Source organism: Arthrobacter oryzae (genome assembly GCF_030812315.1).
GTDB lineage: Bacteria > Actinomycetota > Actinomycetes > Actinomycetales > Micrococcaceae > Arthrobacter > Arthrobacter oryzae_B.
In genome coordinates this window covers 450,258-507,273 of sequence record NZ_JAUSSM010000003.1, presented here as the reverse complement: position 1 = coordinate 507,273, position 57,016 = coordinate 450,258, and the positions used below count along the sequence as shown (strand labels likewise).

The 57,016-nt window shown below is 66.4% G+C and carries 55 protein-coding genes (2 of these 55 only partly in view); 33 read left to right on the top strand and 22 right to left on the bottom strand.

Going from position 1 to position 57,016, the window contains the following annotated elements; genetic code table 11:
- Both J2S97_RS09165 and J2S97_RS09160 read right to left on the bottom strand, forming a co-directional pair.
- Positions 1-504 carry the 5' portion of a DUF6766 family protein gene (locus J2S97_RS09165; protein ID WP_307048528.1) on the bottom strand. The gene continues 159 nt to the left of window position 1, outside the view, so 504 of the gene's 663 nt are visible here — the first part of the coding sequence; it begins with the start codon at positions 502-504; its stop codon lies beyond the left edge, outside the window.
- A gap of 57 nt (positions 505-561) precedes the next feature.
- The gene (locus J2S97_RS09160) at positions 562-1,053 is read right to left on the bottom strand and encodes a DUF6328 family protein (RefSeq protein ID WP_307048526.1); all 492 of its coding nucleotides are present in this window, start codon (positions 1,051-1,053) and stop codon (positions 562-564) included.
- A 200-nt stretch (positions 1,054-1,253) separates the two neighbouring features.
- Here J2S97_RS09160 and J2S97_RS09155 point away from each other — a divergent pair, with 200 nt between their 5' ends.
- Both J2S97_RS09155 and J2S97_RS09150 read left to right on the top strand, forming a co-directional pair.
- Complete coding sequence (locus tag J2S97_RS09155; RefSeq protein WP_307048524.1) at positions 1,254-2,153, top strand: SDR family oxidoreductase; 900 nt, start codon at positions 1,254-1,256, stop codon at positions 2,151-2,153.
- Between the two features lie 81 nt (positions 2,154-2,234).
- The gene (locus tag J2S97_RS09150; RefSeq protein ID WP_307048522.1) at positions 2,235-2,750 is read left to right on the top strand and encodes a hypothetical protein; all 516 of its coding nucleotides are present in this window, start codon (positions 2,235-2,237) and stop codon (positions 2,748-2,750) included.
- Positions 2,751-2,934: 184 nt separating this feature from the next.
- Here the strand turns inward: J2S97_RS09150 and J2S97_RS09145 are convergent, their stop codons facing one another.
- Positions 2,935-4,290: a uracil-xanthine permease family protein gene (locus J2S97_RS09145; RefSeq protein WP_307048520.1), complete on the bottom strand. Its 1,356-nt coding sequence runs from the start codon at positions 4,288-4,290 to the stop codon at positions 2,935-2,937.
- A gap of 205 nt (positions 4,291-4,495) precedes the next feature.
- Between J2S97_RS09145 and J2S97_RS09140 the strand changes: the two genes are divergently transcribed.
- On the top strand, positions 4,496-5,101 hold the full coding sequence (locus tag J2S97_RS09140) for a malonic semialdehyde reductase (protein ID WP_307048518.1): 606 nt from the start codon (positions 4,496-4,498) through the stop codon (positions 5,099-5,101).
- A 185-nt stretch (positions 5,102-5,286) separates the two neighbouring features.
- Complete coding sequence (locus J2S97_RS09135) at positions 5,287-5,814, top strand: 2'-5' RNA ligase family protein (RefSeq protein ID WP_307048516.1); 528 nt, start codon at positions 5,287-5,289, stop codon at positions 5,812-5,814.
- On the opposite strand, the gene pgm is transcribed toward J2S97_RS09135, so the two are convergent.
- The gene (gene pgm / locus J2S97_RS09130; RefSeq protein WP_307048514.1) at positions 5,804-7,465 is read right to left on the bottom strand and encodes a phosphoglucomutase (alpha-D-glucose-1,6-bisphosphate-dependent); all 1,662 of its coding nucleotides are present in this window, start codon (positions 7,463-7,465) and stop codon (positions 5,804-5,806) included. The two genes, J2S97_RS09135 and pgm, sit on opposite strands and share 11 nt — an antisense overlap.
- Positions 7,466-7,726: 261 nt before the next feature.
- On the opposite strand from pgm, the gene J2S97_RS09125 reads away from it, so the two are divergent.
- Both J2S97_RS09125 and J2S97_RS09120 read left to right on the top strand, forming a co-directional pair.
- Positions 7,727-8,620 carry a nuclease-related domain-containing protein gene (locus tag J2S97_RS09125; RefSeq protein WP_307048512.1) on the top strand — a complete coding sequence of 298 codons (894 nt, stop codon included), beginning with the start codon at positions 7,727-7,729 and terminating at the stop codon, positions 8,618-8,620.
- Positions 8,621-8,744: 124 nt separating this feature from the next.
- Positions 8,745-9,188 carry a DUF4190 domain-containing protein gene (locus J2S97_RS09120; RefSeq protein ID WP_307048511.1) on the top strand — a complete coding sequence of 148 codons (444 nt, stop codon included), beginning with the start codon at positions 8,745-8,747 and terminating at the stop codon, positions 9,186-9,188.
- A 44-nt stretch (positions 9,189-9,232) separates the two neighbouring features.
- Here the strand turns inward: J2S97_RS09120 and J2S97_RS09115 are convergent, their stop codons facing one another.
- The 4 genes from J2S97_RS09115 to J2S97_RS09100 form a co-directional block, all read right to left on the bottom strand.
- A complete protein-coding gene (locus J2S97_RS09115) occupies positions 9,233-10,105 on the bottom strand; it encodes a phosphotransferase (RefSeq protein WP_307048509.1) in 873 nt (290 codons plus the stop codon).
- A 4-nt stretch (positions 10,106-10,109) separates the two neighbouring features.
- Positions 10,110-11,579 (bottom strand): peptide MFS transporter, encoded by a 1,470-nt coding sequence (locus J2S97_RS09110; protein WP_307048507.1) that lies wholly within the window; start codon positions 11,577-11,579, stop codon positions 10,110-10,112.
- 130 nt (positions 11,580-11,709) lie between these two features.
- On the bottom strand, positions 11,710-13,227 hold the full coding sequence (locus J2S97_RS09105; RefSeq protein WP_307048505.1) for an amidase: 1,518 nt from the start codon (positions 13,225-13,227) through the stop codon (positions 11,710-11,712).
- Entirely contained in the window at positions 13,220-13,960 is a 741-nt protein-coding gene (locus J2S97_RS09100; RefSeq protein WP_307048503.1) for a Type 1 glutamine amidotransferase-like domain-containing protein, read from the bottom strand. Before J2S97_RS09100 ends, J2S97_RS09105 begins: the two co-directional genes overlap by 8 nt.
- Positions 13,961-14,074: 114 nt before the next feature.
- On the opposite strand from J2S97_RS09100, the gene J2S97_RS09095 reads away from it, so the two are divergent.
- The 3 genes from J2S97_RS09095 (at position 14,075) to J2S97_RS09085 (ending at position 15,776) form a co-directional block, all read left to right on the top strand.
- Complete coding sequence (locus J2S97_RS09095) at positions 14,075-14,401, top strand: rhodanese-like domain-containing protein (RefSeq protein WP_307048501.1); 327 nt, start codon at positions 14,075-14,077, stop codon at positions 14,399-14,401.
- An 89-nt stretch (positions 14,402-14,490) separates the two neighbouring features.
- Positions 14,491-15,474, top strand: coding sequence for a prephenate dehydratase (gene pheA / locus J2S97_RS09090; RefSeq protein ID WP_307048499.1), 984 nt, complete (start codon positions 14,491-14,493; stop codon positions 15,472-15,474).
- 92 nt (positions 15,475-15,566) lie between these two features.
- Positions 15,567-15,776, top strand: coding sequence for a hypothetical protein (locus J2S97_RS09085; protein ID WP_214951831.1), 210 nt, complete (start codon positions 15,567-15,569; stop codon positions 15,774-15,776).
- Positions 15,777-15,812: 36 nt separating this feature from the next.
- Here the strand turns inward: J2S97_RS09085 and J2S97_RS09080 are convergent, their stop codons facing one another.
- Positions 15,813-16,904: a diacylglycerol/lipid kinase family protein gene (locus tag J2S97_RS09080; RefSeq protein ID WP_307048497.1), complete on the bottom strand. Its 1,092-nt coding sequence runs from the start codon at positions 16,902-16,904 to the stop codon at positions 15,813-15,815.
- Positions 16,905-16,981: 77 nt separating this feature from the next.
- Between J2S97_RS09080 and serS the strand changes: the two genes are divergently transcribed.
- Complete coding sequence (gene serS, locus J2S97_RS09075) at positions 16,982-18,265, top strand: serine--tRNA ligase (RefSeq protein ID WP_307048495.1); 1,284 nt, start codon at positions 16,982-16,984, stop codon at positions 18,263-18,265.
- Positions 18,266-18,283: 18 nt separating this feature from the next.
- Here serS and J2S97_RS09070 read toward each other — a convergent pair whose 3' ends face one another.
- Entirely contained in the window at positions 18,284-19,327 is a 1,044-nt protein-coding gene (locus J2S97_RS09070) for a hypothetical protein (protein ID WP_307048494.1), read from the bottom strand.
- A gap of 295 nt (positions 19,328-19,622) precedes the next feature.
- Between J2S97_RS09070 and J2S97_RS09065 the strand changes: the two genes are divergently transcribed.
- The gene (locus tag J2S97_RS09065; protein ID WP_307048492.1) at positions 19,623-20,483 is read left to right on the top strand and encodes an HAD family hydrolase; all 861 of its coding nucleotides are present in this window, start codon (positions 19,623-19,625) and stop codon (positions 20,481-20,483) included.
- A gap of 51 nt (positions 20,484-20,534) precedes the next feature.
- On the opposite strand, the gene J2S97_RS09060 is transcribed toward J2S97_RS09065, so the two are convergent.
- The 5 genes from J2S97_RS09060 to J2S97_RS09040 are packed head-to-tail and all read right to left on the bottom strand — an operon-like array spanning position 20,535 to position 23,950.
- Positions 20,535-21,134 (bottom strand): hypothetical protein, encoded by a 600-nt coding sequence (locus tag J2S97_RS09060; RefSeq protein ID WP_307048490.1) that lies wholly within the window; start codon positions 21,132-21,134, stop codon positions 20,535-20,537.
- 13 nt (positions 21,135-21,147) lie between these two features.
- A complete protein-coding gene (locus J2S97_RS09055; RefSeq protein WP_307048488.1) occupies positions 21,148-21,714 on the bottom strand; it encodes a hypothetical protein in 567 nt (188 codons plus the stop codon).
- Between the two features lie 4 nt (positions 21,715-21,718).
- Positions 21,719-22,210 (bottom strand): RDD family protein, encoded by a 492-nt coding sequence (locus tag J2S97_RS09050; RefSeq protein ID WP_307048486.1) that lies wholly within the window; start codon positions 22,208-22,210, stop codon positions 21,719-21,721.
- 1 nt (position 22,211) lies between these two features.
- The gene (locus J2S97_RS09045; protein WP_307048484.1) at positions 22,212-22,994 is read right to left on the bottom strand and encodes a hypothetical protein; all 783 of its coding nucleotides are present in this window, start codon (positions 22,992-22,994) and stop codon (positions 22,212-22,214) included.
- Positions 22,991-23,950 carry a hypothetical protein gene (locus J2S97_RS09040; protein ID WP_307048482.1) on the bottom strand — a complete coding sequence of 320 codons (960 nt, stop codon included), beginning with the start codon at positions 23,948-23,950 and terminating at the stop codon, positions 22,991-22,993. Before J2S97_RS09040 ends, J2S97_RS09045 begins: the two co-directional genes overlap by 4 nt.
- A gap of 294 nt (positions 23,951-24,244) precedes the next feature.
- On the opposite strand from J2S97_RS09040, the gene J2S97_RS09035 reads away from it, so the two are divergent.
- Complete coding sequence (locus tag J2S97_RS09035; protein WP_373460534.1) at positions 24,245-26,692, top strand: phosphoketolase family protein; 2,448 nt, start codon at positions 24,245-24,247, stop codon at positions 26,690-26,692.
- 15 nt (positions 26,693-26,707) lie between these two features.
- Here J2S97_RS09035 and J2S97_RS09030 read toward each other — a convergent pair whose 3' ends face one another.
- The 3 genes from J2S97_RS09030 to J2S97_RS09020 all read right to left on the bottom strand — a co-directional run bounded on the left by J2S97_RS09030 (position 26,708) and on the right by J2S97_RS09020 (position 29,546).
- Entirely contained in the window at positions 26,708-27,469 is a 762-nt protein-coding gene (locus tag J2S97_RS09030; RefSeq protein ID WP_307048478.1) for a DUF429 domain-containing protein, read from the bottom strand.
- Positions 27,470-27,546: 77 nt separating this feature from the next.
- Positions 27,547-28,872 carry a carboxylesterase family protein gene (locus tag J2S97_RS09025; protein WP_307048475.1) on the bottom strand — a complete coding sequence of 442 codons (1,326 nt, stop codon included), beginning with the start codon at positions 28,870-28,872 and terminating at the stop codon, positions 27,547-27,549.
- A gap of 185 nt (positions 28,873-29,057) precedes the next feature.
- A complete protein-coding gene (locus tag J2S97_RS09020) occupies positions 29,058-29,546 on the bottom strand; it encodes an inorganic diphosphatase (RefSeq protein ID WP_214842693.1) in 489 nt (162 codons plus the stop codon).
- Positions 29,547-29,696: 150 nt separating this feature from the next.
- Here J2S97_RS09020 and dacB point away from each other — a divergent pair, with 150 nt between their 5' ends.
- The 15 genes from dacB (at position 29,697) to J2S97_RS08945 (ending at position 45,468) form a co-directional block, all read left to right on the top strand.
- A complete protein-coding gene (gene dacB / locus J2S97_RS09015; protein ID WP_373460526.1) occupies positions 29,697-31,325 on the top strand; it encodes a D-alanyl-D-alanine carboxypeptidase/D-alanyl-D-alanine endopeptidase in 1,629 nt (542 codons plus the stop codon).
- Between the two features lie 196 nt (positions 31,326-31,521).
- A complete protein-coding gene (locus J2S97_RS09010; protein ID WP_307048472.1) occupies positions 31,522-32,637 on the top strand; it encodes a zinc-dependent metalloprotease in 1,116 nt (371 codons plus the stop codon).
- A 70-nt stretch (positions 32,638-32,707) separates the two neighbouring features.
- Positions 32,708-33,769 (top strand): tRNA lysidine(34) synthetase TilS, encoded by a 1,062-nt coding sequence (tilS, locus tag J2S97_RS09005; RefSeq protein WP_307048470.1) that lies wholly within the window; start codon positions 32,708-32,710, stop codon positions 33,767-33,769.
- Positions 33,770-33,798: 29 nt separating this feature from the next.
- Entirely contained in the window at positions 33,799-34,350 is a 552-nt protein-coding gene (gene hpt, locus J2S97_RS09000) for a hypoxanthine phosphoribosyltransferase (protein WP_011690021.1), read from the top strand.
- A 206-nt stretch (positions 34,351-34,556) separates the two neighbouring features.
- Entirely contained in the window at positions 34,557-36,626 is a 2,070-nt protein-coding gene (gene ftsH, locus J2S97_RS08995; RefSeq protein ID WP_307048466.1) for an ATP-dependent zinc metalloprotease FtsH, read from the top strand.
- A gap of 9 nt (positions 36,627-36,635) precedes the next feature.
- The gene (folE, locus tag J2S97_RS08990; RefSeq protein WP_307048464.1) at positions 36,636-37,289 is read left to right on the top strand and encodes a GTP cyclohydrolase I FolE; all 654 of its coding nucleotides are present in this window, start codon (positions 36,636-36,638) and stop codon (positions 37,287-37,289) included.
- Between the two features lie 11 nt (positions 37,290-37,300).
- A complete protein-coding gene (gene folP / locus J2S97_RS08985; RefSeq protein ID WP_307048462.1) occupies positions 37,301-38,236 on the top strand; it encodes a dihydropteroate synthase in 936 nt (311 codons plus the stop codon).
- A gap of 13 nt (positions 38,237-38,249) precedes the next feature.
- Positions 38,250-38,609, top strand: a complete 360-nt coding sequence (gene folB / locus J2S97_RS08980) for a dihydroneopterin aldolase (protein ID WP_307048460.1) — start codon at positions 38,250-38,252, stop codon at positions 38,607-38,609.
- Entirely contained in the window at positions 38,606-39,160 is a 555-nt protein-coding gene (gene folK / locus J2S97_RS08975) for a 2-amino-4-hydroxy-6-hydroxymethyldihydropteridine diphosphokinase (protein ID WP_307048457.1), read from the top strand. The genes folB and folK overlap by 4 nt, the downstream gene beginning before the upstream one ends.
- Positions 39,161-39,163: 3 nt before the next feature.
- The gene (locus tag J2S97_RS08970) at positions 39,164-39,691 is read left to right on the top strand and encodes a DUF3180 domain-containing protein (RefSeq protein ID WP_307048455.1); all 528 of its coding nucleotides are present in this window, start codon (positions 39,164-39,166) and stop codon (positions 39,689-39,691) included.
- Positions 39,672-40,184, top strand: a complete 513-nt coding sequence (locus J2S97_RS08965) for a PH domain-containing protein (protein ID WP_307048453.1) — start codon at positions 39,672-39,674, stop codon at positions 40,182-40,184. The genes J2S97_RS08970 and J2S97_RS08965 overlap by 20 nt, the downstream gene beginning before the upstream one ends.
- A 14-nt stretch (positions 40,185-40,198) precedes the next feature.
- Entirely contained in the window at positions 40,199-41,998 is a 1,800-nt protein-coding gene (locus J2S97_RS08960; RefSeq protein WP_373460533.1) for a PH domain-containing protein, read from the top strand.
- Complete coding sequence (locus J2S97_RS08955; RefSeq protein WP_307048451.1) at positions 41,991-42,911, top strand: Rossmann-like and DUF2520 domain-containing protein; 921 nt, start codon at positions 41,991-41,993, stop codon at positions 42,909-42,911. Before J2S97_RS08960 ends, J2S97_RS08955 begins: the two co-directional genes overlap by 8 nt.
- A 1-nt stretch (position 42,912) precedes the next feature.
- The gene (locus tag J2S97_RS08950) at positions 42,913-43,842 is read left to right on the top strand and encodes a 4-phosphopantoate--beta-alanine ligase (protein WP_307048449.1); all 930 of its coding nucleotides are present in this window, start codon (positions 42,913-42,915) and stop codon (positions 43,840-43,842) included.
- Between the two features lie 141 nt (positions 43,843-43,983).
- Complete coding sequence (locus J2S97_RS08945; protein ID WP_307048447.1) at positions 43,984-45,468, top strand: MDR family MFS transporter; 1,485 nt, start codon at positions 43,984-43,986, stop codon at positions 45,466-45,468.
- Between the two features lie 89 nt (positions 45,469-45,557).
- Here J2S97_RS08945 and J2S97_RS08940 read toward each other — a convergent pair whose 3' ends face one another.
- From J2S97_RS08940 to J2S97_RS08925, 4 genes are all read right to left on the bottom strand, one after another.
- Positions 45,558-46,313 carry a sulfurtransferase gene (locus J2S97_RS08940; RefSeq protein WP_307048445.1) on the bottom strand — a complete coding sequence of 252 codons (756 nt, stop codon included), beginning with the start codon at positions 46,311-46,313 and terminating at the stop codon, positions 45,558-45,560.
- 189 nt (positions 46,314-46,502) lie between these two features.
- Positions 46,503-47,339 carry an alpha/beta fold hydrolase gene (locus tag J2S97_RS08935; protein WP_307048443.1) on the bottom strand — a complete coding sequence of 279 codons (837 nt, stop codon included), beginning with the start codon at positions 47,337-47,339 and terminating at the stop codon, positions 46,503-46,505.
- A gap of 60 nt (positions 47,340-47,399) precedes the next feature.
- Positions 47,400-48,254: an alpha/beta fold hydrolase gene (locus J2S97_RS08930; RefSeq protein ID WP_307048607.1), complete on the bottom strand. Its 855-nt coding sequence runs from the start codon at positions 48,252-48,254 to the stop codon at positions 47,400-47,402.
- 26 nt (positions 48,255-48,280) lie between these two features.
- On the bottom strand, positions 48,281-49,285 hold the full coding sequence (locus J2S97_RS08925; RefSeq protein ID WP_307048441.1) for an alpha/beta fold hydrolase: 1,005 nt from the start codon (positions 49,283-49,285) through the stop codon (positions 48,281-48,283).
- A 182-nt stretch (positions 49,286-49,467) separates the two neighbouring features.
- Here J2S97_RS08925 and lysS point away from each other — a divergent pair, with 182 nt between their 5' ends.
- From lysS to J2S97_RS08895, 6 genes are all read left to right on the top strand, one after another.
- On the top strand, positions 49,468-50,997 hold the full coding sequence (gene lysS / locus J2S97_RS08920) for a lysine--tRNA ligase (protein WP_307048439.1): 1,530 nt from the start codon (positions 49,468-49,470) through the stop codon (positions 50,995-50,997).
- 2 nt (positions 50,998-50,999) lie between these two features.
- A complete protein-coding gene (locus tag J2S97_RS08915) occupies positions 51,000-51,218 on the top strand; it encodes a hypothetical protein (protein WP_307048437.1) in 219 nt (72 codons plus the stop codon).
- A gap of 135 nt (positions 51,219-51,353) precedes the next feature.
- A complete protein-coding gene (locus J2S97_RS08910) occupies positions 51,354-51,680 on the top strand; it encodes a histone-like nucleoid-structuring protein Lsr2 (RefSeq protein ID WP_307048435.1) in 327 nt (108 codons plus the stop codon).
- A 428-nt stretch (positions 51,681-52,108) separates the two neighbouring features.
- Complete coding sequence (locus J2S97_RS08905) at positions 52,109-54,601, top strand: ATP-dependent Clp protease ATP-binding subunit (RefSeq protein WP_307048434.1); 2,493 nt, start codon at positions 52,109-52,111, stop codon at positions 54,599-54,601.
- Positions 54,602-54,783: 182 nt separating this feature from the next.
- Positions 54,784-56,913, top strand: coding sequence for a S9 family peptidase (locus J2S97_RS08900; RefSeq protein ID WP_307048432.1), 2,130 nt, complete (start codon positions 54,784-54,786; stop codon positions 56,911-56,913).
- 48 nt (positions 56,914-56,961) lie between these two features.
- A protein-coding gene (locus J2S97_RS08895; RefSeq protein WP_307048430.1) for an amino-acid N-acetyltransferase crosses the window boundary here: on the top strand, positions 56,962-57,016 show its start. The gene runs 455 nt beyond the window's last position; 55 of the gene's 510 nt are visible here — the first part of the coding sequence; its start codon is at positions 56,962-56,964; the stop codon falls past the right edge of the window.

Below are 57,016 nucleotides of genomic sequence, written 5' to 3'. Positions count from 1 at the left end.
TCCGAGCAGCGTGACGCCGGGCTGGCCGTGGCTTTGCTGTTCCTCGCTGTACTCCTCACTGCCGCCAATGGCGTGGAGGGCGAAGGATGCCAGGAACAGCAGCAGGAACAGGATTGATAGCGAGTGTTCGTAGAGCTTGAGCACCAGGCCCCCGCGGCGCACCGGCCAGGGAGTGGCGGCTTTCACCGTGGCGTCCCGCGGATCCTGGTCCTGCGGCGCCGTGCGGCCCATCGGTTTGGATTCGGAGGAGCCCTTTTGGAAGAGGAAAACGGTCAAAATGACGTACATGCCCATCTGCAGGAATTCCGATTCCCAGTTCTCGAATGTGGCCTCAAGAAAGGCCCCGGTGGCCAGGTATCCAGCGATACCCACCGCCGGCTGGCCGTGGGCAACCTGGTCTTCGCTGTAGTCGCTGGCACCGCTGATAATCATGCCTCCGAAAAAGACGGCGAAAAGCCCGATATTGACCAGCAGCAGCCCGTGTTCCTTTGCCCACTTCTTCATGGCGCCTCCCGGTGGAATGGATCGAACTTGGCCGGAATTCAATCTTTGGCATACCGGCTACTTCTTTGTTGCCCGCTTATGGAGCCAGATCGGAACGAAAACGAGCAACAGGATCATCACCGCGAGAAGTCCTCCGCCTGCGAGGAGCCCCGCATCCCGTCCGGCGGTTACGTCGAAAACGAGTGACGCCGTCCCCGCGCTGAGGAGCGCGACACCGGCCAGCGCAACCTTCGCAATCCGGTCCGCGCTCGCCACGAGCGTTGATTTCAGCTGCTTCCGGAAGAGCCTGCGGTGCACGCTGACCGGGAGGAGAATGACGGCGGTGACGAGCGCGGCGAGCAGCACGTTGGTCAGGTACAGCCCCACCTGGTAGTCGTCCAGTGTCTCGAACCGCTCTTGGAACGGAATGGTCAGGAGGAAACCCGCAAGGATCTGCACACCCGTCTGCAGTACGCGCAGTTCCTGGAGCAGTTCCCCCCAGTTGCGGTCCATCTGCTGGTTGACGGACTCGTTCCTGCCGTCCCCAGCTACTGCGTCACCGTCCGACATGGGCTCACCTCCCGGCCTCGCACGCCACGGCGCGCAAACTAACTCTCAACCTAGGCTTGAAGCCTCACAATTACAAGCAATGCTAAGTTTGCTGACTAATTTGTCCAAAACGGTGGACTTGCCCATTTCGCTGGGATAGTTTCGAAGGGCCGGTTGCGCACCGGAACCGATGGAAAACCGACACGCAGGCGAGGTGGACTATGACTGATCCCGGTAAGAAGCAAGACCAGCCCACGGACCCGCGGGGCGGATACCACTCCGGCCCGTTCCCCGAGCAAGTGCAGGAGCAGCCGGGGCTTACGGCGCCCATGGAACCCCAGCCGGACCATGGCGAAGAAAGCTATGAGGGGAGCAATGCCCTCGAGGGCAAAGCGGCGCTGATAACCGGAGGAGACTCCGGCATCGGAAAGGCCGTGGCCATCGCGTTCGCGCGTGAAGGCGCCGACGTCGCAATCTCCTACCTCCCCGAAGAGGAAGACGACGCCCAGGACACCGCGGCATGGATCCGCAAAGCCGGGCAGAAGGCGTTGCTGCTCCCGGGGGACGGCCGCTCCGAAGAGTTCAGCACCAAAATCGTGGAGGACACGCTCGCGGAGTTCGGCCGGCTCGACGTCGTTGTGCTGAACGCGGCGTACCAAAAGAACCGGGACAGCTTTGAGTCCCTTCCCACCGAGGAGTTCGACCGGGTTTTCAAAACCAATCTGTACTCCCTGCTGTGGACGGCCAGGGCTGCAGTGCCGCATCTGAAGGCCGGCGCGTCGATCATCACCACCGCCTCCATCCAGGCATTCAACCCGTCGCCGGGACTGATCGACTACGCCATGACCAAGGGTGCGCAGGTTGCCTTCACCAAGGCCTTGGCCCAGGAGTTGGGACCCAAGGGCATCCGGGTCAACGCCGTTGCCCCCGGCCCTATCTGGACGCCGCTGATTCCCGCCACGGAGTGGCCGGAGAAGCTGCCGAAGTTCGGCCAGGACACTCCCTTGGGCCGGGCGGGACAGCCGGCCGAGCTCGCGGCTGCCTACGTTCTTCTCGCCTCGGACCACGGCTCCTACATTTCCGGGGCAGTCCTTCCGGTGACGGGTGGCAAAGGACTCTGACCCGTTGCGGCGCGTCGGGGCATCCCGGCACCAGGCGCTGCTGACTTTTCCATTCAGACCCGACCAGCCAGGAGGAATGACATGACGAACGACAGCCAGGGAACCCCGATTGAGGAGGAAGGCGGTTACGGTACGCCGACAGTCGAGCAGGAAACGGGCGGAGCGGACACCAGGAAGTTCGCCCAGCCCCGCGAGGAAGAGGCGTTCGACGCCGCCGGCCTGAGCCAGGACAGCCCGGACGGCGAAACCTATCCGGCCGGAGCGCCGGACCTCAGCCAGTTCGGCGCGGAGGACCAGGACAGTGCAGGCGAACCCGGAGCAGGACGCTTCGGAGGAACGGAGGATCAGTTGAAGGCAGAGAACGAAAGCACCGACCCCGGCTTCGAGGACAGTGCGGCAGCAGATGCGGGAGACGCGGCAGTGCCGTCCGCGGAGGCGGAAATGGACGAGTCCAACACTGAGGATCCGGACGCGGGGCGTCCGTTTTCCTCGGAACCCAACCAGGACGCGGCGGGAATCCCCGACGGCAGCGGCACTGATTTGCCGGACAGCAAGGCCCCCAGGGACCGCGACGACGACACGTTCGACGCCGGCTAAACGGCCGCCGTCGTCCGCCCGTCCAATAGGACTGTGCCCCGCGGCGCTGCAGCAGCCGACGCTGCAGCGCCGCCGTCGTGCGGCACTATGACCTAGCTTTTCGCGGAAGCGGGCTCAACCAGCGGCGTGTCCGTGTGGAATGCCCCGGGTTGGCCGCGGGCCGGCGCTGTTCCGGTGATTGCTCCTACGGACGCTTTTTCGGTGCCCGCTTGGCCGCGGCGTTCATGGCGGCCTTGACCGCAGGCGGCAGTCCGGCCTGCTCGGTCTCCGGTTCAGCAACGCTGCCGCGGGCCTTCGCGATCGCCTTCATGCCGTGGTAGATCACCAGTGCGGCGGCGGATCCCAGGGCGATGCCGGTGAACGTCAGTTCGCCGATGGTCCAGGTGTAGTCGGCGATGCCGATGATCAGGGCCACCGCGGCCGTGGTCAGGTTGACGGGGTTGGAGAAATTGACTTTGTTCTGGACCCAGATCTTCACGCCCAGGATGCCGATCATGCCGTAGAGCATGGTGGCGGCACCGCCCAGCACCCCCGCTGGAACCGTAGCGATCAGTTCGCCGAACTTCGGGGAGAAGCTGAGGATGACCGCGAAAATGCCGGCCACCCAGTATGCCGCCGTCGAGTACACCTTCGTGGCTGCCATGACACCGATGTTTTCGGCATAGGTGGTGGTTCCCGAACCGCCGCCGAAGCCGGCCAGCACGGTTGCGGCGCCGTCGGCCATCAGGGCGCGGCCGGAGACGCCGTCGAGGTTCTGGCCGGTCATCGCGGACACGGACTTCACGTGGCCGATGTTCTCCGCAACCAGCACCAGCACCACGGGAACGAAGAGGCCCACCACACCGAGGTGGAACTCCGGGGTCTGGAATTGCGGGAGGCCTACCCACGCTGCCGCGTCCATCTTGGCGTAGTTCACTTCACCGCGGACCATGGCCACGAGGTAGCCCGCCACCACGCCTACCAGGATGCTCAAACGGCCCAGGATGCCCTTGAACAGCACGCTGACCAGGATGATGGTGGCCAGGGTGATGACGGCCGTCACGGGGGCTGCGTCGAAGTTGTTTTTTGCGGCGGGGGCGAGGTTCAGTCCGATCAGCGCCACGATGGCGCCGGTGACGATGGGCGGCATGAGCCGGTTGATCCAGCCGGCCCCAAACTTCTGGACCACGGCGCCGATGACGGCCAGTCCGGCGCCGGCGAGCACGACGCCGCCCAGGGCGCCGGGGACCCCGAACTGCTGCTGGGACGCCATGATCGGGGCAATGAAAGCAAAACTTGAGCCGAGGTAGCTGGGCACCCTGCCCTGCGTAATCACCAGGAACAGCAGGGTTCCGATGCCGGAGAAAAACAGCGTGGTGGCCGGCGGCATGCCGGTGATGATGGGCACCAGGAAAGTGGCGCCGAACATGGCGACCACGTGCTGCATTCCCACTCCGATGGTCAGCGGCCAGGTAAGCCGTTCGCCGGGGGCTACCACCTCGCCTGGGCGAACCGACTTTCCGTTGCCGTGGAGCTTCCATTTGGTGCCGAGCATGCTCATGGCCGGGAGCCTTTCAAGAGAAGGTATCGCGGGAGGGGGAAGGAATCTTCCGGAGCAACATTACCGCGCAGGACGCCCCGGCGAACCGCTGTGCCGAAGGTCACGCGCAGTCACGGGAAGAGGAAGGATTCGCTTGAAGTTGCAACTATGGATAGCAGAACCGCCGGCCACCCCGGGCGAGCGGGTCCCAGCGAAAGGTATGCAGATGACAATCGCACATGAAGAAGCAGTGATCGACGCAGCAGCGGTGGACGCGATTTTCGCCGAAGCCCGCACGGCCAACGCCTTTACCGGCGAAGTCACTGATGAGCAGGCCCGCGCCATTTACGAACTCACCAAGTTCGGTCCCACGGCCTTCAACTCCCAGCCGCTGCGCGTGACGTACATTCGCTCCGACGAGGCCCGCGCCCAGCTCGTGGAGACCCTCTCGGCAGGCAACCGGGCGAAGACTGCCTCGGCGCCGCTCGTTGCCGTGCTCAGCTACGACACAGCCTGGCAGGAACAGTGGGACAACTTCCTGCCCGGCTATAACGCACCGAAGGCCATGTACGACTCCGCGCCCGAGCTCACGGCAACCACGGGCAACAACAACGCCCACCTGCAGGCCGGATACTTCATCCTGGCTGTCCGCTCGCTGGGGTTCGCGGCCGGTCCCATGACCGGCGCGGACTTCTCCGCCATCGATGCAGCGTTCTTCCCTGCGGGGGACCAGAAGAGCTTCCTGGTGGTTAATATCGGCCAGCCCGGTCCTGACGCCTGGGGCGATGCGAAGCCGAAGTTCGCATACGAGGATGTGGTCCGCACCGTCTAGCGGTTGCGGTTACGCAGAGAGGCCCCCGGCACGATGGGGGACACGCCGGAGGCACTCTGGGCAACATTTCTGCAGGTAAGTGCACGGCATGTGTCCGGGGCCACTTCCCATTTTAGTCGAAATTGCCAGTCTGGCTACTGTGCCCCGGCCGCCCGCGCGGAGCGGCGCAGTGGCACACTGGCCCTATGCGGAACCTGATTCTGGTGGCCTTCATCGAGTCCGTCGCCGAGGGGCTCGTGTTTCCCCGCGACGACTGGCCCCTGCACATCACCCTGGTGCGGTTCGACGTCGATGTGAAGCACGACGACGGCATTAAGCCCGACGACGGCGGCGGCCAGGACGCCGGCCTCGCCGACCGTATTGCCGGGCTGATTGACCGGTCCATCCGGGCGGCCCTCGGCACCCGGCTCACCATCGGCGACGACGCCGGCTTCGGCCGGCTGGAATCCGTCCCAGTCAATCTCGTGGAGCCGAGCCCGGCCCTGCAGGAGCTTCACGAGTCACTGATGGAAACCGTTGCGGGGCTGCCGGGGCGCGTGCCCTCGCCGCATTACACCATGGACAGCTACCGGCCCCATGTGTCACACCACGGTGACAAGCACACCCGCCCGGGGGACGTCGTCGTGCTGGACCGCGTGGCGCTCGTGGATATGGCGCCGGACGGAAACCATTCGGTCCGGCGCATCCTCCACCTGTGGGAACTTACGAAATAACTCCGTCAACCAGGGCCTTGGCTTCAGCCTGGACCTGCTTGAGGTGGTCTGCGCCCTTGAACGACTCGGCGTAGATCTTGTAGACGTCCTCGGTCCCGGAGGGCCGGGCAGCGAACCAGGCGTTCTCGGTGACGACCTTCAGGCCGCCGATTGATGCGCCGTTACCCGGAGCCTCGGTGAGCTTCGCCGTGATCGTTTCGCCGGCCAGGTCCGTGGCGGTGACGTCGGACGGCGAAAGCTTGCCGAGGGCAGCCTTCTGCTCGCGCGTGGCGGCGGCGTCGATCCGTGCGTAGACCGGGTCACCGAACTGGTCCGTGAGCCCCTTGTACAGCTGGGAGGGCGACTTTCCGGTGACCGCGGTGATTTCCGAGGCCAGCAGGGCCAGCAGGATGCCGTCCTTGTCGGTGGTCCAGACGCTGCCGTCCATCTTGTTGAACGAGGCGCCGGCGGATTCCTCGCCGCCGAACGCGCCCTCGCCGGAGAGCAGCCCGGGCACGAACCACTTGAAGCCGACCGGCACCTCGACGAGCTTGCGGCCCAGGCTCTCGGCCACCCGGTCGATGATGGAGGAGGAGACGAGGGTCTTGCCGATCACCGACTCCGGGTTCCACCCGGTGCGGTGGCGGTAGAGGTAGTCGATGGCGACTGCGAGGTAGTGGTTCGGGTTCATCAGTCCGCCGTCCGGCGTGACGATGCCGTGGCGGTCGGCGTCGGCGTCGTTGCCTGTGGCGACGTCGTACGCTGCTTTGCCGGAACCGGAGTCGGCCATCCGGTTGATCAGCGAGGCCATGGCGGACGGCGAGGAGCAGTCCATCCGGATCTTCTCGTCCCAGTCCAGCGTCATGAAGGCCCACTGCGGGTCAACGGTGGGGTTGACAACGGTGAGGTTCAGGTGGTGCCGTTCGCCGATCTCGCCCCAGTAGTCAACGGACGCGCCGCCCATGGGGTCGGCACCGATGCGGACGCCGGCTTCGCGGATGGCATTCAGGTCCAGCACAGAGGGGAGGTCATCCACGTAGCTGCTGAGGAAGTCGAACTTGCCGGTGGTGTCCGCGGCCAGGGCGTCGGCGACGGGAATGCGCTTGACGCCGCGGAGCCCGTTCTCGAGGAGCTCGTTGGCGCGGTTGGCGATCCAGCCGGTGGCGTCGGTGTCCGCGGGGCCGCCGTGCGGCGGGTTGTACTTGAAACCGCCGTCGCCCGGCGGGTTGTGGCTGGGCGTGACCACAATGCCGTCGGCCTGCGGGGCGCCGGCGGGGGAGTTGTTGTTGTGCGTGAGGATCGCGTGGCTCAGGGCCGGGGTGGGCGTATAACCGTGGCGGGCGTCGATGAGGACGTTCACCCCGTTGGCAGCCAGCACCTCCAGAGCGGAGTTCTGCGCCGGCTCACTGAGGGCGTGTGTGTCCTTCGCCATGTATAGCGGGCCGGTAATGCCCTGGCCGGCACGGTATTCCACGATGGCCTGGGTGATGGCCACGATGTGGGGCTCATTGAATGACGCCTTCAGGCTGGACCCGCGGTGCCCGGACGTGCCGAACGCAACGCGCTGGCCCGGATCGCTCAGGTCGGGAGAAACATCGTAGTACGCATCAAGGAGCGCAGTGAGGTCAACAAGGTCTTGGGGTTGGGCAACTGTGCCCGCGCGGCTAGCCATGGCACCAGCATGCCAGACGACGGCGGGACGCAACACGCTTTTGTCCGGAATCCGGCCCCTATGACGCCGAATTTCACCGGGCATTTACCAATTCATTCCTATTCGCATTTAATTCGCGGCAGTAATTGGCCGGGAAAAAGCGAGTGGTGGCGCGAAAAGTACCTATATACCGGCCGTCGCCGGGCTGCTAATTTCTAAACAAATTACGACGGCGGACCCTCCTCCGCCGTCAGCGTTGCGGCGAATCCAAGGGGACATCCAATGGCGGCAGGGGACGGAGCGGCAGAACAGTCACGGCTGGCGGCCGAGCGGATTGCCCGGCTGAAGCGCCAGCTGGACCACGCCGAACGCGCGGCCGACAGCTGGGGCGCCGGTGCGGACGGGGAGCGCCGGACCGCCAACCGGCTCAGCCAGCTGACCCCGCACGGCTGGTTCCTGCTGCACGACGTCCATTGGCCCGGCCGTCCGCTGGCCAACCTGGATCACGTCCTGGTGGGACCGGGCGGTGTGGTGGTGGTGGATGCCAAGAACTGGTCGGGCAACGTCGAGGTCAGGGACGGGGTGCTTCGGCAGAACGGCTACACGCGGAATCCCGCCGTGGACGGCGCCCTGGGGCAGGCGGCCGCAGTGGCTGCACTGCTCAGCCCGCCCCACCGGCACCTGGTCCGGTGCATCATCTGCCTGACCGGCCAGCCCGACCTCGGGGAAGTGACGGAATCCGGAGTCGAGGTGCTGGGCATCAACCGTGTTGTTGCCCGGATAGCTGCGCTCCCGGCAGCGCTGGATCAGCAGGCGGTAGTGGGCGTCTACTCCCAGCTGGGACAACAGCTGACCCAGCCCCAGTCGTCCGCGGCCCATACCTACCGCGGGACCCCCGGCGAGGGCCCGGCGCGGTGGCCGGGGCCGAACGCGGTGCGGCCCCCGCACCAGGAGACGAGGTATCCGTCGCCCCTTCCCAGCCGCTATCACGGTCCCGCGGCCGGCAGCACAGCGGGCTGGCTGTCCCAGACACACCCGCGGCGGCCTTCGCAGTACTCCGGGAGCCAGTACGGTAAGGGCCGGAACCGCAAGAGCACAATCGCCGGCGGCTTGTGGAGCCTGCTGATCCTGGGGATCGTGGCGTTCTCGCTCTCGGCACCGCTCTGGGCCCGGTAGCCATTATTTGTTGCATGCTGTGGCATCGCGGCTGCATTGCAGATGCATTACGGGTGCCGCCGGGGACGCGCTTCCGGCCGGCGCGTTGGTAGGCTGGTTAAAGCCACTCAAAAGGGGATTTTCCATGACGAACCAGCCTGCCCCCGGCGATGAGGGGACACCACAGGGCTACCAGCCGCCGTCGTACATTCCGCCGCAGGGGCCGCAGCCCATGCCGCCCAATAATCCGTATGGGCAGCCCGCCGGACCATACGGACAGCAGTCCGCACCGTACGGGATGGCCTATGGCCAACCGTCCTACTACGGGGTGCCGCCGGAGCCCAAGAGCCTGAGCATTGCCAGCCTGTGCTGCGGGATCGCGGTATTCCTGGGGCTGGGGATTTTCATCCTGCCGCAGATTGCGGCCGTCGTCCTGGGCCACATGGGATACCTCCGGGAACCCGCAGGCAGGGGACTGGCCATTGCCGGGTTGGTCCTTGGCTACCTCGGGCTTGCCCTGACGGCCATCGTGCTGACGTTCATCGTGGTGGCCATCTTCGCCGCAGCCAACGCCGGCTACGGCTTCTGACCGGCGGGCCGGTCAACAAGCCGCCTCAATTCGGCAGCACCCGGTCAGTCCGTCAGGGCCCGCACCAGGCGGGTGGCATTTGCCTCGAGCCAGGCAGCCCGTCGCTCAATGAGTCCGCCCACGCCCTCGTCCCACATCCGCGCCCAGCCCCCGCCCAATGTCCGGGCGTTGTGTTCCATCCGCTCGTACGACAAGCGGACGGCGTTCACGCCGAAGCCCGGCAGCCGCCGTCGTTCGTCCCGGGTCCAGCCGTAGGCGTCTGCGAAAATCCGGAGCCGCCGGAACGGATCCAGCTCCTCCCAGCCGGGCCAGGCATCTGCCGGGTCCCTGAGCGCCACCCAGTGCATTGCAGTGTTGAAGGAGTCCTTGAGGGCCGTGCTTGGCCCCGCGAGGTCGAAGTCCACCAGGCCGGCGGCCAGCCCGTCCCGGACCACCACATTCTGCGGCGTCACATCCAGGTGGCAGACCAGCTCGGCGGGGTCGCCATGCACGGTGTCCTGCCGGACCGGCCGGGGAGGAAACGGATGTGCCACCGGCACGAACCCTGCGGAAGCGTCGTGCAGCCGGCGGACCAGGCGGCCCACGGACGCGAGGAGGTCCTCCGACTGCACCCACGGTTCGGGCACCGCGCCGGCGCAGTCCCCGGGCACGAACGTGAGGACATCGCGGCCTTCCGGGTCACGCCCGAGGAACCGCGGCGAGCCCTCGAAACCGGCGTCCTCCAGCCAGTCGAGGTAGTCGGCCACCGCGAAACTCTGCGGTTGGTGCGGGCGGCGGATGGTTCCACCCACCCGCACCACACCTTGGGTGACGTCGCCCGCGGGCATGCGTTCGACGTCGGACGCCTCGCCGGCGGCCGGCCGGTAGAGGCGGGACTCGACCGGACCCTGCGTAGCCTGCGGGCGGTGGTTGCTCACCGGCTCAGCGTACGCCGCCCATGAGCTTCCGGATCGCGGGAGAAGCCACAGCAAGGCCGACGGCAAGGACCAAGGCCGCGCCGCCGATGCCCGCAAAGTACGGCAGCTCGTCGGCGGGGTTGTACAGGCCGGCGAGGATGCCGGCCAGTGTGGTGCCGAGCGAAACGGACAGGAAAAACAGAGCCACCATCTGCGTGTGGAAGGCCTGCGGTGCCAGTTTGGTGGTGACGGACAGCCCGATGGGGGAGAGGAAGAGCTCCGCGAGCGTGAACAGGAGCAGGATGCCCGCGAGAGCCAGGAGTGGAGTCTTGCCGCCGCCGGACAACGGGATGAAGGCCAGGAAGGCCAGGCCCATCACGAACAGGCCGATGGAGAACTTCAGGGCCGATCCGGGCTGCTTGTGGCCGAGACGTGTCCACAGGGCCGCCATGACACCGGCCAAGATGATGATGAACACCGGGTTGATGGACTGCACCCAGGCGGCCGGCATTTCCCACCCGAACAGGTTCCGGTCCAGCTTCTCCTCCGAGTAAACGGCGATGAACGTGAATTGCTGCTGGAAGAGCGCCCAGAACGCTGCCGAAGCGATGTACAGCGGGATGAACGCCACCACGCGCTTGCGCTCCGTGCCCGTCACCTTCGTGCTGCGGAAGATCAGGCCGAAGTACAGCACGGACGCTCCGATGGCCGCGTACGCCATGGACATGGCCAGGTTTTCGGCGTTCACGGTCCCGGTGGCCAGGAGCACGGCCACCGCGGCGGCAATGCCCAGGAAGATCAGCCCGTAGCGGGTCCGCTCCGCGGCCGGCAACGGACTGGGCACGTGGTGTGCCGCTTCGGGGAGATTCTTGCGTCCCATTGCGTAGATGCCCAGGCCCAGGGCCATGCCGACGGCGGCGGCGCCGAAGCCCCAGTGGAACCCCTGGCTTTCCTGCAGCCAGCCCGTGACCAGCGGGCCGATCAGTCCGCCGGCGTTGATGCCCATATAGAAGATGGAGAAGCCGGCGTCGCGGCGTTCATCCTTTTCCCCGTAGAGGGTGCCCACCAGCGCGGTGGCGTTGGCCTTGAGCCCGCCTGAGCCGACGCCCACCAGCACCAGGCCGGCGATGAGGCCTGGAATGCCCGGCACGAGTGCCAAGGCAATGTGGCCGGCCATGATCAGGATGGCCGAGCCGAACAGGACCCGTTCCGATCCGAAGAGGCGGTCAGCCAGCCAGGCGCCAAGAATGGTGGAGAGATAGACCCCGCCGCCGTAGGCGCCCACCAGGCCTGCGGCCAGGCCCTGCTCGATTTCGAGGCCCCCCTGCGCGGCGGTGAAGTACATGTAGTAGAGGAGGATGCCCTGCATGCCGTAGAAGGAGAAGCGCTCCCACATTTCGACGGAGAAGAGGCTGGCCAGCATCTTTGGGTGGCCAAAAAAGGAAGTATCGCCCGGCGTTGTAGCGGGGCGTTCGGATAAATGAGTGATGCTCATTTACTCAAGGGTGGCACCCGAGTGCGCGATTGTCACATTCCAGCAGGCAGGAAGCAAGGCAGGCACGCGGTGCAGCAGGCCCGCCACGGCGGGCGCTGCCGCGTGCTGTTGCTGGCCTGCGCCGCCAGCCCTAGAAGCCGATCTGGGCCGCCACCTGAAGCAGGAGGGCTTCGGATCCCATGGGTCCCACCAACTGGATCCCCATCGGCAGGCCGGTGCCGGGTGAGCCTCCGGTCCAGTGGACGGGAATGCTGATGGCGGGCAGGCCGCACACGTTGACCATGGAGGACCAGGGGGCATATTCGCACTGCTTCCGGTAGTCTCCGTCGGCGTCGCCCGCCCATTCCGCCGCCGGCCAGTAGCCGTCGCCGTGGGAGGAACCCGTAAACCAGCCGACGGGCCGCGGAGTCTGGGCGAGTGCCGGCATCAGGAGCAGGTCCCACTGGGCGTACTGCGCAATGGTGTCCCGCTCGAACTGCCGCAGGAATCCCAGGGCCTCGTTCAGCTTGGACACACTCCGTTGCTGTGCCCGCCGTCGGAAGGTGCGGGTGAGTGGGGTCAGGAGCGCCTCGCGCTGCGGCGCTATCCGGGCATTTCCCACGCCGGCGGTCCACGCTGTGGTGAAGGCGTCCGGGTACCGGTTGTCATACCGGACGGCGGCTTCGGCAGTGGTGTGGCCCGCCGCCTCGAGCAGCCGGATGCCGGCGGCGAGGGCATCCATGGCTTCAGTGTCCGGAGTGAACGGGAAGATGGCCTGCCAGGGGCTGTCCAGGCTTACCCCGATCCGCAGTCGGCGGGGCGGCCGGGACGCGGCCGCGTACACGGACGCGAGGTAGTGGCCCGCGCCGCTGTTGTCCCTGTGCCCGGTCGTGGCCGCGTCGCTTTCCCTTGGCGCTGCTTCCAGCGCCGCGGCCGGTGCCGTTTCGGGCGCGGACACCAGGGCGTCGAGCATCAGGGCCGCATCCTCTGCGGTCCACGCCAGCGGGCCGGCTACCACCAGCCGGGCCGGGTCCCCGGTGCTTTCACCAGCCGGGACGAGTCCGCGCCCCGGTTTCAGGCCCACCAGCCCGCAAGCCGCCGCCGGAATGCGGACAGAGCCGCCGCCGTCGGACCCCGGCGCGAACGGCACAAGTCGGGCAGCAACGGCCGCGGCGCTGCCGCCCGAGGAACCTCCCGAGCTGCGGCTCAGTGCATGGGGATTGCGCGACGGCGGAGCGATCAGGTTCTCGCTGTAGGCGGTCAGACCGAACTCGGGGACCTGGGTCTTGCCCAGCGAGACGACCCCCGCCCCCTTCAGCACCGCTGCCAGCGCACCGTCAATAGGTGCAGGTTTGTGGTCCAGGGCCGCACTGCCGTGGGTCGTCACCACGCCCGCAACGTCGGTCAGGTCCTTGAACGCCACCGGCATGCCGTGCAGCAGGGGAAGCTCCCCCGGCGAACGGGAGTGCGGAGACTGGGCGTAAAGTGCATCCGCACGGGCGGCGTCGGCCAGTGCCCGCTCCGCGGTCACCGTGATGAAGGCCCCCAGGCCGGGATTCCGCGCGTCGATCCGGGCTAGGAAATGCCCGGCCACCTCCCTGGCGGAGAGCTCTCCCGAGCGCAGGGCGTCACGGAGCCCCACCGCGGACAATTCGTGGATATCAGCCAAGGAAACGTGGCTCCAGCCGCTCTTCGGCTGCAACGGCAGCGCCGCCAACAGTCTGCCGGGTGACGCGGTACGCCCCTTTGCCTGGCACCTCGCTGACCGCCTCCACAAGGTCCGTGCCGAAGTAAACCAGCCCCACGCCGTCGTCCGTGCAGTGGGTTTCACCGAGCGTGCCGTCTGCTACCAGCCGGTGCACCAGCGGACGGCGCTGGTCCTCGGAGTCGTAGTGCACGCCATTGGCGAACGGCAGGAAGCCCAGGGCATTGGTCACCGGACGCAGCTGCGGGCCGAACGAATCCGTGGTGCCGCCCTGGTACCAGCAGATGGACCCTGCCGAGACCCCGGCGAGGACCACGCCGCCTTCCCACACCCGCCGCAGGATTTCGTCGAGGCCGTGCGCCCGCCAGATGGCCAGCAGGTTCACCACCGAACCGCCGTTGACCCACACCACGTCCTGCTCCATGAGGTGGGCTTCCGGATCCTCGATACTGGGCATGGTGAACAGGTTCAGGTGGCTGAAATCGAAGCCGGCGATCCTCGCAGCCTGGTCCATTTCGGCGTTGAACCAGCGCTGGTCGCCCGCGGCGGTGCCGACATGGGTGACGCGCGGGGCGCGCCCGGTCACGCCGGAAAGCTCGACGGCGTGATGCAGCAGTGCGTCAAACTCCAGCCGTGAACGCCGGCCGGCCTTAATTCCGCCGGACGTGGCCAGGATGGTGGGCTGTTGGGCTGACATCGAAGATTCTCCTTTGCGGTCCCCTCGAGCGTAACGTGCCTCCTGATTCGGAGCTGCCCCCTCCGGCGAGGGATACGCTGGAGACAGACCTTCATTCCCCCGGAGAGGACTTCCATGAGCGACTTCGAAACCGTGACCGTGACCGACGTTCCCGCCGACGCCAAGATCCTTGACGTGCGCGAGGACTACGAATGGGCGGCCGGGCATGCGGAAAGTGCCCTGCACATTCCTTTGGACCAGCTGCCGGCCCGGCTCAGCGAACTGGATCCGGACGAGGACCTGTACGTCATCTGCCGCACCGGCGGCCGTTCCTTCCGTGCGGCCAAGTGGCTTGTAGGACAGGGGTATTCCGCTTTCAACGTGGCCGGCGGAATGGACCAGTGGCTCGAGTCCGGGCTGCCGCTCGTCTCGGATAACGGCCTCAAACCGGTCATCCTCTAGCATTTTGCGGCCGCCCTTCACTGGTGCCGGCAGCCGTATAAGCCTGCCGTCCGCCGGGCGGCACTGACATGATCAATCAAGGACAATCCATGCCCGCGTCGCCCGTCACCTACACCTTCCTCGGCCCGGAGGGCACCTTCACCGAGGCTGCGCTGATGCAGGTGCCGGGAGCCGTCGAGGCTGTCCGCATCCCCTCCTCCAACGTCAACACCGCACTGGACAAGGTTCGTGACGGGTTCGCCGATGCGGCCATGGTGCCCATCGAGAACTCCGTCGAGGGCGGAGTGACGGCAACGTTGGACGCCATAGCGTCCGGGCAGGAGTTGAGGATCATCCGCGAGGCGCTGGTTCCCATCAGCTTCGTCCTGGTTGCCCGCCCCGGGGTCGAGATTGCGGATATCCGCAAAATCTCCACACATGGGCACGCCTGGGCACAGTGCCGGCTCTGGGTGGAATCGAATATGCCCGACGTGGAATACATTCCGGCCTCCTCCACCGCGGCGGGGGCCATGGGCCTGCTGAACGAGGAGGGCGTGCACTACGATGCCGCCATTTGCGCGCCGATCGTGGCCACTGAGCAGCCCGGACTGCGCGTACTCGCTGAGAACATTGGGGACAACCCCGGCGCGGTGACTCGTTTTGTCCTGGTCAGCCGGCCCGGAGCGCTGCCGCACCGCACCGGTGCGGACAAGACCACGGTGGTGGTTCCGCTGCCGGAGGACCGCCCGGGTGCGCTGATGGAGATCCTGGACCAGTTCGCCACCCGCGGCGTGAACCTCAGCCGCATCGAATCACGGCCCACCGGGCAGTATCTGGGCCACTACTTCTTCAGCATCGACGCCGACGGCCACGTGGAGGACGCCCGGGTGGCGGATGCCCTGGCCGGCTTGCACCGGATCAGTTCCACCACGCGCTTTCTGGGTTCCTACCCCCGGGCGGACGCGCAGAGCCCCGAAGTCGAACCGCACACCTCCGACGACGCATTCCGGGCCGCACATGAATGGGTGGCAGGGATACTAAAAGGGGCATCCTTCGAGCCCGCCCAGCCGCCGCAAGGTTCGCCAACAGCTTAGACAAATGCCCTTCCGGGTACTTCCCCGCCTGCACCGCAGTGCGTATGCTTGCCTGATCCATTGGGGAAGACCTCTACCGGAAGGAGCGGGTCATGTCAGGATCCAGTACCGACAACGACGGCCAGGGAATGATTGTCAATCCCAAACCGACTGCCGACAACCAGGACTGGGACGGCGACGATGCGGACCGGGCAGATCGCCTGCGCTTCGAAGAGGAACAGGCCATGATCCGGGAACAGTCCGAAGCCCGCGCGGCGGCAAAGGCCGCAGCGGAAGCGGAACAGAAGAAGGCCAGCGCCTGAGTCCGGAGCCTCCGGGCAGTCTGCCTTCCTGGAGGCCTAGTGCGGGGTGGATTCCCCTGCGGCCATTTCGCCGCCCTTGCTTTCCGTAACCCGAACCAACAGCGATCCCGGCTCCACCCGGACGGTCACGTCGGTGGCCTCTCCGGAGGGGTCGCCGTCGATTTGCGTGGCTACCGGCTCTGCACATTTGATCACGATCTTGCCGGAGCGGTAGTAGCTCATGACCGGCAGGTTCCTCTTGTGCTTGAACATGATCTTTGCGTACATCGCGATCCACCCGATGGCACTGCGCGGGCTCATCACCACGACGTCCAGCATGCCGTCGTCGATCATTGCCTGCGGGATGAAGTCGATGCCGCCCGGAATCAGGCCGCAATTGGCGAACAGCACGCTGCGGATCTTCCGTGACTGTTCCGGCTGGTCGTCCAGGGCTATGGACACCTTCTTGCGGCGTCCGGGCAGGTGCCTGACTCCGGCCTCGGTGTAGGCAAGCCAGCCCACTGCCTTCTTCAGACCGTCGTTGGTGTCACCGACTACCTCGGCGTCCATGCCCATGCCGGCAATTACCAGGAACGCATGTTCCGACGAGGTGCCCGTCCGGGAGTTCCTGATGCCCATGCGGGCCATGTCGATGTGCCGCTGGTGTCCGAACAATGCTGTCTGGACGTTGCCGTGGAGGTCGTAGACGTCGAGGTCGATGTTCCTGGCCAGCAGGTTTCCCGTGCCCAGCGGGATTAGGCCCATGGGTACATTCGTGCGGGCCAGCTTCTCAGCCACCACGCGTACCGTTCCGTCCCCGCCGCCCACGAGGACGACGTCGGCCCCGCTTGCAAGCGCCGCCTCGGCCTGGGAATATCCGGGATCCTCGGCGGTTGTTTCGAAAAAGACCGGGGCGTCCCAGCCCGCGGACAGGCAGGCACGCCGGATCAGTGCGGTGGCTTCCGAGGACTTTGCCTTGACCGGGTTCATCACCACGGCAACTCTCTGACGGGACAGGCCCGGGTGGTACGTGTCCTCCTGGACAGCGCTGCGCGTATGGAGCGCCTTGAGGCTCCGCACGCCCCACCAGCTGGAGACCGCGAAAGCCAGGGCCGCCGTGATGATGAGGTAAAGCAGCCAATCGTTCATGGTGCTCCAACACTATCCCGCGCAGGAGCCCGCACGGCCCACCGCGTCATGGCGGGCGGATTCGATACTCTTGTCTGGTGATCGACGTAAAAGACCTCAGCGAAAATCCGGACAAGTTCCGTGCCAGCCAGCGCGCCCGCGGCGCCGACGAGTCCGTAGTGGATGCGATCATCTCGGCAGATGCGGCGAGGCGGGCGGCCCTGATCCGCTTCGAAAACCTGCGCGCCGAACAGAATGTCTTCGGCAAGAAGGTGGCGCAGGCCAAGGGCGGGGAAAAGCAGGCGCTGCTGGCCGAGGTCAAGGTCCTGGCCGCGTCGGTCAAGGCGGCCTCGGCTGAGGCTGACGTTGCGCAGGCGCAGCAGGAAGAGCTGCTGCGGGCCATCCCCAACCTGATCGTCGACGGGGTTCCGGAAGGCGGCGAGGACGACTACATCGTGGTCAAGACCGTCGGCGAACCCCGGGAGTTCCCTGATTTTGAGCCGAAGGACCACCTGGAAATCGGCGAGCTGATCGGGGCCATCGACATGGAGCGCGGCGCCAAGGTGTCCGGCTCACGCTTCTACTTCCTCCGCGGCGTGGGTGCCCGGCTGGAAATGGCGCTCCTGCAGATGGCCATGGAGCAGGCCATCGATGCCGGCTTCGTTCCCATGATCACCCCCACCCTGGTCCGTCCGGAAACGATGCAGGGCACCGGTTTCGACGTCAAGCACGACGCCGAGATCTACCGCCTTGCCGAAGACGACCTTTACCTGGTGGGTACCTCGGAAGTGGCCCTCGCCGGGTACCACGCGGACGAGATCCTGGACCTCTCCGCCGGCCCCATCCGCTACGCAGGCCAGAGCTCCTGCTACCGCCGCGAGGCCGGTTCGCACGGCAAGGACACCCGCGGGATCATCCGCGTCCACCAGTTCAACAAGGTGGAAATGTTCATCTACACCACGGTGGAGGAGGCGGCCGCCGAGCACGAGCGGCTGCTGGCCTGGGAAGAGGAGATGCTGGCCAAGTGCGAGCTCCCGTACCGGGTGATCGATACCGCCGCCGGCGACCTCGGCAACTCGGCCGCCCGCAAGTTCGACTGCGAAGCCTGGGTTCCCACGCAGGGCGCGTACCGCGAACTGACATCCACCTCGAACTGCACCACGTTCCAGGCGCGCCGCCTGAACATCCGTGAGCGCGTGCTTAACGAGGACGGGGCGCCCAAAGGAACCCGCGCCGTCGCCACGCTGAACGGCACGCTGGCTACCACCCGCTGGATCGTGGCCATCCTTGAGCACCACCAGAACGAGGACGGCTCGGTGAACGTCCCGCGGGCACTCCAGAAGTACCTCGGCGGCCTGGAAGTTTTCCCGGTCCTCTCCTGATGTGCTGAGAAATCCCCGTCACGTGGTCGGTTCCCCTGGTAACGCCGGGGGGATTAGGCCGCGCGGCGGGGATTTTTGCGCCGTGATCCCAGCGGCCGCGAGCTTGCGCCTCAGCAGCTCGGGGTTGGTTGCGGCTTTCCAGTCCCAGCGGACGACCGTGTAGCCGAGCGCCCGGAGCCTGTCCTCACGTTTCTTCTCGGCCAGAATGGCTTCGCGCGTGCTCCTTCCGCCGAGAAGCGAGTCGTCGAGATACTTCGCGTCGCCGTCGAACTCCCCGATGACGCCATGCTCGGGCCAGAAGAAATCCGTCCGCGCTATGAAGCCCTCATTGTCGTAGAACGTGTGCTGCAGGACGGGTGCGGGGAGCCCCAAAACATGGATGAGTGCCCTGCTCATGGATTCCCCGACGGATTCTGATTTCCCGTCCGCCAGCGCGAGCACCTCCAGGACCCGGCGGTGCTTGGCAGCCGAGCGCAGACGGGAGGACGCCTCCTGCAGCTCTGTCCGGGTGAGGTCCTCACCCTCAGCGCGGCGGCTACCCAGCACGGCATCCACAATGGCCACAGCCTCCGGCAGCTCCAACCGGACGACGCAGTCAATGACCGTCTGCAGGAGCGACGTGACATTTAGGCCATGTCGCTCCACGATGTCAGCCGCCCAGTGATGCCGGGAGACTCCGTAGCCCCGCGCGTGTTCCAGCCCGGTGAGGCCGGTTTTCGGATCCGCTGCCGCCCGGGTGGTCGACGGGAGCCTGCCGGCCTTGTGCGGCGACCGCGTGATGACATGAATGTGCTCCGGTACCCGGGGGAGGGGCAACCGCCAGATCCGAAGAGCAGTCAGGTAGCAGAAGGCCACGGACGGATCACTGCACGCCACCGCAGCTACCGTGGCGGCATACCGTTCCCAGGCTTTGAGCCCGAGCCATGCCGCCTTGCTGCAATAGACGCCAGATCTCACCCGGACCAAGTCGCCCTTGTTGTACGCGCGGCTCAGGCCACGGCTACTTCCGGCCAGGGCGCGCCTGCGGCTGGCTAGCATCAGGGTGGGGAGTGCGGTGGCCATGGTTTCCATGCTGCGCGGGCCTTCCCGGCGCAGCCAGACGCGTCCTACCGGATGTGGATAAGTCCCGTTAACTCCCCTCCAAGCGGACCCTTCCCCCGGGAACGCGGCGGGGAGTTGACCACTTGGCGGGGAATTTTGGGCGCCGGGGCGGCGTCGAATGGGAGCGCCGGGCGGAAACATGACACTGCGGTAAACACTCACAGCGTGGACAACGCTGTGGGTGTTTACCGGAAGTTAACAACGGCGTGTGGCGTGTGTCCTAGCGGCTGTCCGGGGTGTCTGCTCTACTAGGTGAATGACAACTTTGACTGAAACCTCAGTCGCTGGCAACGACGACCAGCGAAACAACGGCAAGAACACTTCAATCCAGAAGCTCATGGTTGCCCTGGATGTTGACGGCACGCTCGTCAACCACGACGGCCACATGTCGGCCCCCGTCCGCGAGGCCGCACAGGCGGTGGTAGCTGCTGGCCACGAGGTCATGATCGCCACCGGCCGTTCTCTGAATGCCACGCTGCCCATCATTGAGCAGATCGGGATCGAAACCGGCTACGCAGTCTGCTGCAACGGCGGCGTGACTCTCCGCCTGGACCCGGCACACCCTGATGGCTACGAGGTCATCCGTAAGGCAACGTTCGATCCCGGGCCCGCGCTCCGTGCCCTTCGGAAGCGGCTTCCCCTGGCCAAGTACGCGCTGGAGGACGAGGACGGCAATTTCCTGTCCACCGAGCGGTTCCAGGACGCCAGCTTCGGCGTCGAGGCCATCGGTGTGGACTTCCAGACCATGCTTGATGCCACGGCCGTGCGCGTGGTGGTGTTCAGCTCCGAAAACACGTCGGAAGACTTCAATGAGGCCATCAAGCACATCGGCCTTGCCGGCGTCACCTATTCAGTGGGCTGGACCGCCTGGCTGGACATCGCCGCCGAAGGAGTGACCAAGGCCAGCGCCCTGGAACACCTCCGCGGCCACCTGAGCATCGAGTCGCACCTGACGGTGGCCATCGGCGATGGCCGCAACGACATCGAGATGCTCACCTGGGCTGGCCGGGGCGTTGCCATGGGCCAGGCGCCTGAGGAAGTGGTCGCCGCCGCGGATGAGGTCACCATGTCCGTGCACGACGACGGCGCAGCGCACGTCCTCCGCAGCCTGCTCTAAGGCGGGGCTGCTTAGGGTTCGGCCGCAGCCACGGCAGACCGAACCGGCTGCCTAGCGGACCTCGAGGATCAGCTGGAGCAGCCGGGCCGCGGCCGGGCGGGCCGCGTGCTCCTCGTTCCATTGCGCCCGGGCCACTGCTTTGCTGACCGCCTGGGTGGTGATGCCGAGTTCCTGGGCGACCGCTTTTTGCTGGCCACGCACGCCGGGTGTCAGCAGATCCAGGACGCGCCACTCGGCTGCGCTGCGGCCGTGGACGATGTGGCCGAGCAGCTTCAGGACGGCCTCCGATTCCGCGGCGAGGTCAGCCAACGGTCCGTCAACCGCGACGGGGATGCGCTCCTTGCCGTTGCGCAGCCGGTCTACAGCCCGGCGCGCGTAGATCAGCCCGTGGCCCGTGGCGTCTTTGATCTGGTTGGGCAGCGGCTCATTTACCGGCCCGACCCCGATCCCAACGAACCAGCTGCCTGAGCGGAGAGCCACGAGGGCGGCGTCCACGGCCTGGTGCGCACAATCGACGATGCCCTGGACTTCGTCCTCCACGGACCGGTCGAAATCGAGGCGCGCGGGTATGTGCCGCAGGTCCTTGAGCAACTGCGGCACCCGGTCGCCGTCGCGCCGGCTGTCCGTTTGGTTGATGGTCAGCGTGAACATTCTGGATGACAGACTACCCCGTGGCAGGGCTCACGGGTTCAGCTCCTTGGGCGACGCCGGACCGGAGGTCTATGGCGGTGAACTTTTCGTCGAACGTGTCCCCGCTGCCTCCGCCAAGAGCGGAGGCGAAGGCGACCAGGAGGTAGACGGGCGCGAAGGACCAGCAGACGGCGCGCCAGCCACCGAGCCAGGCTCCCGACGTCGTACCGTCCACGATTCTGACGGAACGCATCCCGGCGGCGGCGTCGCCCAGGCTGCCTGCGGTGCCCATGACCATGCCGTAGGCAAAGAGGACCAGGAACCAGATTGCGGTCAGGGCGGCGACGAACAACCCGTCATTGGAAAACAGGGCCAGGGAGAGCGGGCCCAACGCCAGGTTCCGGACCAGGGCGTTCAGGACGGCCATAAGCGTGCAGGCAACCAGGATTACCACGAGGGCATCGAGGCACCGGCCCCAGAAGTGCGGCCAGCCGGCCATTCGTACGTACCAGGCACCCGAGGCTGTGTGACGGCGGACGGGGCGCCCGTTGGCAGGGTCGATCAGTCCGGTGCCGCCGGACCAATTCTCAGGTGTAGCCACGGACTCAGCGGATGGGGGCAGGTACCGCGGGGTACCGCTGGTCAACGGTGAGATGCCGGGCCTTGGGACCGTTCATCGTGGGGCTGGATCCCCCTGCCGCGGCGAGAAGCAGGAACAGGGCGACTATCGGAAACAGCACAGTGCGCGAGAATGTGACCCAACCGGACCGCCAGAACCCCGGCTTTCCGCCTGAGGAGGAGCGCACAATGCGCGTGCCCGCCGCCAGCCCGCCCAGGGAGCGGCCGCGGGGGAAACAGAAACCGTACAGCCAGGGTGTGACCAGCCAGGCGGCGATGGCAGCAACTATGGCTTTGCCTGTGGTGCCCGTGTCGGACCCGGCAACCGAGACATACGCTATGGCTGCAACTACGGCGACAATGCCAAAATCCACGCACCAGGCCCCGAGCTGCTGCCAGGCGCTGGCTTTGACCACGGGCTGGCCGTTGCCGAGATTCGTGGTTCTTTTGCGGACGCTTTCAATCAGCTTGGCATCCACGTTATACGCCCAAATCCACGAGGGCGCGGACCTTGTCCTCGGCGGTCCGGTTGGAGATCTTGGTCAGTTCCAACTGCGCCTCGCCGTCTTCTTCGTGCGCCGTCAGCCCGTGGAGTTCCGTTGCGGACGTGTAGATGGTCAGGGCACTGAACGTGCTCACGGCCAGACTGATTGCCCTGATCACGGTCACTCCGAGTGTGCTGCCCAGAACCTGTGGCGCGAGCTTTTCAAACTCCGGGCCCGTGATCTTCCGAGTGGCCTCATCGGCGGACTGAACCTTGGCCGCATTCGCCAGTTCCATGATCCTCGCGGGGAACTCGGAACGGTCCACCACAGTGAAGGTGTGCGATCCGCTGGAGTCCACGAGTTCTTCCAGCACTTTGTCGTCATGCACGTAGCCGTACAGCCACACCTTGTCTGACTCCTTGGTCAGTTCCGCAGTGACAACACGTTCGCCGAGCCGGCGGAGCGCCATGATTCCGGTGATCTCTTCGGTTGCGCCCAGCTTGGAAGGCACAGTGTCCCCTTCGGCGACGAGGGGGATTGCGAGCCCTTTCGACAGGAGGCTGCGCAGCGCCACGTTGCACAGAAGCTCCTTCTGGTCCGGATGCTGGGACAGCCAGGGCAGCTCCACGGCCTGGTGCTGGTCAATGCCGTCGAGGGCCACAATTTCCTCGTCGGTCAGCACCGGGAGGGTGAAGTCTTCCTCCTGACCGCGGCTGAGTACGGTCTTGGCGCACTCCACATCATGCTGAGTCAGTCTTGAGATGATGCTTTCGGTCATGAGAAAAGCCCTCCTAGGCTCTTAACGGGATTGCTAAAGACTTCCTTGGCGCCGTTCCAGGTGTCGCTGACCGCATCCTTGGCGCCGTTCCAGGCGTCGCTGGCTAGGTCCTTTGTGCCGTTCCAGGCGTCGCTGGCCGTGTTCCCGATCCACTTCCCGGCTGCCTGGCCCCACTCACTGTCGGCAATCATGTTGCCCAATGCCCAGCCCCCGGCCACTAGACCTGCGCCCACCACGATACCAATGCCCACCGGGTTGGTCAGGAGTCCGGCTGCCATGAGGAGGGACCCTCCGCCCGCTATCACACTGAGGCCGCCGCCGATGCGGTCGCCAGTTCCGCGCCAGCCGTCGTGTTCCGGGTTGAACATGTCATAAATGCCGCCGCCGATTGCGAACGGGGCGAGGGCGGGACCCGCGAAACGTCCCCATTTGGAAAGCATTTTGGTGGCGCCCAGGAAGTCGTCGGACAGCTTGAAGGCGGGCTTCAGGAGCGTCCCCGTGGAGTCAAGAATCTTCTTGTTGGACAAGAGTCCCCGCCAGTCATTGAGCATTCCGGCTGCGTCCTTGATTTTGAAGAACATGCCTACTCCGGCGGCGCCCCAGTCGAACGCGTCCTGGAGCCAGTTTCCGTCGTCGCCGTTGCCGGCCCCGCCAGGGCCGCCGCCGCTACCCGTGCCGCCCGCACCGCTGGTGCTGGCGCGTTCCTGGTCGTCTGCGTTGGCGCGCAGTTCCTTGGAACCCTTCTCCAGGAGCTGGGATGCGGCCAGCAGCGTTTTGCGGTGGGAGGAGTTCCATTCCTCCTTGAAAGAGTTGGCATCGTTTCCCGTCCATGCCGTGGACGAGCCGATGAGGTTGCTCAGGGTCTTGCCCTGAAGCTGCAGTACCTGAGAGGCCCGCTGGAAGTCTTTGGCCAGCGAACGCAGTTGTGCGATGTCCGCGCCGTAGAGTCCTGCCACAGTGTTCCCCTTTTTCCAGCGCCGAATCAAAAACAGCATGAACTTACCCCGCGGCGGTTGGCCCCGCGATGGGCAGAACAGCCCATACCGCCCCATCGGTGCGCTGCGGGAGACCGAAACCGCAGCGGCGCGGGGCGCCTTGAATCAAACCGCACCCGCCGCCGTCGTGCAAGTCAAAGACATCCGGCGAGGTCATCCACGCGACCGGTTGGGTGGTTGTGAACCTGCCGCGAAGATGTTGCGATGGGGGAGGACGCTGCCGACGGCGGCACTGACGGAAGCGGAGGACGGGCCATGGCGAACGCCCCCAGTACGAAAAGGGTCAGCGCGGCGGGAAACGGCGGCGCCGGTGACGGAACGGCTGACAAAGTCGAACTTGAACTCGTGGACCGCTGGTGGCGGGCTGCCAACTACCTCTCCGTGGGCCAGATCTACCTCCGCTCCAACCCGCTGCTGCGTGAACCGCTCAGCTCTGAAGACACCAAATCCCGCCTCCTGGGCCACTGGGGCACCACACCCGGGCTGAATTTCGTCTACGCCCACCTCAACCGGGCCATCCGCAGGGACCGGCAGCAGATGCTGTTCATTGCAGGTCCCGGCCACGGCGGCCCGGCGGTGGTGGCCAACGCCTGGCTCGAGGGCACTTATTCGGAGATCTACAGCAACGTGGGCGACGACGAGCCCGGGCTGGCGGAGCTCTTCCGCCAGTTCTCCTATCCGGGCGGCATCCCCAGCCACGCGGCGCCCGAGACTCCCGGCTCCATAAGCGAGGGCGGCGAACTCGGGTACTCGCTGGCGCACGCCTACGGATCCGTTTTCGACAATCCGAAGCTCATTACCGCCGTCGTTATCGGTGACGGTGAGGCGGAAACCGGGCCGCTGGCCGCGAGCTGGCATTCACACAACTTCCTGGACCCGGTGGCTGACGGCGCGGTGCTGCCCATCCTGCACCTGAACGGCTACAAGATCGCCAACCCCACCGTCCTGGCCCGCATGCCGGAGGCCCAGCTGGAACAGTTGCTCCGCGGATACGGCCACAATCCCCATTTCGTCACCGTCGCCGATCCTCACGACACGGCGGCTGCCCACCGGGACTTCGCCGCGGTTCTTGACACCTGCCTCGCCGAGATCCGCGCCATCCAATCGGAGCGCCGCGACGCCGGCACGGCATCGGCAGACGGGGCCGGTGCCGCCGCCGGTGCCGCCCAGTGGCCGATGATTGTGCTGCGTTCGCCCAAGGGCTGGACCGGCCCGGGGCGCGTGGACGGCAAGCAAGTCGAGGGCACCTGGCGGAGCCATCAGGTGCCTCTATCCGAGGTCCGCACCAATCCCGAGCACCTTGCCCAGCTGGAGCAATGGCTGGAATCCTACCGGCCCGGCGAACTCTTCGACGACCACGGCCGCCTCCGGCCCGACGTCGCGGAAAACGCTCCCGCGGGGGAGCTCAGGATGAGCGCTACGCCCCATGCCAACGGCGGCACGCTGCTGCGCGACCTGAAACTGCCGGACTACCGCGAGCACGCCGTCGAGGTGCCCAAACCCGGTGTGGACCGGGTCAGCGCCATGATCACCCTCGGGGCCTGGATGAGGGACGTTATTTCCGGGAACCCGGAGACTTTCCGCCTTTTCGGCCCCGACGAGACCGCCTCAAACCGCCTGCAGGACGTCTACGAGGTCACCGACAAAGTGTGGCAATACCGGATCGACGACGTCGACGAGCACCTCGCGCGGGCCGGCCGGGTAATGGAGGTGCTTAGCGAGCACTTGTGCCAGGGCTGGCTGGAAGGCTACCTCCTGACCGGGCGGCACGGCGTGTTCAGCTGCTATGAGGCGTTCATCCACATTGTCGACTCCATGTTCAACCAGCACGCCAAGTGGCTGAAGGTCCACCGGGGGCTCGCCTGGCGGCGGCCCGTGGCGTCGCTCAACTACGTGCTGTCCTCGCACGTCTGGCAGCAGGACCACAACGGCTTCTCGCACCAGGATCCGGGCTTCATCGACCATGCTGTGAACAAGAAGGCGGAGGTCATCCGCGTGTACTTGCCGCCGGATGCGAACACGCTGCTGTCCGTGATGGAGCACTGCCTGGATTCCCGCGATTACGTCAACATCGTGGTCAGCGGCAAGCAGCCCTCACCCACCTGGCTGGGGCCGGCCGATGCCGCCCACCACTGCCAGCGGGGGCTGGGAATCTGGGAATTCGCAGGGTCCGAGGTGCAGGGTGAGGAACCGGACGTAGTGCTGGCCTGCGCCGGGGACGTTCCCACTGTGGAGACGGTCGCAGCGGCCGAACTGCTCAAGGAAGGCGCGCCGGGGCTGAAGATCCGCGTGGTCAACGTGGTGGACCTGATGCGGCTCCAGGACGCCAGCGAACACCCCCATGGACTGACGTCACGGGACTTCGACGGTATTTTCACGAAGGACAGGCCGATCATTTTCGCCTACCACGGGTACCCGTCGCTGATCCACCGGCTGGCCTACAGGCGCACCAACCAGGAAGGCCTGCACGTCCGCGGCTACAAGGAAGAGGGGACCACCACCACGCCGTTCGACATGGCCATGCTCAACGGGATCGACCGGTTCCAGCTGGCCATCGATGCCATCGACCGGGTTCCGGGCCTGGCGGAGCGTCACTCCCTGCTCCGCCAGTCGCTGCAGGACCGGCGCATGAGGGCCCACAACCACACCCGCAGCCACGGCGAGGACCTGGACGAGATCAGTGATTGGGCCCTCGGCAGCTAGCCGGGCGCTCGGCAGCTAGCCGGGCGGGCCGATGAGGTCAGCGAGCTGGTGGGACGGCACATGGATCCAGCCCTCGCTGAGGGCTGCCGCGGCTTGATCCCCGGCAGGCCGCAGCGTCTGGCCGAGGCTGACCGCCCGGGCCGTGAGGGAAGCGATGACGGCGTCGAACATGTCGTCAGAAGCTGCCAGGTCACCGCGGTGCCCGGCAAGGTCCAGCCAGGGTGCCGCAGTCTCTAAATTGTCCAGGATGAGGCCCAGCCGTTCGGACTCCGGGGCACCCCGCCCTTTGTACCCTCGGGTGTGGAGACCCCAGAGCTTCAGGGAGGCTGCGGGGTAGACCTCCGCCAGCCGGCCGGCGCCGTCCCTGGCCTGCGGCCCGTGAACCCGGGCGATCTTGGCTTGAATGACAGCGCAGCGCATCGCGGGATGTGCCAGCCGGTCCGCGGAGACGCTGAGCGGGATCAGCCCGGTCTTGGCGGTGACGAACCGGTCGGTGTCCCGGTAGGCCAGGAGCCGGCGGCCTTCGATGCCGTCATGGTCCAGCACCGGGTGCGCGTCGAAGTTCAGGTGCCCGGCAAGGAAGGGAAGGAAGGCGTCCGGCCAGCCGACCGGGCAGTCGATGCCGGTCATGTCCGTGCTGCCGAACAGGTCCACGATCTCCTCGTCGGTGACATCCAGGGAGAGGTGGAGGAGCCGGGCACCTCCGCCGGTCCAGTTGATCACCGCCGCCGCCGTTTTCCTGGTGGCGGCCGCGAGGTCCACGCCCAGCGTCCTCACGGGCGGGCCGGGGCGGAAGTCAGCTGGCTCAGGTGCATCCGAATAATCTATGGGACGGGGGCCGTTGGAACACCGGCTCAGACCGCGCGATAGCGGAGCGCACCGGAAAGCTCTCCCCGGCTTTCAAGGCCCTGGCCGGAGGCGAACCGGGCCCAGGTGGCACGGAGGGCACGGCCCTGGGCGTTGATCTCGTCCCAGGTGGCACCCTCGAGCAGCCCGGCACCCTCCCAGGTCCGTCGGTTTCCGAACAGCAGCGGCAGGTCAACGGTGTGGGCGGCGCCGTAGAAGTTCCCCGGCGCGGCCCAGGACAACACATAGCTGTACGCCTTGCCTCCCGCCCGGGCGTGCCGGCGGGCAAACCTCCGGGCCGGCCGGCCATACACCGCTTCGGTCACGGCGCAGCTGAGGCCCTTAACCACCGCGTCGCCCAGGACCGGGATCTTGGCCAGCCGGCTGGCCACGGGACTGCTCGGCAGGAACAGGCGCGCCTCGTCGGAGGTGTGGCCGATCAGCACCTCGATGTGCGGCGCGGTGGTGTTCCACGCTGCCTCGATGCCGTATTCCGGCGGCAGCGGGGCATGCCCGTACTGGGTGCCGAACGGCATGGCGGCCATCAGCCCGTACTTCCGGGCCACTTGGGAGACATGGTCCTCGATGGCGACGACGTCCATGGCCGGGGTGTCCTCGGTGACGGCTTCCGCTGCGACGCCCATGGCGGCGTTCATTTTCGCCCGGCCCCTGGCAATTCCCAATGGCGCGCTTTGGATGATGGCTCGCTGGAACAGCGATGGCGCTTCCGGTGTCGCCATAAGGTGGGCGACGGCGTCGCCTCCTGCGGACTGGCCGAAGGCGGTGACGCGTTCCGGATCGCCGCCAAAGGCGCCGATATTGCGCTGTACCCACCGGAACGCCTCAAGCTGGTCCAGCAGGCCCAGGTTCGCGGGCCGGCCGGTTCCGGTGGCCAGGTATCCGAACAGGCCCAGGCGGTACGTCACGGAGACGACGATGACGCGGTTCTCGGACACCAGGGCCTTTGGATCGAAGATCGCCAGATCCCCGGAACCGGAGGTGTAAGACCCGCCGTGAAGCCAGACCATGACGGGGACCCGCTCGCCGTCGGCAAGGTTGGCCGGAATGGTGATCGAGAGGCACTGGCAGTCCTCGCTGCCGGGCAGCTCGCCGTAACGGGTGCCCAGGATGTCGTCCAGGAACGGCACAGGACCCTGCGGGCAGGCGGGGGAGAGCGACGTCGCCGCGCGAGCCTCGGTCCAGTCGGGAGCACTTGCCGGTGGCTGGAAACGGCCTGCTGTGGCGTAGGGGATCCCCGTGGCGCGCAATACTTCACCGTCCCGCCAGCCGGTGACGGGACCGCACGGAGGATTGAAGGAAGGCTCGGAAGTCACAAGCCCAACAATTTCACAAATTCCTGACACATCCCTGGAAACGGCCGAGCGGATACTTGAGGCCTGGACCCGCGCGGGGCGGTTCCGGGTCTCAAGTGTCCGTTCGCGCTCGGAGGGGGGCTAATTAAACGACGACGGCGGGTGCCGGGTTCGCGTGAACCCGGCACCCGCCGTCGAACCGTTTTCTAGTGCGCTGCCGGAACGTAGCGCTTGATGGATGCCTCCAGCTCGGCTTCGGCAGCGGCGCGGTCGCCCCAGCCCTCGGCCTTGACCCACTTGCCCGGCTCCAGGTCCTTGTAGCGCGTGAAGAAGTGCTCGATTTCCTTGATCAGGAATTCGCTCACGTCGCTGACCTCTTTGATGTGGTCGAAGCGGGCATCGGTGGGCACGCAGAGGACCTTGGCGTCCCCGCCGCCGTCATCCGTCATGTTGAACACGCCGATGGGGCGGGCTTCGACGATGACGCCCGGGTGCAGATCGAAGTCCTGCAGGAGCACCAGTGCGTCCAGCGGGTCGCCGTCTTCGCCGAGGGTGTTCTCGAAGAAACCGTAGTGGGTGGGGTACTGCATGGAGGTGAACAGGACCCGGTCCAGGCGGACGCGGCCGGTCTCGTGATCGACTTCGTACTTGACGCGTGACCCCTTGGGGATCTCGATTGTCACGTCATGCTTCATGGAATGCTCCTCGACTTCAGGGTGTTCGCGGCACACAGGACCATCAACTGAAGGAGTGTCGGTGCCGCCGACTACTATTGAGGATATAGCGATAGGCCCAGGTTTCATGAACTAGTGGGGACATTTCAGGACTAAAGGACCAACAGCAGCATGAAACGCATGATGAGACGCGCGGCCAGACATCCCTGGTACGCCATCATCAGGCGGCATCTGCCCCTGGCGCTGCTGACCATCCTGGTCGTGGCGCTCGCCGTCCCGGCTGCCATGCTTGTCGCGCCTGCCTTCACCGGCCAGGGCACGGAGCAGAAGACCCCCGAATCTGCGGTTCCCGCCTGGCAGCAGGTTCCCCGCGACCTCTCCCTGCCGCAGGGCATTGCGCCCCTCAAGGACTCGGCGCCAGTCCCCTGGCCGGACACCCTCGCCGCCCAGCTCAACGCCACGCTGAAAACCGACGGCGGCGGAACGTTCACCGGTGTCGTGCAAGACGCCGCCACCGGCCAGGTGCTCTTTGACCGTGGCGGGGCTGAGAGCAGGGTCCCTGCCTCCAACATGAAGCTCCTGACCGCCGCCGCCGCTGTCCGGTCCCTCGGACCGGACCACCGCTTCTCCACCAGAGTGATTGCCGGCAACGACACCGGATCGGTGGTCCTGACCGGCGGCGGCGACGTGCTGCTTGGCGCGGGGGAGTCATCCCGGGACGATGTGATGGGCCACGCCGGGCTCGCCACCCTCGCCCGGCTCACGGTTAAGTCCCTGCAGGACAAAGGAATCAAGGGCCCGGTGCAGGTGCGGCTGGACGACTCCCTGTTCACCGGCCCGGCCCTGAATCCTACCTGGAGCCCGGAAGACGTGGCTGCCGGCGAGACCGCACCGCTGTTCCCGCTGGCTCTGAACTCGGCCCGCTACGACCCCGCCGTCACCACCGGACCGCGCCCGCAGGACGCCGCGATGAGCGCGGCCGAGGCGTTTTCCGCCCAGCTCACGGCGGCCGGTGCCGCCGCCGGACTGACGGTAACTCCCGGCGTCGTGCGCGGCGAGGCGCCTGAGGCGGTAGACACGGACGCCGCAGACGCGCCCGGTGCAGATGCGCCCGGTGCAGAACCGGAGGCCACAAAACCGGCCGACGGCGGTGCTGCTCGCGGCGATGCTGCCGACGGCGGTGCCGCAATCGACACTGCTGACGGTGGGACCGCGGCCACCAGCCCGGGCAAGGTGCTGGCCGAAGTCCAGTCCGCCACGGTACGCCAGCAGGTGGACCTGATGCTGCAGACCTCGGACAACTACCTGGCCGAGGTCTTGGGCCGGATGGCGGCCGTCGCAGCGGGACAGCCCGGCAGTAACGACGGCGCCACCGCCACCGTTTACAAACAGGTCCAGGACCTGGGAATCTCCACGGACGGCCTCCGCGTTGCCGACGTCTCGGGCCTGTCGCTGGGCAACCAGGTGTCGGCAGGGCAGCTGTCCGACGTTGTCCGGGCCATTACCTCCGGCACCGAGCCCAGCCTGCGGGCCGCGATCGGAGGCTTTCCGGTGGCAGGCCTCACAGGAACGCTTGGCAGCAGGTACACGGACGCCTCCACGGAGCGCGGTGCGGGACTGGTGCGGGCCAAGACCGGGACGCTGAACTCCGTGATTGCCCTCAGCGGCTATGTTGTGGACGCCGACGGCCGCCTCCTGGTGTTCTCGTTTATAGGGAACGGTCTGGCGCCGGGCGCGGCGGGCAACAAGACGGCGCTGGACCGCACCGCGACGGTCCTGGCTTCCTGCGGCTGCCGCTAGCCTCTAGGTTCGGCCGCTGGCTTCCATTTTGCTTCCGCAGTGCCAAACGCGGCGGTACCCGGTTGCGCCACCATAAAGACGGCGGACAGAACGGCCTCCAGCTGTTGTCCCGCCTGTGCGTTCCGCCGGGCGGCCGCTGGTTCGCCGGACAGCGAACTTAAGGCGCAACCGCGGGGTGCTGTGATCTGATGGACGCATGGAGTCAACTGGCGATTCATCAGCACAGGCCCAGGCACTGATCAACTGGGAGCTCGCAGCGTCAACAGCAGCACGCCTGGCTCCGGCGGGCCCCTCTCTGGGGGCCGCCGAAATCGGGGCGGCCGTGGAGAACCTGCGCCTCATGGCGGACATTTCCGTGCCTCACGTCCACGACATCACCGGACTCGAGGCGGCGCGCGACCTCCGCGATTCCTCTGTGCTGGTGGTGGACCGCGCCTCCTGGGCCAGGGCCAATACCCAAAGCTTTGCCGTGATGCTCAAACCGGCCATGGAAAAGATGCTGGAAAGCCGCCGCGGAGCCATGAGCCCCGGCGCGCTGGCAGTCAGCGGAGCCATCACCGGAAGCCAGCTGGGCGCCGTGCTCGCCTTCCTTTCCAGCAAGGTCCTGGGCCAGTACGATCCGTTCTCGGCGCTCGCCGACGACTCCACCACCCCCGCTGCCGGGCGCCTGCTGCTCGTGGCACCGAACATCATCCACGTGGAGCGCGAACTCAACGTTGCACCCGAGGACTTCCGGCTTTGGGTCTGCCTGCACGAACAGACCCACAGGGTGCAGTTCGCCGCCGCACCGTGGCTGCGACACCACATGCTGAACGAAATCGACAACCTCAGCGAACACCTGCTGGGCAATGTCGACTCCCTCCTCGAGCGTGCGTCGGCCGCGGCGCGGTCGCTGAAGGACCGCACGGCCACCGGAACGGCTCCTGGGCGCGGCGCCATCCTGGACCTGCTGCAGGACCCTGAGGAAAAAGCCTCGCTCTCGCACCTAACGGCCGTGATGAGCCTGCTCGAAGGCCATGCCAACGTGGTGATGGACGCCGTGGACTCCAGCATTGTTCCGTCCGTCAAGACCATCCGGCAGCGCTTCAACGCCCGCGGCAAGGACCGCGGCGTCGTGGAGAAGTTCATCCGCAGCCTGCTGGGCCTCGATGCCAAGATGCGCCAGTACACGGACGGCGCCAAGTTTGTGCGGGCCGTGGTGGACGTGGCCGGCATGGAAGGCTTCAACCGCGTCTGGGAATCCGCCGGGAACCTCCCCACGGAGCCGGAAATCCATGACGCCAAGATTTGGCTCGAACGGATGGGGCTCTAGTTTGTCCCAGCCTGCAACCGGACGACGGCGGCCCGGCCGGCTGTCGCCCGTCGTCGGCAAGGCGCGCAAAATGCTGCAGAACGCCCTGGCCGACGCCGGCTACCCCGAACGGGTGCTCGTCGCCTGCAGTGGCGGCCCGGATTCCCTTGCCCTCGCGGCCATCGCGTCCTACTTCGGCCGCCGCGGCCACGTGGACGGCCACCCCGTCTCGGTGGGCGCCGTCGTCGTCGACCACCAGTTGCAGCCCGGCTCCGCCGGCGTCGCCGCCCAAACCGCCGGCGTCCTCCGGGACCTGGGGCTCTCCCCGGTGGAAGTGCGGCAGGTCGACGTCGCGTCCACCGGGATCGGCCCCGAGGCCGCGGCCCGGGATGCCCGGCATGCGGCCCTGGAGGATGCTGCCGCCCAGGCCGGGGCCGGCGTGATCCTCCTCGGCCACACCCTGGACGACCAGGCGGAGCAGGTGCTGCTCGGCCTCGCCCGCGGCTCCGGAACACGCTCGCTGGCGGGAATGCGGCCGGTCCGCGGGCTCCTGCTGCGGCCTTTCCTTGGCCTCCGGCGGGCCGACACCCTGGAGATCTGCGCAGTCGAGGGACTGGATCCGTGGCACGACCCCAGCAACTCCGACCCGTCCTTCGCGCGGTCCCGCACGCGGGTGGAGGTCCTGCCCCTGCTGGAGGACAAGCTCGGTCCCGGCGTCGCTGAATCCCTCGCCAGGACGGCAGCCATCCTGCAACTGGACGCCGACTACCTCGACGACGTGGCGAACAGCACGTATGAGCAGCTGGCGGAGCAGTCAGGCACCGAAATCAGCCTGCCCGAAACAGCTCTGGGGGAACTTGCCCCCGCCATCCGGTTCCGGGTCATCGCCAAGGCGGCCGCCGCCGTCGGAGGCCAGCAACCCAGCTACCAGCGCCTGCTCGCCGCGGAGGCGCTCCTGCGCCGGCAGGGTTCCGCCGGGCCCGTTGAACTTCCCGGCGGCGTAAACGCCTACCGGCTTTCGCTGGCGCAGATCCTCGCCGGCGAAGGGCAGAATCAGCCGGGCCCTGCGCGGGATGCCGCCACCGGCGGTCCCCGCGAAGCCGCCCGCTGTGGGAAGCTAGTATTCCGGCCTCAAAAGCCGCCTCAAAAATAGTCGCACCCGCATCTACACAGGAGCCATTGGTGGATTCAAACGACGTCCAGGCAGACCTCAAGCACGTTCTCTACACCAAGGATCAGATCCAGCAGCGGATTACCGAGCTCGCTGCCCAGATCGACAAGGACTACGAGGGCCGGGAGCTCCTCATCGTCGGCGTTCTGAAGGGCGCAGTCATGGTCATGGCAGACCTGGCGCGGGCACTTCACAGCCACGTTTCAATGGACTGGATGGCAGTGTCCTCCTACGGTTCCGGGACCCAGTCCTCCGGCGTTGTGCGCATCCTCAAGGACCTCGACACGGACCTCATGGGCAAGGACGTGCTGATCGTCGAAGACATCATCGATTCCGGCCTGACCCTGTCCTGGCTCAAGACCAACCTGGAATCCCGCGGCACGGCCTCGGTGGAAATCTGCACCGCGTTCCGCAAGCCCACGGCCGCCAAGGTCCAGATCGACGTCAAGTACGTCGGCTACGACATCCCGAACGAATTCGTCGTGGGCTACGGCCTCGACTACGCCGAGAAGTACCGCAACCTGGACTTCGTGGGCACTCTGGCGCCCCACGTCTACGAATAAGCGCATCACCCGGGATCCCTCCCGGTCCGGCCGGGCCCCGCAACGGGCCGCGGCCCTGCCCCGCTACGCCTAGAGGGAACTTTTGCCCTGCATCGTGCGTGAATCACTCCGAACGGTGTATAGCTAGAAGCTGACGCAGCACCACACGCGCGCAGACCAGTCGCCGTGCAGCACTACCAGGAGGGACGGGGCCAGCCCCCGATCAGATGAAAGCTAAGAGTTTCTTCAAGGGCCCGGGCATCTGGATCGTAGTTGTGGTCGGAATGCTCCTGCTGGCCTTTGCCACGCTCGCTCCCGGCGGGTCCACCCGGATTGACACGAAACCGGGCCTCGCGCTCCTCGCGGACAGCGGCAAGGTGGAACAGGCGAAGATCTTCGACGCGGAGAACCGCGTGGACCTGATCCTCAAGGACAACCTGGTGATCGACGGGCAGGACAAGGGCAAGAACGTCCAGTTCTTCTTCGTCAACGCCCGCGCCGCGGACGTGGTCAAGGCCGTCACGGATGCCAACCCCTCCAGCGGCTTCACAGACCAGCCGATCGAAAACAACTGGTTCTCCGGGCTGTTCTCGCTGCTGGTCCCCGTGCTCCTGCTCGGCGTCCTCTTCTGGTTCCTGCTCTCGCGCATGCAGGGCGGCGGATCCAAGATCATGCAGTTCGGCAAGTCCAAGGCCAAGCTGGTCAACAAGGACATGCCCCAGGTGACCTTCAACGACGTCGCCGGCGCAGACGAGGCCGTGGAAGAGCTCCAGGAAATCAAGGAATTCCTCCAGGAACCGGCCAAGTTCCAGGCCGTGGGCGCCAAGATCCCCAAGGGCGTGCTGCTCTACGGCCCTCCGGGCACCGGCAAGACCCTGCTGGCCCGCGCCGTCGCCGGTGAAGCAGGAGTTCCGTTCTTCTCCATCTCGGGTTCCGACTTCGTCGAAATGTTCGTCGGCGTGGGTGCATCCCGTGTCCGCGACCTCTTCGAGCAGGCCAAGGCCAGCTCACCGGCCATCATCTTCGTGGACGAGATCGACGCCGTCGGCCGCCACCGCGGCGCCGGCATCGGCGGCGGCAACGACGAACGTGAACAGACCCTCAACCAGCTGCTGGTTGAGATGGACGGCTTCGACGTCAAGACCAACGTCATCCTGATCGCCGCCACCAACCGGCCCGACGTCCTGGACCCGGCCCTCCTGCGTCCGGGCCGCTTCGACCGCCAGATCACCGTTGAAGCCCCCGACCTCGTAGGCCGCGACCAGATCCTGCAGGTCCACGCCAAGGGCAAGCCGATGGCTCCCGGCGTCGACCTGAAGGCCGTTGCCAAGAAGACGCCCGGCTACACCGGTGCGGACCTGGCGAACGTCCTCAACGAGGCCGCCCTGCTGACGGCCCGCTCCAACGCCAACCTGATTGACGACCGCGCCCTCGATGAAGCCATCGACCGCGTGATGGCCGGCCCGCAGAAGCGCAGCCGGGTCATGAAGGAACACGAGCGCAAGATCACGGCGTACCACGAAGGCGGACACGCCCTCGTCGCTGCCGCCCTGCGGAATTCCGCTCCGGTCACCAAGATCACCATCCTGCCCCGCGGCCGTGCCCTGGGCTACACCATGGTGGTTCCGGAAAATGACAAGTACTCCATCACCCGCAACGAACTGCTGGACCAGATGGCGTATGCGATGGGCGGCCGCGTGGCCGAGGAAATCGTCTTCCACGATCCGTCCACCGGCGCCTCCAACGACATCGAGAAGGCCACCTCGACCGCCCGCAAGATGGTCACGGAATTCGGCATGAGCGAACGCGTCGGTGCCGTCCGCCTCGGCCAGGGCGGCGGCGAGCCGTTCCTTGGCCGCGATGCCGGCCATGAGCGCAACTACTCGGACCAGATCGCCTACATCGTGGACGAGGAAGTGCGCCGCCTGATCGACCAGGCCCATGACGAGGCGTACGCGATCCTCACCGAAAACCGCGACATCCTGGATTCGCTGGCCCTCGAGCTCCTTGAGCGTGAAACCCTGAACCAGGCTGAGATTGCGCACGTCTTCCGGGACATCCGCAAGCGTGATTTCCGCGAGGTATGGCTCTCCAAGGAAACCCGTCCGGTGCAGACCGCGGGTCCCGTGGAATCCCGCCTCGAAAAGGCCGAACGTGAAGCCCAGGAAGAGGCCAAGGAAGCCCGGCTGGAGGAGCCGCTGGACGCGCAGCCGCCGCACCCGCAGGGCGTCGCAAGCCAGGAGAGCTTTGGGGGCGGTGTTACGGACGTCGGCGCCGACGGACCGCATCACGGCTAAGCTTCTGCTGTGAATCATTTCGACGACGACGACGTTTCCGCCACCGCCGATCCCTCAACTGGCAGTTCACCCCGCAGCTCCTCGCGGCGCTCGGACCACAAGGTGGACCGCCGGCGGATCGAGGCGGCCGTGCGGGAAATCCTGCTGGCCATCGGTGAAGACCCGGACCGCGGCGGGCTCCTGGACACCCCCAAAAGGGTGGCCAAGGCCTACGCCGAGGTCTTCGCCGGCCTGCACCATGACCCGGCGGAAATCCTGTCCACCACCTTTGACCTGGACCACGAGGAACTGGTCCTGGTCAAGGACATTCCGTTCTACTCCACCTGCGAGCATCACCTGGTGCCATTCCACGGAGTGGCGCACGTTGGCTACATCCCGTCCCATGACGGCAAAGTCACCGGACTGAGCAAGCTGGCCAGGCTCGTGGACATGTTCGCCAAGCGGCCGCAGGTTCAGGAGCGCCTCACCACCCAGATCGTCGAAGCACTTGTAACGCACCTGAAGCCGCGCGGTGCGATCGTGGTCATCGAATGCGAACACCTGTGCATGTCCATGCGCGGTATCCGCAAGCCCGGCGCCAAGACCGTCACCAGTGCCGTGCGCGGTCAACTGCATGACCCGGCCACCCGCGCCGAAGCCATGAGCCTCATACTCGGAAGGTAATAAAACAGACTATGGACTCCCTAGCTGCTGCCCCTGGAACCGGACCCGCAACAAGCCCCTTGCCAATCCTGCGTAAACCGCGGCCGGCAGCCAAGTTTGAAGATCTCCCCACGGACCGCACGCTGGTGATGGGCATCCTGAACGTCACCCCGGATTCCTTCAGCGACGGCGGCAAGCACCCGACGCCGGACACCGCCATCGCGGCGGGCCTCCGGATGTTCTACGCGGGCGCCGACATCATCGATGTGGGCGGTGAATCCACGCGCCCCGGTGCGGAGGAAGTCAGCCCCGAAGAGGAACAGCGCCGTGTGCTGCCGGTCGTCGAGGCCTTGGTCAAGGCCGGCGCCCTGGTCAGCATCGACACCACGCACGCTGAAACCGCGGCCGCAGCCCTCAAGGCCGGCGCCACCATCATCAACGATGTCTCCGGACTGACCGTTGAGCCGGAGATGGCCGAACTGGTTGCGCGTACCGGCGCCCCGTACGTCCTGACCCACCGCCGGGGTGACGCCAAGACCATGAACTCGCTCACCGACTACGGCAACGTGGCGGAGGAAGTCGCCGCCGAACTGGTGGGCGTGCGGGACAAGCTGTACGCGGCCGGGGTGGCACCGGAACAGATCATTGTGGACCCGGGCCTCGGCTTCTCCAAGAACGATGAGCAGAACTGGGAACTCCTGCGGAACATGGGACCGCTGGCGGCCCTTGGCCACAGGATCCTGGTCGGGGCGTCCCGCAAGCGCTTCCTCGGCACGCTCCTGACCGTGGCGGGCAAAGCCGCAGCTCCCGAGGAACGGGACCACGCGACTGCCGCCATCACGTCCATCAGCGCCGCACGCGGCGCGTGGGCCGTGCGGGTGCACGACGTCGGACCCAGCCTTGACGCCGTCAAGGTTGCCGCACGGATGTCGCCCGGACCGCTCGGCGACACCAGCCCCACCAACTAGGCAGGCAGCCACGATGGACACAATCACGCTGAGCGGTGTTACCGCCGTCGGCCACCACGGGGTGTTCGATTTCGAACGACGCGATGGCCAGCCGTTCATCGTCGATGCCGTGCTGCACCTGGATTTCACCAAGGCTGCCGCGTCGGATGACGTACTGGACACCGCGCACTACGGCGAGGTGGCCGAACGCATCAAGCACTGGATCACCGGCGAGCCCCTGAACCTGATCGAGGCCCTTGCCGTGCGCATCGCCGACGACCTCCTGCAGGAGTTCCCGCTGGCCGCCGTGGACATCACGGTGCACAAACCCAAGGCACCCATCGAGGTTGAGTTCGGTGACGTCTCCGTCAGCGTGCATCGGCGGCGGTCATGAACCCTCCGTATTCGAACAACCCGTATGTCCGGGCCGTGCTGGCGCTCGGCAGCAACCTGGGGGAGCGGAACGACACTCTCTCCAGCGCCGTCGCCGACCTCGTCGACCGGCCGGAAGTGCGGCTGACCGCGGTGTCCCCGGTGGTGCAGACCAAGGCCGTGGGCGGCCCCGAGGGCCAGCCGGACTTCCTGAACATGGTCATTACGGTTGAGACGTCGCTGCCGCCATTGGAGCTGCTGCGCCATTGCCAGGCCGTTGAAAACAAGCACCACAGGGTGCGGGAGGTCCGGTGGGGTCCGCGGACCCTGGACGTTGACATCATCGCCTACGCGGATGTGGTGAGCTCCGACCCCACCCTGACCCTGCCCCATCCCCGCGCCGCGGAACGGGCGTTTGTGCTGTACCCGTGGTCGCTCATCGACCCCGCCGCCGAGCTCAACGGCGTGCGGGTGGGCGAACTGGCGGCCAAGGCCGCCGATTTCCCGGACCTGGCTCCGTTTGACGGTTTCGGGGACTTCGACGGCCTGCCCACTGCCGGAGCGGTGGAGTAGCCCGTGAAACCAGTCAATCCGTTCCTCCTGATCGTTGTGGGCCTGGTCCTGGCCATTGCCGGCTGGTTCGCGGCGGTCATGACCACCCGCTACGGCCTGGCCACCCCGGTGCTGCCGCAGACCGGCCTGGTGACCATGGGAGTGATCGTGGCGCTCACGCTGGTGCTGGGGATCCGCGTCCTGCGCTGGCGGAACGGCAAGAAGAAGAAAATGCTGAACCCCATCCTGGCCGCGTGGACCCTTGTCCTCGCCCAGGCCTGCGCCTACACCGGAAGTGTGCTGCTGGGCTGGCATGCAGGAATCTTCCTGGACCTGCTGCGGCTCTGGAACCTGCGCAGCGACCAGGGAATCACCTGGCTGGCCCTGTCCATGGCCGGCGGGGGACTTGCCATGATCATCGTGGGACTGGTCGTGGAACGTTTCTGCCGGATTCCGCCGGAAGACGGCGACGCCGACGGCGCCCAGGGAATGCCCGGCAGGGCCGCCCGCAAACCCAAGGGGGAAGGCGAATATGCCTACAGAGGCGATTGATCCGCCGGGGATTTCCTGGCTCCGGGTTTCGCCCAAATACGTGACCGTCCGCCTGGTTGAGTGGGCGTTCGGGAACCTGATCGCCGTGGGGCTGCTCTCGTTGCCGCTGGTGTTCACGCTGGTGGGCTGGTGGGACTGGGTTCCGCGCTGGCTTGCCATCACGGTCCCCGCCTTCATGCTGGTCCTGGCTGTCTGGCGGCTGGTGCTGATCCCGCGGCAGGTACGGGCCATCGGCTATGCCGAGCGCGACGACGATCTCCTGATCCGCGGCGGCATCTTCTTCCAACGCACGCTGGTGGTTCCCTACGGCCGGATGCAGTACGTGGACATCGGGGTAGGCCCGGTGGAACGCGGCCTCGGCCTGTGCACGCTCAAACTGCACACCGCCTCGGCAGGCACCAATGCGGAGATTCCGGGCCTGCCCGCTGACGAAGGGGCACGGCTCCGCGAGCAGCTTTCCGCCCGGGGCGCGGCACGGCTGGCCGGGCTGTGACCTCTGAGAACGCTGTGACCTCTGACGAAGCAGGACCGGCCGGCGGTCCCGTCGGGGGAAGCGCTCCCGGCGGTGATGCACCCGCAGGGCAGGCTTCCATCAAGCCCGACGGCGAGTGGTTGCGGGTCCATCCCGCGTCACCGTTCATCCGGGGCTGGGTGGCGCTGGCCGCCATCTGCTTCTTCTTCGGCCGCGACATCTTCGAACGGATGCTGCAGGGCCGCCCCCTCATGGACGAGATGTATTCCGGACGGGTGCCCTTCCTGATCGCCGGCGGCGGGCTGGTCCTGGTGCTGTCCGTGCTGGGGTTCATCCTGACGTGGTACTTCACCCGCTACCAGGTCGCCGAGGGCTATGTCCGGGTCAACACTGGCTTCCTGTTCAAGCAGCAGCGCCAGGCACGGCTGGACCGCGTGCAGGCCATCGACATTGTCCAGCCGCTGCTGGCCAGGATCTTCGGCCTGGCCGAGCTCAAGTTCGAGGTGGCCGACGCCGGCGAATCAGCCGTACGCCTTGCTTACCTCCGTATCGACGACGCCCGCCAGCTCCGGGCCACCATCCTGGCCCGGGCGGCCGGGCTGGAACCCAATCCGGAGCGGCCTGAAGAAGCCCTGCCCGAGGCACCGGAGTATCCGGTCCTGTCCGTCCCGCCGTCGCGCCTGGTGGGTTCGCTGCTCCTGAGCGAGCAGAGTTTCTTCGTGGTCATCGGCGGTGTGGCGTCCGTGGTGCTGTCCGCCATCACCGACAACCGCGGCTTCTACTTCTACCTGATCCCCGCCGCCCTTGGCCTGGCCGCCGCTTACTGGGGATCGTTCAACAAGGGCTACAACTTCACCGCCGCCATTTCGCCGGACGGCATCCGGCTCCGGTACGGGCTGCTGGACACGCAGGCGCAGACACTTCCGCCCGGCCGGATCCAGGCACTGAAGGTGACACAGCCGCCGCTGTGGCGGATCTTCGGCTGGTACCGGATGCAGGTGAACGTGGCCGGCTACGGCGGTCCGGGCAGCAACGGCGAGGGCGCCTCACGTACCACGATTCTCCCGGTGGGCGTCCTGGCGGACGTCATGCGGATGCTGTCGCTGGTGCTCCCGGACCCGGGAACACCGGATCCCGCCCGCGTCTTTACCGCCGGCCTGACCGGACTGGCGCCGGCCCGGGGCACTTCCCCCGGGGGCACTCCCGCCGCGGGCGCTTCGTCCGGAGGCACTCCCGCCGCGGGCGCTTCGTCCGGAGAGCCCGACGGCGGGTTCGTCACCAGTCCGCGCCGCGTGCGGCTGCTGGCGCCGCTGGGCTGGCGGCGCAACGGCTTCACCGCCACTGATACGGCGCTGCTGATCCGTTCCGGCCGGCTGTGGCGCGAGCTGGTGGTGGTTCCCCATCAGCGCACGCAGTCGATGGCCCTGCATCAGGGGCCGCTGGCACGCCGCTTCCGCGTGGCGGACCTGGTCCTCCACACCACGTCCGGCCCGGTGTCCCCCCGGCTCATCCAGTCCGGACTGGACGAGGCCCGCGCGCTCTTCGACGCCCAGGCCGCCCGCGCCAGGGAAGCCCGGAAACGCCAGACCAGCGAGCAATGGCTGGCCCAGGTGGCGCCGGAGCCGGTTGCCGCCGCACTTGCGGCCGCCACCACGGACAGTGCGGACGAGGTTCCCAGCACCGGCAGCACGGTTGTTCAGCCGGCTGACACCCCGTCGGCTGAAACCCCGTCGGCTGAAACCCCTCCGGACCAGTCCGATCTCCGGGAGAATCCTGATCATCAGCAGGCGCCCGATCACCGACCGAAACACCAGGAGGGCCCGCAGCATGGCTAAGCCAGGACGCCTCGGCGTCGGAATCATCGGTGCCGGCAAGGTGGGCGCAGTCCTCGGTGCGGCGCTCCGCGCTGCCGAGCACGCCGTCGTCGGGGTTTCCGCGGTCTCGGACGCGAGCCGGGAACGCGCCGAAACCCTGCTGCCCGGCGTTCCCGTGCTTGACATCCAGGACATCGTGGAACGGTCCGAGCTGGTGCTGCTGGCCGTGCCGGACGACGCCCTCGGCGGACTCGTGCAGGGCCTCGCAAAGCTGGGGGCCTGGCAGCCCGGGCAGCTCGTGGCCCACACCTCGGGCCGCTTCGGCGTGGGCATCCTGCACCCGGTGCGGGCGGCCGGCGCCGTCCCGCTCGCCCTGCACCCTGCCATGACCTTCACGGGCATGAGCCTTGACCTCACCCGCCTGCTGGACTGCACGTTCGGCGTTACGGCGGACGTGGCCATGCTGCCGATCGCCCAGGCCCTGGTGGTGGAGATGGGCGCAGAGCCGGTGGCCATCGCCGAGGGTGACCGCACCCAGTACCACGCGGCCTTGGCGCACGGCTCGAACCATTTGGTCACCCTCGTGGCCCAGGCCTCGCAGCTGCTCCGCGAAGTGGGCGTCGACGCCCCCGACCGCATGCTGGGGCCGCTGCTCCGGGCCACGCTGGAGAACGCGCTGGCTTCCGGCGAAACGGCCCTGACCGGACCCGTGGCACGCGGCGATGTTGGCACGGTTGCGGCGCACGCGGAGGCCCTGCGGGAACACGACGCCGGTGCCGGCGGCGATATTCTGGAGGCCTACCTGGCCATGGCCCGGGCCACAGCGCGCCGAGCCGCGAGCCGGGGCCTGCTGAAGCCGGATCAGCTGGATGCCATCCGGTCTGTCCTGGACGGTACGGACGACGACGGGCCGCAGGCCACTGGAGGAAACTGACTTGGCGATCAAACTCGTGACCACCGCGGCGCAGCTGCGGACCGAAAGCGCACGGCTGCTGACGGAGAAACAGGGTTCGTCGCAGGGCCTCGTTCCCACCATGGGCGCGCTCCACGAGGGCCACGCCAGGCTGGCGCGCACCGCCGTCGAACAAAACGACGTTGTTGTGGCCAGTATCTTCGTCAACCCGCTGCAATTCGGCGAGGCCGTGGATCTTGACCGGTACCCACGGACCCTTGAGGCGGACATGGAGCTCCTCGACGCCGAGGGGGTCGACCTGGTGTTCGCGCCGTCGGTGGAGGAGGTCTATCCGGGCGGCGAGCCCCTGGTCCGTGTGACCGCGGGACGCCTGGCCGAAAAATGGGAGGGCGCTTCCCGCCCCGGCCACTTCGACGGTGCGCTGACCGTGGTGGCCAAGCTGCTGCATTACGGATTTCCGGGTGCCGGGCTGTCAGGCGGCGGCGCCTTCGTGACCGGCGCCGGTGCTGGCCTTCCCGCCTACCGCGCCTATTTTGGCCAGAAGGACGCCCAGCAACTGACACTGGTGCGTCGAATGGTGGCTGACCTGAATTTCCCTGTGGAGATCGTTGCGGTTCCCACGGTCCGGTCCGCGGACGGCCTGGCCCTGAGCAGCCGGAACAGGTTCCTTTCCGGCGAGGAACGCGAGGCCGCCCTGGTGCTGTCACGGGCCCTGCGGCTCCTCGAGGAGCGGGCCAACGCGCACGAACCGCTTGACTTGGAATCCGCCCAGTCGCTGGTTGAATCCCAGCCACTGGTGGGACTGGACTACTTCGACGTGGTGGACCCGGACACCTTGGAACCCTTGGCCGAGAACTGCAAGGAGACGCCGTTCCGCGGCGAAGGCCTGGCAATCATTGCGGCGAAGGTGGGGCCGGTCCGGCTGATCGACAACGTGCCGCTGAACTCCTGACCTGACGCGTTTCCCGCAACCGTCTGGAACTCCTGACTGGAATATTTCTAATGACGGGAATTACCCCGGGGGATACACTGTTGCAATCTGCAGCGACGACGCTCGCCGGAAACCACTACGCATCTCCCTAAGGGAATCCCCATGTCTACAGACGTCTCTTCCAACGCCCACGGCGATCCCGTGGCCCCTGCAACCGCAACAGCGCAGGCCGCGGGCCCGGTGAAGATGTCCCGTGAGTCCGTCACCATCATCGCCACCCTGCTGGTTGCGACCTTCGTGGTCATCCTCAACGAAACCATCATGAACGTCGCCCTGCAGAGGCTCATGGTGGACCTCGGGGTAGACGCTCCCACGGTGCAGTGGCTCTCCACGGGCTTTATGCTCACCATGGCCGTGGTCATCCCCACCACGGGGTTCATCCTGCAGACCCTGTCGACCCGGGCCGTGTTCATGCTGGCCATGGGGCTGTTCTCCGGCGGCACACTCCTGGCCGCGCTGGCTCCCGGATTCGAAGTGCTGCTGCTGGCCCGCATTGTCCAGGCCGGCGGTACGGCCATCATGCTTCCGCTCCTGATGACCACGATCCTCACCCTGGTCCCGATCGAACGGCGCGGCGCCGTCATGGGCAACGTGAGCATTGCCATCTCGGTGGCGCCGGCCATGGGACCTACCGTTTCCGGACTGATCCTTGAGCACTTCACCTGGCGGTTCATGTTCGTTTTCGTCCTGCCGGTTGCCCTCGCGGCCTTCGCCATCGGCGCCCGCTACCTCACCAACGTTGGCGAGTCTGAGAAGACCAGGCTGGACTTCCTGTCAGTGCTCCTGACGGTTCCGGCATTTGGCGGGGTTGTCTATGGCCTCAGCCAGATCGGCGGAGGCCACGGCGGCCAAAGCGGACCCGGCGCCACAGCTGTCGCTGCTCTCGCCGTGGGCGTGGTGGCCATGCTGGCCTTCGTGTTCCGCCAACTGAAACTGCAGAAAAACGACGCGCCGCTGCTGGACCTGCGTGCGTTCAAGTTCCGTATGTTCACGGTGTCGGTGCTGCTGATGGTGGTGGCGATGATTGCACTGTTTGGTGCCGTCATCCTGCTGCCGCTCTACCTGCAGGAAATCCGCGGCCTGAAGTCCCTCGAGACCGGCCTGGCGCTCCTCCCGGGCGGCCTGGCGATGGGTCTGCTGGGACCGGTCATCGGCCGCTGGTTCGACAAGGTGGGCCCGCTGCCGCTGACTGTCACCGGCTCCGTCATGATGGTGCTGTCCCTTTGGCAGTTCTCCATGCTCGACGCCGAAACAGCCGTCTGGTGGATCGTGGCGCTGCACGTGGTGCTGAGCCTCGGCCTGGCGCTCCTGTTTACACCGGCCTTCACCACCGGGCTCAACCCGCTGCCGCCGCACCTGTACTCGCACGGATCGGCGATCATGAGCACGCTGCAGCAGGTCGCCGGTGCCGCCGGGACGGCGCTCCTGGTCTCGATCTATGCCGTGGTGGCCGCAGGATCAGGCATCGTCGCAGGCATGCACGCGGCTTTCCTGACGGCAGCCGTCATAGCCGTCGCCGCCGTCGTGCTTTCCGCGATGATGCGCAAGACCGCCGGAGCGGAACACCCGGCACCCGCAGCGCACTAACGTCCCATTAAGCGCGAACGGACACTTGAGGCCCCAAAAGCGGGGGCCTCAAGTGTCCGTTCGCGCTTGGCGGCGGGGACGGCGCCAGGTTAGGCCGTAGCGACAGGCCTGTCTGCTGCGTGTCCATACTGCGACCAACCGCCGACGAACAGCCTCCCCCTCCCTGCTCCCAGGTGCTCCAGGACCAGCAGGTTGTGGCAGGCAGTCACTCCGGATCCGCAGTAGGCGATGGTGTTCTCGGCCGAGACAATGCCAGCACGCCCGAAATTCCCGCGCAGCAGGACCTCCGGCAGCAGTCTTCCTGAGGAGTCGAGGTTCTCGCGGCAGGGGACATTCACGGCACCGGGTATATGTCCGGGGCGGGGGTCAACCGGGTCCTGGCGCCCGTCGAAGCGGTCACGATTCCTCGCGTCCACCACCTTGAACTGACCAGACGAAGCCTCCGAGATATCGGCCAGCAGCGTCTGAGGCCAGGACCGGGGCGAGAATTCTCCATACGGTCTTTGCGGGGCATCCTTGGCGAGGTCTCCCGGGTAGCTGGCGAGACCTCCGTCCAGGATGGCGGCGCGGCGGCCTGTTGATCGGAGCATCCAGACAAGTCGGCCCGCTATGACCCCGCCAGCGTCGTCATAGGCGATCACGGTGTCTGAGTCGTTGATGCCGGCTTCCCGCATCCCCTGGGCAAACACTTCGGGATCGGGCAACGGGTTCCTCCCGGATTGTTTCGAAGCTGGCCCGGAGAGCCACTGATCCATGTCGGCGAAGACGGCGTCCGGGATATGGCCGGCATCGTAGGCGCCCTTCCCCGAGGATCCGTCCAGGTACCAGCGGCAATCCACAAGCACGAACCGCCCCATCGTGCCCCTCGCACCAGTTCCAGTCGACAAAGGGCTGCACGTTCGCGTCGTTATCGCTCATGATCGGCAGTCTAGAGCGCCAAATCACATGTTGAGATTTGTATATCAACATGTGGACGCCGGTGTTTCTTGGCGGTGGGGCTCAAGTGTCCGTTCGCGCTGGGCGGGTGGGGAAAGTCAGCCGGCGAAGAAATCGCTGAGTTCGGTGATCAGCTTGTCCGGCGCCCGGTTGACGCCGTCGTGCCCGGCTCCGGGCAGGATGGTGTAGCTGGAACCTGACAGGACGTCGTGGATCTGGCCGCACGCGATGCCGAAGTAGGCCGGGCTCTTTTCGCCGACGATGATGAGGGTCTCAAGGGGCAGTGCCAGGAACGGCTCGGCCGGCATGTCCGCGGCGATGATCGCCTTGATCTCCCGGACACCGGTCTTCATCAGGTCGCGGTGCTGCTTGCCGATGGATGTCCCGGCGATGAGCTTGTTGGCGAGAGTGAGCATCGACAGCGGCATCCGTGAGGACAAAGCCCCGCCCGTCTCGAGCCCCCTGACCAGTACGGCAAGGGCACGGTCGTCGTCGCCGGCAGCCGTCGCGCGTTCGTATTCGGCGATCCAGTCCGCCTTGACGCTGTGGTTCACGGACACGGCGGGATCGTAGACTGCCAGCCGTTCCACCGGCAGCGTGCGGGCCGCGTGGAGCGCCACGGCGCCGCCGAAGCTGTGGCCGAAGACGTCCGTGCTGGACGTGTGCTTCATCACGGTGTCCAGGTCGCGGATGTCCACATCCAGGGTGTAGTCCTCCGGCTGCGGCGCCGATTCGCCGCGTCCGCGCCGGTTGAACGTGTGCACCGGCCGGCCCAGCGATGCGCTCAGTTTCTGGGCAAAGCGCGTGTAGTCCGCGGCGGTGACCATGGAGGCCTGAACGACGACGACGCCTGAGCCTGCCGAGGCCAGCTCGGCTCCCGTGGTGTAAAGCTCCAGCGTTCCGCCGTCGGGTGTCTTGATGTTCTCGCGCGTCATGTTCCGAGCCTACCCGGGGCGGCAGGAACCGCACAGCAGCCTGGGGCCGGCAACTCCATGTCAGCCCTTGAAGTACGCGGAGATGTCCTCCACCAGCTCCTTGACGGCCGCGGGGATGGAGGCGTGGACGCACTTGGGCGAGACCTGGAGCTCGCTGCCGGGGACGGCCCGGTGCAGCTGTTCGGCAGTCACCTTGTAGTAGCCGGGGCTTTTGGCGCCCACCATGAACCTGGTGTTCGGCGGCAGGACGGAAAAGTCCCGGACGTGGTCGTCCTCATCAAACACCGCTTTGAGCTCGCCCACGCCGCTGGGCATGAGCTCCTTGAACACCCGGTTCACTTTGGTCCGCGACACCAGCGCCATCAGGCCGGCCAGGATCGGTTCCGGGATCCTGGCCAGGGGCGAACCGGGCTGCATGCCCTTCTTGAGCTTGGCCAGCGCGTGCGGAACATTTCCGTCGTTGACTGAGCGTTCGAAACTGTCCAGCCAGGACATGTCCACCTTGCCGTCGATATTGACCGCCGCGTCATAGACCGCGAGCTTGTCCGGCTGGTGCCCGGTCCCGGCGAACTCCTGGACGGCATTCAGTGCCACGGAACCGCCCAGACTGTGGCCGAAGAGATTGCGCGCGCCCGTGGCGTCCATGATGGTGCGGACGTCGGCGACCTCGGTGGCCATCGAGTAGTCCGCCGGCTGCGGCGTGGAATCACCGCGGCCGCGCCGGTCGTAGACGTCCACTGCCCAGCCCTCGCCGAGGCCCTTGGACAGTGCCTCGGAAAAAGGCCGGTAGATCAGTGCTGTCAGGAATGCTCCACCGATCACCAACACCCGGCGCTCGCCGGGGGCATCCACGGTGCCGTAGCTGTACAAAGCCAGCCTGCCGCCGTCGTGCGTGGTGACGACCTGCTGCTCCACTGAATTCTTGTCCTTGAAGGCTTCCTTCACGGACCAATCCTAAAGCGGCTGCCCAGCGGGTGCCTGGCGGCGCGGATCCGCTGGAGCCGCAGGCCGACGTCGTTGGCCAGGAACCGTGCGGTGGTGAGGGCAAGGCGGTGCCCCGGCCGGAGCGGTCCCTCGTGGAGCTGCCCGGGGACAAGGGCAAAGTCAACCGCCGGCACGGCAGCCGCGAGCTGGCGGCCCGTCTCGGCGAAGTACGCCGGGCTCCAGCCGCCGCTGAGCATCAAGGTGGGCGTGGTGACGCCGGCGAAGTCCGCAAGCTCGGCGTCGGCGTTGAGCACGGCCCGCATTTCGGCGACGGCGGTGGGCAGCAGCTGCCGCATCTCCCCGCCGAGCCGCGTCCGGGCGGACAGGATGCTCAGCATGCGCAGGGCGCCGAGTGGGAGCTTGGAGACCGGGCCCGCCGTTTCGAGCCCTTGGACCAGATGGGCCCAGGCGTGGTCGAGCTGGCCGGCCGCCATGGAGTGCTCCAGTTCCGGCCGCCACCTGCGTTCGAGGCTGCCGGATAGGGAAACCGCGGCGTCATAGGTCACGAGCCGACGGATGGGCTCGGTCCGGGCCGCCTGAAGCGCCACAAAACCGCCGTAGCTGTGGGCCACCACGTCCGCGGAACCGGTGGCCCGCATGACCGCCGCGAGGTCGCTGATCTCCGTCGCGGCTGAATAGTCCTCACCCTGGCCGGAGGATCCGCCGCGGCCGCGGCGATTATAGGTATGGACGGGCCGCCCCAGGAGCCGGGCGATCTTCATGGCGAAAGGGCGGTAGAGCGCGTCGGTCACCAGGGTTCCGTGGATGACGACGACGCCGGGTTGCCCGGCGTCGTCCGGATGACCATTCCGGTCAGTGTCCGGATGACCGACCCGGTCAGCGTCGGGGTGGCCGCCCTGCCCGCCGCCCGCTGCGGGCAGGGAGGGGGACATAGCGGGCCTGAAGGAGTGCACCTCAAGGTGCCCGTCGCCGTCGTCCGTCGTGATCGTCCGAATCTCCACAGCCCCGAGTCTATGCCTCTTCCCGCAGCAGATTTGTCCCCGCCGCCTCCGGGCAGATTTGTTCGAAAAAAGGGGGATTGGCGGCCCTTCGGGGGCGCTCTCCGCTCGAAAACCCCTGGGTGAGGGGAATCATGGCCGGCCGGAAAAAACATGCCGCGGAACTCCCGGTAAACTTAGGGATTGTGACTTCCCAAAACACCCCCACCCCGACCAATGCTGCCGAACCGGCGGACGCCAGCGAGCAGATGCGCATCCGCATGGAGAAGCGCGCCAAGCTGATTGAACGCGGCGAGGCGTACCCGGTGGGTGTTGAGCGCACGCATTCCCTGAGCGAGATCCGCGAGAAGTACGCCCACCTGGAGGCCGACGAGACCACCGGGGACATCGTTGGCGTCAGCGGCCGCATCGTGTTTATCCGCAACACCGGCAAGCTGTGCTTCGCAACCCTCCAGGAGGGCGGCACGGACGGCAAGGGCACCCGCCTCCAGGCCATGCTGAGCCTGGCCAACGTCGGCGAGGAGTCCCTGGCCGAATGGAAGGCCCTGGTGGACCTGGGCGACCACGTCTTCATCAAGGGTGAGGTTATTTCCTCCCGCCGCGGCGAGCTGTCCGTGATGGCCGATACCTGGTCAATGGCGTCGAAGGCGCTGCGCCCGCTGCCTGTGCTGCACGCAGGCCTGAACGAGGAAACCCGCGTCCGCCAGCGCTACGTGGACCTGATGGTCCGCGACGAGGCCCGCGAGATGGTGTACACCCGCGCCGCGATCACCCGCTCGATCCGGGAAAGCCTGCATCGCCGCAACTACGTCGAGGTGGAAACCCCGATGCTCCAGCTGGTCCACGGCGGTGCCCTGGCCCGGCCCTTCGAGACCCACATGAACGCCTTCGACCAGAAGATGACCCTGCGCATTGCCACCGAGCTGTACCTCAAGCGCGCAGTGGTGGGCGGCATCGACCGTGTCTACGACATGGGACGGGTGTTCCGCAACGAGGGTGTGGACTCCACGCACAGCCCGGAATTCACCACGCTGGAATGCTACGAGGCCTGGGCCGACCAGTTCGTCATGGCGGACCGCATCAAGGAGATCATCCTGGACGCCGCTGACGCCGCCGGTGTGGGCCGCACGCTACAGACCGAAGCCGGGGAGATCAACCTCGACGGCGAATGGGCCTGGCTGGCTGTATACCCCGGACTTTCCGACGCCGTGGGCCAGGAAATCACGCCGGACACCACTGTCGAGGAACTGCGCGCCGTGGCGGCCAAGCACGACGTCAAGGTCGATCCCAAGTGGGATGCCGAGAAGCTGGCAGTTGAACTGTTCGGCGAAATAGTGGAACCAACCCTGCTGAATCCCACGTTCGTCTACAACTACCCGCCGTCCGCGCAGCCCCTTGCGCGCCAGCACCGTGACGATGACCGCCTGATCGAAGCCTGGGACCTGATCATCGGCGGCATGGAGCGCGGCACGGCCTTCTCCGAGCTCATCGACCCCGTGATCCAGCGTGAACGCCTCACCGAGCAGTCCAGGCACGCCGCTGCCGGCGACGTGGAAGCCATGCAGCTGGATGAGGACTTCCTCCGGGCGCTTGAGTACGGCGCCCCGCCAATGGGCGGCATCGGGCTGGGCATTGACCGCCTGGTGATGCTGTTCACCGGCGCCGGCATCCGCGAAACCATCCTCTTCCCGCTCCTGAAGCCTGAAGGGCACTGACCGTGGAGTATGTTGCCGTCCTGCTGCCGTCCCTAGTGGTCGGGCTGCTGTTCTGGTTTGCCATGAAGTCGATCTTCAATGCCGACAAATCGGAGCGCCAGGCTGAGGCGCGGGCCCAGGCGGAGGCTAATGCCCGTGACGCCGAATCCAAGCGGGGAACGAATGGTGCGCCGAATACCGGAACCAATGCCGGCGACAGCAACGGCAACAGCACAAACTAATACTCCCGGCTTATTCCTGCCCACCATTCACAGGAACCTTTTGCCGCTTTGACGCGTTGCCATAAACAGAGGGATACTTTATCTGATACATCCTGCTTTTCTGCATACCCGTCCTTTCCAAAAGAGAGAATTTCTATGGCACAGAAAGTAAAAATCATCCTTGTAGATGATCTGGATGGGGGAACCGCGGACGAAACTGTCCGATTTGGCCTTGACGGCGTCAGTTACGAAATTGACCTGTCTGCTGCCAATGCTGCAGAACTACGCTCCTCCTTGGAGCGGTTTGTTTCAAGCGCCCGCAAGACGTCCACCGGCCGCGCCACCCGCACGAAGGTCTCAAGCGGTCGGAACCAGGACTCTGCACAGATTCGTCAGTGGGCCAGGGAGAATGGCTATGCGGTTAACAGTCGCGGCCGCATCCAGGCTGAAATTCAGGAAGCCTACCAGAAGGCAAATTCCTAGCACTGCCGCAGTTTTCCGTGGAAAAGCAATGCCCCTGCCAATCGGCGGGGGCATTGCCATTTGAATACCCGGCCTGAGCGCGGGAGGCCGCTGCGGTAAAGCGTCCCCCCGGTTATTCCAGGGTTATTGCGGTCCGGGGCAGGTTCCGGACTGGATCAGCACAAATGTGCACCTTCGATGAACGGATTCCGGGCGGGCAATAATGGCATTGTTCGTCGGGTTTCTGATGGCGTTGCACCTTCTCCGAACGGCGGCAACCGGGCGTAATGCCGGTCTCCGGGCACCTCGCGGCAGTTCCGGTTGGCGGTATCAGCCGGTGGCGTCAAGCCGGGGAATCGCGTCCCGGGTTTCCCCTGTGGCGAACACGCTCCCCAAGTCCGCGTCTGCCACGTAGCATCAAAGTACGTCGTAGCTAGGAGTGTGGCGAAATGTTTGAGCGATTTACGGACCGTGCCCGTCGCGTAGTTGTGCTTGCCCAAGAAGAGGCACGCATGCTGAACCACAATTACATCGGAACCGAACACATCCTCTTGGGTCTTATCCATGAGGGTGAAGGCGTTGCCGCCAAAGCTCTGGAGTCCTTGAGCATTTCGCTCGACGGCGTACGCGAGCAGGTACAGGAGATCATCGGCCAGGGCCAGCAAGCCCCGTCCGGCCACATCCCCTTCACTCCGCGCGCCAAGAAGGTGCTGGAGCTCTCGCTCCGCGAAGCGCTGCAGCTGGGCCACAACTACATCGGCACCGAGCACATCCTGCTGGGGCTCATCCGCGAGGGTGAAGGCGTGGCCGCCCAGGTGCTCGTGAAGCTCGGAGCCGACCTCAACCGCGTCCGCCAGCAGGTGATTCAGCTCCTCTCCGGCTACCAGGGCAAGGAGACCACCGGCGCAGGCGTCGGACCCGGCCAGCCCGAGGGCACCCCTGCCGGCTCCGTGGTCCTGGACCAGTTCGGCCGCAACCTCACCCAGGCTGCGCGCGAGAACAAGCTGGACCCGGTCATCGGACGCGAACAGGAAATGGAACGCGTCATGCAGGTCCTTTCCCGGCGCACCAAGAACAACCCCGTCCTCATCGGCGAACCCGGCGTCGGCAAGACCGCCGTCGTCGAGGGCCTCGCCCAGGCGATCGTCCGCGGGGACGTCCCGGAAACCATCAAAGACAAGCAGCTCTACACGCTGGACCTTGGTTCCCTGGTGGCTGGCTCCCGCTACCGCGGTGACTTCGAAGAGCGCCTGAAGAAGGTCCTCAAGGAGATCCGCACCCGCGGCGACATCATCCTGTTCATCGACGAAATCCACACCCTCGTCGGTGCCGGTGCAGCCGAAGGCGCTATCGATGCCGCTTCCATCCTGAAGCCCATGCTGGCCCGCGGTGAGCTCCAGACCATCGGTGCCACCACGCTGGACGAATACCGCAAGCACATCGAGAAGGACGCCGCGCTGGAGCGCCGCTTCCAGCCGATCCAGGTCAAGGAGCCTTCGGTTGCGCACGCGATCGAAATCCTCAAGGGCCTGCGTGACCGCTACGAGGCACACCACCGCGTCACCATCACCGACGGCGCACTCGCCTCGGCAGCCAACCTGTCCGAACGCTACATCTCGGACCGCTTCCTGCCGGACAAGGCGATCGACCTCATCGACGAAGCCGGCGCACGCCTGCGCATCCGCCGGATGACGGCTCCGCCGGAGCTGAAGGCCATGGATGAGCGAATCGCCGAACTCAAGATGGAAAAGGAGTCCGCGATTGACGCGCAGGACTTCGAAGGCGCCGCCTCGCTGCGCGACAAGGAGCAGAAGCTCATTGCCGAGCGGGCCGAGAAGGAACGCCACTGGAAGACCGGCGGCATGGACGACATCTCCGAGGTGGATGAGGATCTCATCGCCGAGGTGCTGGCGAACTCCACCGGCATTCCGGTCTTCAAGCTGACCGAGGAAGAGTCCTCGCGCCTGCTGAAGATGGAAGACGAACTGCACAAGCGCGTCGTCGGCCAGAACGAGGCCATCAGGTCCCTGTCCCAGGCCATCCGCCGGACCCGTGCCGGCCTGAAGGACCCCAAGCGTCCTGGTGGCTCGTTCATCTTCGCCGGCCCCACCGGCGTCGGCAAGACCGAACTCGCCAAGGCCCTCGCGGAGTTCCTGTTCGGTGAAGAAGATGCCCTGATTACCCTGGACATGTCCGAGTACTCCGAGAAGCACACGGTATCGCGGCTCTTCGGTGCCCCTCCGGGCTACGTCGGGTACGAAGAAGGCGGGCAGCTGACCGAAAAGGTCCGCCGCCGTCCGTTCTCCGTGGTGCTGTTCGACGAAGTGGAAAAGGCCCACGCGGACCTGTTCAACTCGCTCCTGCAGATCCTGGAAGACGGCCGCCTGACCGACTCCCAGGGCCGGGTGGTGGACTTCAAGAACACCGTCATCATCATGACCACCAACCTGGGAACCCGGGACATCTCCAAGAGCGTTGCCACGGGCTTCCAGTCCGGCACGGACACGCAGACCGGCTACAACCGGATGCGCGCCCGGGTCACGGAGGAACTCAAGCAGCACTTCCGCCCCGAGTTCCTGAACCGTGTTGATGACGTTGTGGTGTTCCCGCAGCTGACCCAGGACGAGATCATCGAGATCGTGGACATGTTCGTGGCCCGCCTCGAGAAGCGCCTCAAGGACAAGGACATGGGCATCGAGCTCACCAAGGCCGCCAAGGTGCTCCTGGCCACCCGCGGCTACGACCCCGCCATGGGTGCGCGGCCACTCCGCCGCACCATCCAGCGCGAGATCGAGGACCAGCTGTCCGAGAAGATCCTCTTCGGGGAGATCCACGCGGGCGACATCGTCGTGGTGGATGTGGACGGCGAAGGCGACGACGCCAAGTTCACCTTCGAAGGGAACGCCAAGCCGCGCATCCCCGAGATCGCACCGAGCGTCTAAGCATCACCCTCAACGGCCCCGCCATCCCTCAAGGGAAGGCGGGGCCGTTGCGTTGCCTCCCGCCTCCAGGTGGCGCAGGCGCCCTTCAGCCCGGTGCCGGGGGCCATTGCCAATGTGAAAGCACCGTTTCACTCGTAGTGAACTTACTGTGATCCAGGGCACAGCCGGTGTTGAATCTCTTCATGGCTTTTGAAGACTCAGCGATCCTGAGCGAACAACCTGCGACCCCTTTCCACGACGTGGACCACTACCTCGCCATCCCGCGGGTGAGCGGCCTTGCGCTGAGCCCGGACGGAAAGCGGCTGGTGACTACTGTCTCCACGCTCAACGGCAAGGGCACCGAATACGTGACCGCCCTCTGGGAGCTGGATCCTGCGGGGGAGAACCATGCCCGCCGGATCACCCGCAGTGCCAAGGGGGAGGCCGGCGCGGCGTTTGCCTCCAACGGGGACCTCTACTTCACGTCGGCCCGCCCTGACCCCGAAAGTCCTGACAGTGATCCCGTCAACGCGCTCTGGCAGCTGCCGGCGGACGGCGGTGAAGCCCGCGTGGTCCTTTCGCGTGCCGGCGGGATCAGCCAGGTGATGTCGGCCAGGGATACCGGCGCCACCTTCGTCACGGCGTCCATCCTGGCCGGTTCCCCCGATGAGGAAGCGGACGAGGAACGGCGAAAGAGCCGCAAGGACCACAAGGTTTCCGCCATCCTCCACAGCGGCTACCCGGTGCGCTACTGGGATGCGGACCTCGGCCCCGACCAGCCGCGAATTTTCGCTGTGGAGCCGGGGGAGGACAAGGAGCCGGGCAAGCCGGCAACGGTTGACGCCGCCGCGCCGCTGAAGCTCCGCAACCTGACGCCGGACGCGGCCGGGCTGTTGCGAGACTCCGAATCGGTGGTCAGCCCGGACGGCAAAACCATCTACACAAGCTTCAACAAGCCCCTCGCCAAGGCCGACTCACGTTCCGTCCTGGTGGCCATTGACGTCGCCACTGCAACGCGCAGGATCCTGCTGGACCGTGAAGGCATGAGCTACTTCGCGGGACCGGTGAGCCCGGACAACCGCACGCTTGTGGTGTTGAGTGAATCCGACTCCACTCCCCACCAGGCTCCGCAGGTCAAGCTCCACCTCCTTGATGTCAGCTCTCCAGCGGAGCCGGAAGCCGAGCTCCGGCCGCTGGCCCACGACTGGGACCGCTGGGCCATCAAGGCGGCGTGGTTGCCGGACGGTTCCGCCCTCCTGGTGACGGCCGACGACGACGGCGCCTCCCCGGTTTTCCGGTTCAGTCCCGCGGGGGTCGGGTTCGGGGCCGGAAGCGCGGAAGTCACCCGGGTGACTCGCGACGCTGCGGCATACACCGACGTCGTGGTTTCACCGGACGGGCGGAGCGCCTTTGCGCTGCGGAGCTCCTACGAGTTTCCGCCGGAAGCGGTCCGGATCGATCTGGCGAGCGGCGACGTCACCAGGCTTCCCGCTCCGGCGGAGCGCCCACGCATCGAGGGATCCCTGGAGCGCATAGAGACCGCCGCTGCCGACGGCATCCGGGTTCCCGCCTACCTGGCCCTGCCGGATGGGGCCTCGGCGCAGAACCCGGCGCCGCTGCTGTTGTGGATCCACGGCGGGCCCCTCGGCTCGTGGAACGCCTGGACGTGGCGCTGGAACCCGTGGCTGCTGGCGGCCAAGGGTTACGCCGTGCTGCTGCCGGATCCGGCTCTGTCCACCGGCTACGGGCAGTCCTACATCCAGCGAGGCTGGGGCGGCTGGGGCGGGGCGCCGTACACGGACCTCATGAAAATCACGGACGCCGCGGTGGACCGCCCGGACATTGATGCGAGCCGGACTGCTGCCATGGGCGGCTCCTTCGGCGGCTACATGGCCAACTGGGTGGCCGGCCAGACGGACCGCTTCAACGCAATCGTCACCCACGCCAGCCTGTGGGCCCTTGACCAGTTCGGCCCCACCACGGACGCCTCACAGTACTGGCTGAAAGAAATGACGGCAGAGATGGCCCTGGAGAACTCGCCCCACCTGCACGTCGAGAAGATCAGCACGCCAATGCTGGTGATCCATGGAGACAAGGACTACCGCGTGCCCATCGGCGAAGGCCTGCGGCTCTGGTACGAACTGCTGTCCAAATCGCAGCTGGCTGCCGATGGCAACGGCCAGACGCCGCACCGGTTCCTCTATTACCCGGACGAGAACCACTGGATCCTGCAGCCGCAGCACGCCAAGGTCTGGTACGGGGTTGTAGAGCACTTCCTGGCGAAGAACGTGCTGGACCGGGACGTGCCCCTGCCCGCTGACCTGGGCCTCTAGGCAGCGCAGTCTCGGAGCGGCAGGTGGGGCGGCCGTAAGATTGGGGCTGTGACTGAGACCTTCCGCATCCGCCCTGCCCGCACCAGCGACGTAGCTGCCATTA

Excerpts from the sequence above, each read along its gene's own strand:
- J2S97_RS09160 (WP_307048526.1), bottom strand. The coding sequence starts at position 1,053 with ATGTCGGACGGTGACGCAGTAGCTGGGGACGGCAGGAACGAGTCCGTC.
- J2S97_RS09155 (WP_307048524.1), top strand. The coding sequence starts at position 1,254 with ATGACTGATCCCGGTAAGAAGCAAGACCAGCCCACGGACCCGCGGGGC.
- J2S97_RS09150 (WP_307048522.1), top strand. The coding sequence starts at position 2,235 with ATGACGAACGACAGCCAGGGAACCCCGATTGAGGAGGAAGGCGGTTAC.
- J2S97_RS09145 (WP_307048520.1), bottom strand. The coding sequence starts at position 4,290 with ATGAGCATGCTCGGCACCAAATGGAAGCTCCACGGCAACGGAAAGTCG.
- J2S97_RS09140 (WP_307048518.1), top strand. The coding sequence starts at position 4,496 with ATGACAATCGCACATGAAGAAGCAGTGATCGACGCAGCAGCGGTGGAC.
- J2S97_RS09135 (WP_307048516.1), top strand. The coding sequence starts at position 5,287 with ATGCGGAACCTGATTCTGGTGGCCTTCATCGAGTCCGTCGCCGAGGGG.
- pgm (WP_307048514.1), bottom strand. The coding sequence starts at position 7,465 with ATGGCTAGCCGCGCGGGCACAGTTGCCCAACCCCAAGACCTTGTTGAC.
- J2S97_RS09125 (WP_307048512.1), top strand. The coding sequence starts at position 7,727 with ATGGCGGCAGGGGACGGAGCGGCAGAACAGTCACGGCTGGCGGCCGAG.
- J2S97_RS09120 (WP_307048511.1), top strand. The coding sequence starts at position 8,745 with ATGACGAACCAGCCTGCCCCCGGCGATGAGGGGACACCACAGGGCTAC.
- J2S97_RS09110 (WP_307048507.1), bottom strand. The coding sequence starts at position 11,579 with ATGAGCATCACTCATTTATCCGAACGCCCCGCTACAACGCCGGGCGAT.
- J2S97_RS09100 (WP_307048503.1), bottom strand. The coding sequence starts at position 13,960 with ATGTCAGCCCAACAGCCCACCATCCTGGCCACGTCCGGCGGAATTAAG.
- J2S97_RS09095 (WP_307048501.1), top strand. The coding sequence starts at position 14,075 with ATGAGCGACTTCGAAACCGTGACCGTGACCGACGTTCCCGCCGACGCC.
- pheA (WP_307048499.1), top strand. The coding sequence starts at position 14,491 with ATGCCCGCGTCGCCCGTCACCTACACCTTCCTCGGCCCGGAGGGCACC.
- J2S97_RS09085 (WP_214951831.1), top strand. The coding sequence starts at position 15,567 with ATGTCAGGATCCAGTACCGACAACGACGGCCAGGGAATGATTGTCAAT.
- J2S97_RS09080 (WP_307048497.1), bottom strand. The coding sequence starts at position 16,904 with ATGAACGATTGGCTGCTTTACCTCATCATCACGGCGGCCCTGGCTTTC.
- J2S97_RS09070 (WP_307048494.1), bottom strand. The coding sequence starts at position 19,327 with ATGGCCACCGCACTCCCCACCCTGATGCTAGCCAGCCGCAGGCGCGCC.
- J2S97_RS09065 (WP_307048492.1), top strand. The coding sequence starts at position 19,623 with ATGACAACTTTGACTGAAACCTCAGTCGCTGGCAACGACGACCAGCGA.
- J2S97_RS09060 (WP_307048490.1), bottom strand. The coding sequence starts at position 21,134 with ATGTTCACGCTGACCATCAACCAAACGGACAGCCGGCGCGACGGCGAC.
- J2S97_RS09045 (WP_307048484.1), bottom strand. The coding sequence starts at position 22,994 with ATGACCGAAAGCATCATCTCAAGACTGACTCAGCATGATGTGGAGTGC.
- J2S97_RS09035 (WP_373460534.1), top strand. The coding sequence starts at position 24,245 with ATGGCGAACGCCCCCAGTACGAAAAGGGTCAGCGCGGCGGGAAACGGC.
- J2S97_RS09020 (WP_214842693.1), bottom strand. The coding sequence starts at position 29,546 with ATGAAGCATGACGTGACAATCGAGATCCCCAAGGGGTCACGCGTCAAG.
- dacB (WP_373460526.1), top strand. The coding sequence starts at position 29,697 with ATGAAACGCATGATGAGACGCGCGGCCAGACATCCCTGGTACGCCATC.
- J2S97_RS09010 (WP_307048472.1), top strand. The coding sequence starts at position 31,522 with ATGGAGTCAACTGGCGATTCATCAGCACAGGCCCAGGCACTGATCAAC.
- tilS (WP_307048470.1), top strand. The coding sequence starts at position 32,708 with ATGCTGCAGAACGCCCTGGCCGACGCCGGCTACCCCGAACGGGTGCTC.
- ftsH (WP_307048466.1), top strand. The coding sequence starts at position 34,557 with ATGAAAGCTAAGAGTTTCTTCAAGGGCCCGGGCATCTGGATCGTAGTT.
- folP (WP_307048462.1), top strand. The coding sequence starts at position 37,301 with ATGGACTCCCTAGCTGCTGCCCCTGGAACCGGACCCGCAACAAGCCCC.
- folB (WP_307048460.1), top strand. The coding sequence starts at position 38,250 with ATGGACACAATCACGCTGAGCGGTGTTACCGCCGTCGGCCACCACGGG.
- folK (WP_307048457.1), top strand. The coding sequence starts at position 38,606 with ATGAACCCTCCGTATTCGAACAACCCGTATGTCCGGGCCGTGCTGGCG.
- J2S97_RS08965 (WP_307048453.1), top strand. The coding sequence starts at position 39,672 with ATGCCTACAGAGGCGATTGATCCGCCGGGGATTTCCTGGCTCCGGGTT.
- J2S97_RS08955 (WP_307048451.1), top strand. The coding sequence starts at position 41,991 with ATGGCTAAGCCAGGACGCCTCGGCGTCGGAATCATCGGTGCCGGCAAG.
- J2S97_RS08945 (WP_307048447.1), top strand. The coding sequence starts at position 43,984 with ATGTCTACAGACGTCTCTTCCAACGCCCACGGCGATCCCGTGGCCCCT.
- J2S97_RS08935 (WP_307048443.1), bottom strand. The coding sequence starts at position 47,339 with ATGACGCGCGAGAACATCAAGACACCCGACGGCGGAACGCTGGAGCTT.
- J2S97_RS08910 (WP_307048435.1), top strand. The coding sequence starts at position 51,354 with ATGGCACAGAAAGTAAAAATCATCCTTGTAGATGATCTGGATGGGGGA.
- J2S97_RS08905 (WP_307048434.1), top strand. The coding sequence starts at position 52,109 with ATGTTTGAGCGATTTACGGACCGTGCCCGTCGCGTAGTTGTGCTTGCC.
- J2S97_RS08900 (WP_307048432.1), top strand. The coding sequence starts at position 54,784 with ATGGCTTTTGAAGACTCAGCGATCCTGAGCGAACAACCTGCGACCCCT.